Annotated in this window: 51 protein-coding genes and 2 pseudogenes (1 of these 53 running past the window's edge); 41 read left to right on the top strand and 12 right to left on the bottom strand. The window is 65.5% G+C overall.

Features of this window, described 5'->3' with window-relative positions:
* The 21 genes and pseudogenes from thrB to QMG52_RS14160 form a co-directional block, all read left to right on the top strand.
* Nucleotides 1–785: the 3' portion of a homoserine kinase gene (gene thrB / locus QMG52_RS14260; protein WP_283561055.1), read on the top strand. The gene continues 235 nt to the left of window position 1, outside the view; only the last 785 of its 1020 coding nucleotides appear in the window; its start codon lies off the left edge, out of view; the stop codon is at nt 783–785.
* A 119-nt stretch (nt 786–904) separates the two neighbouring features.
* Nucleotides 905–1282, top strand: a pseudogene (locus QMG52_RS22355) (hypothetical protein); the annotation flags it as partial.
* A 439-nt stretch (nt 1283–1721) separates the two neighbouring features.
* On the top strand, nt 1722–3626 hold the full coding sequence (rho, locus tag QMG52_RS14250; protein WP_283561053.1) for a transcription termination factor Rho: 1905 nt from the start codon (nt 1722–1724) through the stop codon (nt 3624–3626).
* Nucleotides 3627–3897: 271 nt separating this feature from the next.
* Complete coding sequence (prfA, locus tag QMG52_RS14245; protein ID WP_283561052.1) at nt 3898–4971, top strand: peptide chain release factor 1; 1074 nt, start codon at nt 3898–3900, stop codon at nt 4969–4971.
* The gene (prmC, locus tag QMG52_RS14240; protein WP_502920535.1) at nt 4972–6162 is read left to right on the top strand and encodes a peptide chain release factor N(5)-glutamine methyltransferase; all 1191 of its coding nucleotides are present in this window, start codon (nt 4972–4974) and stop codon (nt 6160–6162) included.
* An 18-nt stretch (nt 6163–6180) separates the two neighbouring features.
* Nucleotides 6181–6850 (top strand): annotated as a pseudogene (locus QMG52_RS14235) (L-threonylcarbamoyladenylate synthase); the annotation flags it as partial.
* A gap of 853 nt (nt 6851–7703) precedes the next feature.
* Nucleotides 7704–9581 carry a glycosyltransferase gene (locus QMG52_RS14230; RefSeq protein ID WP_283561051.1) on the top strand — a complete coding sequence of 626 codons (1878 nt, stop codon included), beginning with the start codon at nt 7704–7706 and terminating at the stop codon, nt 9579–9581.
* A gap of 168 nt (nt 9582–9749) precedes the next feature.
* Complete coding sequence (locus tag QMG52_RS14225; RefSeq protein ID WP_283561050.1) at nt 9750–11588, top strand: polysaccharide biosynthesis protein; 1839 nt, start codon at nt 9750–9752, stop codon at nt 11586–11588.
* The gene (locus tag QMG52_RS14220; RefSeq protein WP_349361727.1) at nt 11588–12601 is read left to right on the top strand and encodes an MraY family glycosyltransferase; all 1014 of its coding nucleotides are present in this window, start codon (nt 11588–11590) and stop codon (nt 12599–12601) included. Before QMG52_RS14225 ends, QMG52_RS14220 begins: the two co-directional genes overlap by 1 nt.
* A gap of 213 nt (nt 12602–12814) precedes the next feature.
* Nucleotides 12815–13339: a Cg1360 family ATP-synthase-associated protein gene (locus QMG52_RS14215; RefSeq protein ID WP_283561049.1), complete on the top strand. Its 525-nt coding sequence runs from the start codon at nt 12815–12817 to the stop codon at nt 13337–13339.
* A complete protein-coding gene (locus QMG52_RS14210; protein WP_283561048.1) occupies nt 13332–13667 on the top strand; it encodes an AtpZ/AtpI family protein in 336 nt (111 codons plus the stop codon). The genes QMG52_RS14215 and QMG52_RS14210 overlap by 8 nt, the downstream gene beginning before the upstream one ends.
* Nucleotides 13668–13764: 97 nt before the next feature.
* A complete protein-coding gene (gene atpB / locus QMG52_RS14205) occupies nt 13765–14559 on the top strand; it encodes a F0F1 ATP synthase subunit A (protein ID WP_283561047.1) in 795 nt (264 codons plus the stop codon).
* A gap of 72 nt (nt 14560–14631) precedes the next feature.
* Nucleotides 14632–14850, top strand: coding sequence for an ATP synthase F0 subunit C (gene atpE, locus QMG52_RS14200; RefSeq protein WP_196398210.1), 219 nt, complete (start codon nt 14632–14634; stop codon nt 14848–14850).
* 45 nt (nt 14851–14895) lie between these two features.
* A complete protein-coding gene (locus QMG52_RS14195) occupies nt 14896–15465 on the top strand; it encodes a F0F1 ATP synthase subunit B (RefSeq protein ID WP_283561046.1) in 570 nt (189 codons plus the stop codon).
* Entirely contained in the window at nt 15465–16337 is an 873-nt protein-coding gene (gene atpH / locus QMG52_RS14190; RefSeq protein ID WP_283561045.1) for an ATP synthase F1 subunit delta, read from the top strand. Before QMG52_RS14195 ends, atpH begins: the two co-directional genes overlap by 1 nt.
* 110 nt (nt 16338–16447) lie before the next feature.
* A complete protein-coding gene (gene atpA, locus QMG52_RS14185) occupies nt 16448–18085 on the top strand; it encodes a F0F1 ATP synthase subunit alpha (RefSeq protein WP_283561044.1) in 1638 nt (545 codons plus the stop codon).
* An 81-nt stretch (nt 18086–18166) separates the two neighbouring features.
* A complete protein-coding gene (locus QMG52_RS14180; RefSeq protein WP_283561043.1) occupies nt 18167–19060 on the top strand; it encodes a F0F1 ATP synthase subunit gamma in 894 nt (297 codons plus the stop codon).
* Nucleotides 19061–19134: 74 nt separating this feature from the next.
* Entirely contained in the window at nt 19135–20589 is a 1455-nt protein-coding gene (gene atpD, locus QMG52_RS14175; RefSeq protein WP_283561042.1) for a F0F1 ATP synthase subunit beta, read from the top strand.
* 1 nt (nt 20590) lies between these two features.
* Nucleotides 20591–20884 carry a F0F1 ATP synthase subunit epsilon gene (locus QMG52_RS14170; RefSeq protein WP_283561041.1) on the top strand — a complete coding sequence of 98 codons (294 nt, stop codon included), beginning with the start codon at nt 20591–20593 and terminating at the stop codon, nt 20882–20884.
* Between the two features lie 10 nt (nt 20885–20894).
* Nucleotides 20895–21326 (top strand): DUF2550 domain-containing protein, encoded by a 432-nt coding sequence (locus tag QMG52_RS14165; RefSeq protein WP_283561040.1) that lies wholly within the window; start codon nt 20895–20897, stop codon nt 21324–21326.
* Nucleotides 21327–21333: 7 nt separating this feature from the next.
* On the top strand, nt 21334–24012 hold the full coding sequence (locus tag QMG52_RS14160; RefSeq protein ID WP_283561039.1) for a bifunctional lysylphosphatidylglycerol flippase/synthetase MprF: 2679 nt from the start codon (nt 21334–21336) through the stop codon (nt 24010–24012).
* A 243-nt stretch (nt 24013–24255) separates the two neighbouring features.
* Here QMG52_RS14160 and QMG52_RS14155 read toward each other — a convergent pair whose 3' ends face one another.
* The 3 genes from QMG52_RS14155 to nucS form a co-directional block, all read right to left on the bottom strand.
* Nucleotides 24256–24459, bottom strand: a complete 204-nt coding sequence (locus QMG52_RS14155) for a cold-shock protein (RefSeq protein ID WP_283561038.1) — start codon at nt 24457–24459, stop codon at nt 24256–24258.
* 331 nt (nt 24460–24790) lie between these two features.
* A complete protein-coding gene (locus tag QMG52_RS14150; RefSeq protein WP_283561037.1) occupies nt 24791–26143 on the bottom strand; it encodes an N-acetylglucosamine-6-phosphate deacetylase in 1353 nt (450 codons plus the stop codon).
* A 42-nt stretch (nt 26144–26185) separates the two neighbouring features.
* Nucleotides 26186–26881: an endonuclease NucS gene (gene nucS, locus QMG52_RS14145; RefSeq protein ID WP_283561036.1), complete on the bottom strand. Its 696-nt coding sequence runs from the start codon at nt 26879–26881 to the stop codon at nt 26186–26188.
* A gap of 92 nt (nt 26882–26973) precedes the next feature.
* On the opposite strand from nucS, the gene QMG52_RS14140 reads away from it, so the two are divergent.
* Complete coding sequence (locus tag QMG52_RS14140) at nt 26974–27303, top strand: Rv1322 family protein (RefSeq protein ID WP_283561035.1); 330 nt, start codon at nt 26974–26976, stop codon at nt 27301–27303.
* A gap of 132 nt (nt 27304–27435) precedes the next feature.
* Here QMG52_RS14140 and QMG52_RS14135 read toward each other — a convergent pair whose 3' ends face one another.
* The gene (locus QMG52_RS14135; RefSeq protein WP_283561034.1) at nt 27436–29196 is read right to left on the bottom strand and encodes an HNH endonuclease signature motif containing protein; all 1761 of its coding nucleotides are present in this window, start codon (nt 29194–29196) and stop codon (nt 27436–27438) included.
* Between the two features lie 279 nt (nt 29197–29475).
* Between QMG52_RS14135 and QMG52_RS14130 the strand changes: the two genes are divergently transcribed.
* Entirely contained in the window at nt 29476–30270 is a 795-nt protein-coding gene (locus tag QMG52_RS14130; RefSeq protein WP_283561033.1) for an alpha/beta hydrolase, read from the top strand.
* An 81-nt stretch (nt 30271–30351) separates the two neighbouring features.
* On the opposite strand, the gene QMG52_RS14125 is transcribed toward QMG52_RS14130, so the two are convergent.
* Entirely contained in the window at nt 30352–31623 is a 1272-nt protein-coding gene (locus QMG52_RS14125; RefSeq protein ID WP_502920534.1) for an AI-2E family transporter, read from the bottom strand.
* 309 nt (nt 31624–31932) lie between these two features.
* Between QMG52_RS14125 and QMG52_RS14120 the strand changes: the two genes are divergently transcribed.
* Both QMG52_RS14120 and QMG52_RS14115 read left to right on the top strand, forming a co-directional pair.
* Nucleotides 31933–33819 carry a DUF8094 domain-containing protein gene (locus QMG52_RS14120; RefSeq protein WP_283561032.1) on the top strand — a complete coding sequence of 629 codons (1887 nt, stop codon included), beginning with the start codon at nt 31933–31935 and terminating at the stop codon, nt 33817–33819.
* A gap of 122 nt (nt 33820–33941) precedes the next feature.
* The gene (locus tag QMG52_RS14115) at nt 33942–34946 is read left to right on the top strand and encodes a co-chaperone YbbN (protein WP_283561031.1); all 1005 of its coding nucleotides are present in this window, start codon (nt 33942–33944) and stop codon (nt 34944–34946) included.
* A gap of 369 nt (nt 34947–35315) precedes the next feature.
* Here QMG52_RS14115 and QMG52_RS14110 read toward each other — a convergent pair whose 3' ends face one another.
* On the bottom strand, nt 35316–35546 hold the full coding sequence (locus QMG52_RS14110) for a maleylpyruvate isomerase N-terminal domain-containing protein (protein WP_283561030.1): 231 nt from the start codon (nt 35544–35546) through the stop codon (nt 35316–35318).
* 88 nt (nt 35547–35634) lie between these two features.
* Here QMG52_RS14110 and QMG52_RS14105 point away from each other — a divergent pair, with 88 nt between their 5' ends.
* From QMG52_RS14105 to QMG52_RS14080, 6 genes are all read left to right on the top strand, one after another.
* Nucleotides 35635–36786 carry an NADH:flavin oxidoreductase/NADH oxidase gene (locus QMG52_RS14105; protein ID WP_283561082.1) on the top strand — a complete coding sequence of 384 codons (1152 nt, stop codon included), beginning with the start codon at nt 35635–35637 and terminating at the stop codon, nt 36784–36786.
* Nucleotides 36787–36864: 78 nt separating this feature from the next.
* Nucleotides 36865–37695, top strand: a complete 831-nt coding sequence (locus QMG52_RS14100; RefSeq protein WP_283561029.1) for an ABC transporter ATP-binding protein — start codon at nt 36865–36867, stop codon at nt 37693–37695.
* The gene (locus QMG52_RS14095; protein WP_283561028.1) at nt 37677–39248 is read left to right on the top strand and encodes a transporter; all 1572 of its coding nucleotides are present in this window, start codon (nt 37677–37679) and stop codon (nt 39246–39248) included. The genes QMG52_RS14100 and QMG52_RS14095 overlap by 19 nt, the downstream gene beginning before the upstream one ends.
* 108 nt (nt 39249–39356) lie before the next feature.
* Nucleotides 39357–40139 carry a glucosamine-6-phosphate deaminase gene (nagB, locus tag QMG52_RS14090; protein ID WP_283561027.1) on the top strand — a complete coding sequence of 261 codons (783 nt, stop codon included), beginning with the start codon at nt 39357–39359 and terminating at the stop codon, nt 40137–40139.
* Between the two features lie 375 nt (nt 40140–40514).
* Nucleotides 40515–40841, top strand: a complete 327-nt coding sequence (locus QMG52_RS14085) for a DUF3039 domain-containing protein (RefSeq protein ID WP_283561081.1) — start codon at nt 40515–40517, stop codon at nt 40839–40841.
* An 89-nt stretch (nt 40842–40930) separates the two neighbouring features.
* On the top strand, nt 40931–42706 hold the full coding sequence (locus QMG52_RS14080; protein WP_283561026.1) for a DEAD/DEAH box helicase: 1776 nt from the start codon (nt 40931–40933) through the stop codon (nt 42704–42706).
* A gap of 109 nt (nt 42707–42815) precedes the next feature.
* Here QMG52_RS14080 and QMG52_RS14075 read toward each other — a convergent pair whose 3' ends face one another.
* Complete coding sequence (locus QMG52_RS14075) at nt 42816–43457, bottom strand: isochorismatase family protein (protein ID WP_283561025.1); 642 nt, start codon at nt 43455–43457, stop codon at nt 42816–42818.
* Entirely contained in the window at nt 43457–44794 is a 1338-nt protein-coding gene (locus QMG52_RS14070) for a nicotinate phosphoribosyltransferase (protein WP_502920533.1), read from the bottom strand. Before QMG52_RS14070 ends, QMG52_RS14075 begins: the two co-directional genes overlap by 1 nt.
* A 28-nt stretch (nt 44795–44822) precedes the next feature.
* Here QMG52_RS14070 and clpS point away from each other — a divergent pair, with 28 nt between their 5' ends.
* The 4 genes from clpS (at nt 44823) to QMG52_RS14050 (ending at nt 47689) form a co-directional block, all read left to right on the top strand.
* On the top strand, nt 44823–45134 hold the full coding sequence (gene clpS, locus QMG52_RS14065) for an ATP-dependent Clp protease adapter ClpS (RefSeq protein WP_283561023.1): 312 nt from the start codon (nt 44823–44825) through the stop codon (nt 45132–45134).
* Nucleotides 45135–45137: 3 nt separating this feature from the next.
* Nucleotides 45138–45716 (top strand): DUF2017 domain-containing protein, encoded by a 579-nt coding sequence (locus QMG52_RS14060; protein ID WP_283561022.1) that lies wholly within the window; start codon nt 45138–45140, stop codon nt 45714–45716.
* 84 nt (nt 45717–45800) lie between these two features.
* A complete protein-coding gene (gene murI / locus QMG52_RS14055; RefSeq protein ID WP_283561021.1) occupies nt 45801–46895 on the top strand; it encodes a glutamate racemase in 1095 nt (364 codons plus the stop codon).
* Nucleotides 46892–47689 carry an MBL fold metallo-hydrolase gene (locus QMG52_RS14050; protein WP_283561020.1) on the top strand — a complete coding sequence of 266 codons (798 nt, stop codon included), beginning with the start codon at nt 46892–46894 and terminating at the stop codon, nt 47687–47689. The genes murI and QMG52_RS14050 overlap by 4 nt, the downstream gene beginning before the upstream one ends.
* 86 nt (nt 47690–47775) lie before the next feature.
* Here the strand turns inward: QMG52_RS14050 and QMG52_RS14045 are convergent, their stop codons facing one another.
* Complete coding sequence (locus QMG52_RS14045; RefSeq protein WP_283561019.1) at nt 47776–48636, bottom strand: aldo/keto reductase; 861 nt, start codon at nt 48634–48636, stop codon at nt 47776–47778.
* Nucleotides 48637–48679: 43 nt separating this feature from the next.
* On the opposite strand from QMG52_RS14045, the gene rph reads away from it, so the two are divergent.
* The gene (gene rph, locus QMG52_RS14040) at nt 48680–49438 is read left to right on the top strand and encodes a ribonuclease PH (RefSeq protein WP_283561018.1); all 759 of its coding nucleotides are present in this window, start codon (nt 48680–48682) and stop codon (nt 49436–49438) included.
* Between the two features lie 2 nt (nt 49439–49440).
* The gene (locus QMG52_RS14035) at nt 49441–50121 is read left to right on the top strand and encodes a non-canonical purine NTP pyrophosphatase (protein WP_283561017.1); all 681 of its coding nucleotides are present in this window, start codon (nt 49441–49443) and stop codon (nt 50119–50121) included.
* A gap of 110 nt (nt 50122–50231) precedes the next feature.
* On the opposite strand, the gene QMG52_RS14030 is transcribed toward QMG52_RS14035, so the two are convergent.
* Nucleotides 50232–50912, bottom strand: coding sequence for a VTT domain-containing protein (locus QMG52_RS14030; protein ID WP_283561080.1), 681 nt, complete (start codon nt 50910–50912; stop codon nt 50232–50234).
* 268 nt (nt 50913–51180) lie between these two features.
* On the opposite strand from QMG52_RS14030, the gene QMG52_RS14025 reads away from it, so the two are divergent.
* The 3 genes from QMG52_RS14025 to QMG52_RS14015 are packed head-to-tail and all read left to right on the top strand — an operon-like array spanning nt 51181 to nt 53997.
* On the top strand, nt 51181–52599 hold the full coding sequence (locus QMG52_RS14025) for a ferredoxin reductase family protein (protein WP_283561016.1): 1419 nt from the start codon (nt 51181–51183) through the stop codon (nt 52597–52599).
* Nucleotides 52596–53204, top strand: a complete 609-nt coding sequence (locus QMG52_RS14020; RefSeq protein WP_283561015.1) for an FMN-binding protein — start codon at nt 52596–52598, stop codon at nt 53202–53204. The genes QMG52_RS14025 and QMG52_RS14020 overlap by 4 nt, the downstream gene beginning before the upstream one ends.
* Before the next feature lie 19 nt (nt 53205–53223).
* Complete coding sequence (locus QMG52_RS14015; protein ID WP_283561014.1) at nt 53224–53997, top strand: FAD:protein FMN transferase; 774 nt, start codon at nt 53224–53226, stop codon at nt 53995–53997.
* Here QMG52_RS14015 and QMG52_RS14010 read toward each other — a convergent pair.
* Nucleotides 53969–54574 carry an HAD family hydrolase gene (locus QMG52_RS14010; protein WP_283561013.1) on the bottom strand — a complete coding sequence of 202 codons (606 nt, stop codon included), beginning with the start codon at nt 54572–54574 and terminating at the stop codon, nt 53969–53971. The genes QMG52_RS14015 and QMG52_RS14010 overlap by 29 nt on opposite strands.
* 21 nt (nt 54575–54595) lie before the next feature.
* A complete protein-coding gene (locus QMG52_RS14005; protein ID WP_283561012.1) occupies nt 54596–55384 on the bottom strand; it encodes a class I SAM-dependent methyltransferase in 789 nt (262 codons plus the stop codon).
* Nucleotides 55385–55862: 478 nt separating this feature from the next.
* On the opposite strand from QMG52_RS14005, the gene QMG52_RS14000 reads away from it, so the two are divergent.
* Nucleotides 55863–56849: a 3'-5' exonuclease gene (locus QMG52_RS14000; RefSeq protein ID WP_283561011.1), complete on the top strand. Its 987-nt coding sequence runs from the start codon at nt 55863–55865 to the stop codon at nt 56847–56849.
* The last annotated feature ends 822 nt before the right edge of the window (nt 56850–57671 follow it).

Here is a 57671-nt window from a genome sequence, read left to right as displayed (position 1 = left end):
GGGATGCCTCGCACCTGGCCGTGCGCGCCATGGATGCGGCATTCGCCCGGCTGGGTTACCGCCGCGGCGGCCTGAAGATCACCGCTGAGAACGTCCTGCCGCACGGCCGTGGACTTGGCTCCTCCGCCTCGGCGATCGTCGCAGCCGTCACCGCAGCCAACGCGCTGGTCCCGACGGCCGACCAGCAGGACAGACAATGGGTGCTGCAGCTGGCCTCGGAGCTGGAAGGGCATCCCGATAACGTGGCGCCGGCCATTTTCGGAGCCGTGGCCATTTCCTGGCAGGAGGGTCCGGTGTACCGGTCCGTCCGCGTCACGCCGTCACCGCGGGTCATCCCGATAGCCGCCGTGCCCGCCGTCGAACTTTCCACCGAAACCGCCCGCGCCATGCTGCCGTCGTCGATCCCGCACCGGAGCGCCGCCGACAATGCCGGACGGGCAGCGCTGCTGATCCACGCGCTCAAGGATGAACCCGCCATGCTGCTGGCCGGCACCGAGGACTTCCTGCACCAGCGGTTCCGCGCGCAGGCCATGACCCGCAGCGCCGAGCTGATGGACGCCCTGCGGGCAGAGGGCTTCGCGGCCTTCATCTCCGGGGCCGGCCCGACGGTGATGACCCTGGCAGATGGTGCCGACGCGGCGCAGCGGGCGGCGGATTTCATTGCCGGGTTTGGCACGACCGGCGGCACAGCTACGGATGACGCGGAGTATTCCGCCGGTATCTGGCGTGTTCTAAGGCTCGATGTTGACTCCGAGGGTGCTAAAGTGGAAGTGCATCGGCGGTAGGAACCGCCTAGCGGATATATGCATCAGTCGGCTGTACAGCTAGCTACTGTACAAACCGGTCACTGTATCAACAGTTACCGGCACAAAGAGTCAGCTGCACACATACCGGGTATTTACCGATGCCACCTTCACAGGCCTGTCGCGGACACCACAGAGTCACTCTATGCGTCACCAGCCCGCTACCGGGCGAAACGATTACAGCCCGAAGGTGTTCCACAACCGACTTTGCCGCTATCTACGGCGGCAGGGAACGGAGACCAGACCACACTGTCCGGGGTGCTTCAAGCGCCTTTGGTCATGGTCTGGGACCAATCACCGCGATCTCAAAGCAGATCGCCCTCGAGGGGGAAGGATCCTTCGTGACAGACACCACAAACCTGACTGCAGGTTTGAGCGATACCGTCAATTCAGCTGATGCAGCACCGGCCAAGAGCAGTGGACTGGCCGGCCTTAAGCTGGCGCAGCTTCAGGCGCTCGCCGGTCAGCTCGGTATCACCGGCGGTTCCCGGATGCGCAAGGGTGACCTCGTATCCGCGATTTCTGACCATCAGCGGGGCTCGTCCGTGGCGGACCGCGCCGCGAAGCCCGCCGTTGCCCAGACGGCCGGAGCAGCAGAGCGTGAGCCCGGCAAGCGTGCCGGCGCACGCAGCAGCCGGAACGGAGCGGCCCAGCATCAGCAGGCGGCCCCCGTCGCCGAGACAACCGAGGCCGCAACCGTGGGCGAAGCCGCTCCCGAAGCGCAGACCGAAGCCGGCGCCGAGCGCCCGGCCCGTGGCCGTGGCCGCAGCCGCCGCGCCGTGAGCGATGGCGTCATCGCCGCCGGGGCCGAGCAGGCCGGCGCCGCAGCCGAGCCGACGGTACAGGGCGACAGCGACAACACGTCCAACGGCAGGTCATCCAACGGGCGTGCATCCAACGGGCGTGTAGCCGGCGGACGTGCTGCGCAGCACGACGGAGCCGCGCAGAAACACCGACACCGCGCAGAACACCGACACCGCGCAGAACACCGACACCGCGCAGAACACCGACACCGCGCAGAACACCGACACCGCGCAGAACACCGACACCGCGCAGAACACCGACACCGCGCAGAACACCGACACCGCGCAGAACGAGGGCAACCGCCGTCCCCAGCGCACCCGTAACCGCCGCAACGGCGAGGCCCGCGCCGACGCGCAGGCCGAGGGGCAGAACAGCGCGTCGAAGGCCACCGAGGAACCGGCGCAGCAGCAGGAAAACTCCGCGGCCGATTCCAGCGAGGGCGCCGATCAGCGTAACCAGCGCACCGAAACCGGTCAGGACGGCCAGCGCAACCAACGCGGCCAGCGCAACCAGGAGAGCCAGCGCAACCAGGACGGTCAGGACGGCCAGCGCAATCAGCGCAGTGGCCGTAATGACAACAACCGCAACGAGCAGCGCGGCGACAATGGCCGCGTCGAGCAGCGCGGGGACAATAACCGCGGCGAGCTGCGCAACGACGATGACGACGGATCGCGCAACAGCCGCAACCGCCGTACCCGTCGGGACCGCAACGACCGTTCCGGCGGCCAGGACAGCAGCCCGCGCAATGACCGTTTCCGTGACCGTAATGATCGGAACGACCGCAATGAGCGGCGCCGCGGCCGCAGCCAGGGACCGGACTTCGACGATGTTGAGGTGACCGAGGACGACGTGCTGCTGCCCGTCGCCGGCATCCTGGACCTGCTCGACAGCTACGCATTCGTGCGGACCTCCGGGTACCTGCCGGGTTCCAACGACGTCTATGTCTCCCTTGCGCAGGTGAAGAAGTACAACCTGCGCAAGGGCGACGCCGTCGTCGGCGCTATCCGGGCACCTCGCGACGGCGAGGACCGCAGCCAGAACACGGGTCAGAGCGCACGTCAGAAGTTCAACGCTCTGGTCCGCGTGACCAGCGTGAACGGCAAGACACCGGAGGAGCTCAAGGACCGCGTCGAGTTCTCCAAGCTGGTTCCGCTGTACCCGTCCGAGCGACTGCGCTTGGAAACGGACCCCAAGAAGATTGGTCCCCGCGTCATCGACCTGGTCGCCCCAATCGGCAAGGGGCAGCGCGGACTGATCGTCTCCCCGCCGAAGGCCGGAAAGACGCTCATCCTGCAGGCAATCGCCAACGCCATCACCATAAATAATCCTGAGGTCCACCTCATGATGGTGCTGGTGGACGAGCGTCCGGAAGAAGTCACCGACATGCAGCGCACCGTCAAGGGTGAGGTCATTGCCTCCACCTTCGACCGTCCCTCCGGCGACCACACGCAGGTTGCCGAGCTCTCCATCGAGCGCGCCAAGCGCCTGGTGGAAATGGGCATGGACGTGGTGGTGCTGCTGGATTCGATGACCCGACTGGGCCGCGCGTACAACAACTCCGCTCCTTCCTCCGGACGCATCCTCTCCGGTGGTGTCGACGCTGCCGCGCTGTACCCGCCGAAGCGTTTCTTCGGTGCGGCCCGCAATATTGAAAACGGCGGCTCGCTGACCATTTTGGCCACGGCACTGGTGGAAACCGGGTCCAAGGCCGACGAGGTCATCTTCGAGGAGTTCAAGGGCACCGGAAATATGGAGCTCCGTCTGTCCCGCCAGCTGGCGGATAAGCGGATCTTCCCGGCCGTGGACGTGAACGCGTCCGGTACGCGCCGCGAGGAAAACCTGCTGTCCCCGGATGAGGTTAAGATCATGTGGAAGCTGCGCCGGGTCCTGTCCGGACTCGAGCAGCAGCAGTCGCTTGAATTACTGATGTCCAAGATGCGTGAAACTCAGTCAAACGTTGAGTTCCTCATGCAGGTGCAGAAGACGACGCTGGGTGCGCGCTCCGACGACGACAAATAGTTAGTGCCGAAGCCGCCTCCGTTGTGATGGGGACTATCACCCCATCACAACTACGGCGGCTTTGTCATGGCCGCCGCCGGCCGGCGTCAAAGACTGACCACATTGCGGGAGCACTGAGCACCTATTCCCGGCGTGTTGGCAGGAATCGCCGGGACGGCCGGTTGGATGATGGTCAAACTTTAACACGGCGGCCGTCGTCGTCGTCGTCGTCGTCGCTTTTGTACTCAGTCGTCGTCATTAGACTCAGGTGTGAGTCGAAAGAGGTTTGAATATGTTTGAATCCATCCAGGGGCTTTTGGATGAGCACGCGGAACTCCAGTTGCGCCTGAGTGATCCCGCAGTGCACGCGGATCAGGGGCTTGCGCGGAAGCTGGGCCGGCGCTACGCCGAGCTGAGCGGTATTGTCGAGGGCTATCACCAGGTGGAGACCCTCACCGACGATCTCGCCGCAGCGAAGGAGATGGCTGCCGAAGACGCGGAGTTCGCTGCCGAGGTTCCCGTCCTGGAAGAGGCGCTGCTGGGCGCTCAGGAAAAGCTGCGCCGGCTGCTGATTCCGCGGGATCCCGATGATGCCCGTGATGTGATTCTTGAGGTTAAGGCCGGCGAGGGGGGAGATGAGTCGGCGCTGTTCGCCGCGGATCTGGTCCGGATGTATACCCGTTATGCGGAGAACCGGGGGTGGAAGACCGAAATCATTTCCGCCACCGAGTCAGATCTGGGCGGCTATAAGGACATTTCGATCGCCGTCAAGGGACGGTCGAATGATCCGGCCGAGGGCGTTTTCGCGCGGCTCAAGTTTGAAGGCGGCGTGCACCGGGTCCAGCGGGTGCCCGTCACCGAGTCGCAGGGACGCATCCACACGTCCGCCGCCGGCGTGCTGGTTCTGCCCGAGGTGGACGAGCCCGAGGAGGTCGCGATCAGCCAGAACGATCTGAAGATCGATGTTTACCGTTCCTCCGGCCCCGGAGGTCAGTCGGTTAACACCACGGACTCCGCCGTCCGCATCACGCACCTTCCCACCGGTATTGTGGTGGCGATGCAGAACGAGAAGTCCCAGCTGCAGAACCGCGAGGCCGGCATGCGTGTGCTCCGGGCTCGAATCCTGGCTCACCAGCAGGCTATCGTAGACGCCGAAAACTCCGCGGTCCGCAAGTCCCAGATCAGGACGATGGACCGGTCCGAACGGATCCGGACCTACAACTATCCGGAAAACCGCATCGCTGACCACCGGACCGGCTACAAGGCCTACAACCTGGACCAGGTGATGAACGGGGACTTGGAACCCGTAGTGCAGTCGGCCATCGAGATGGACGAGCAGGCGCGGCTGGACGCCATCGGCGAGTAAATGCCGGCGGACAACGCGGATATCCCGGAGCAGGCCGCCAGCCCGGTGGACGCGACCCGGGCTGGTAACCCCCTGGACGCGACCCGGGCTGGTAACCCCCTGGACGCGACCCGGGCTGGTAACCCCCTGGACGCGACCCGGGTCGGCGACGCAGTCGACGCGGCCCGGGACTGGCAGGAGACCAAGGCGCCAGCCCGGACTTCGGCGGGTAAACACCCTCCGGAGCCTCAGCGCACGCTGGCCCAAGCGGTCGCCGAGGCCACCGCGGTACTCAGTGCTGCCGGCGTTCCCTCGCCTCGAGTTGACGCCGAGCTGCTGGCGGATCATCTGCTGGGAGTCGGCCTCGGGAGGCTCCGTGCCCTGCTGCTTGGGGATGCCCCCGAGCCGAATAACTATTGGGCCCTGGTCGAGCAGCGGGCTCGGCGGGTTCCGCTGCAGCATCTGACCGGCACGGCGTACTTCCGCCACCTTGAATTAGCCGTGGGGCCTGGGGTCTTTATCCCGCGCCCGGAGACGGAATCTGTGGTGCAGCTGGCCGTGGACCGGCTGGCAGAAGTGCTGGCGCAAGCGTCGAGTGCAACAGGGTCATACGGCTCAAGTGAAGCACGTGGCCCCGGCGTGCCGGGCGGCCAGGACGTGCAGGACTCACCGGACATGCCCGGCGCGCCGGTGGTCGTCGATCTGGGCACGGGATCCGGAGCCATCGCAGGATCGGTGGCATATGAGGTCCCCCGGGCGCGGGTATACGCCGTGGAACTGAGTGCCAAGGCCTACGCCTTCGCGCAGCGGAACCTGGCCGCGCTCCCGGTGTCGCTCGTCCAAGGCGATCTGCGCACAGCCTTTCCGGAGCTGGACGGTCGGTGTGAGGTGGTGGTGTCCAACCCGCCGTACATCCCCGCGGGCGCGGTTCCGCGCGAGCCCGAGGTTGCCAACCATGATCCGCAGCTTGCCCTCTACGGCGGCGGCGCTGACGGCATGGAACTGCCCGCGGCCGCGGCCGCCACAGCGGCGCGGCTGCTCAAACCGGGCGGATACTTTGTGCTGGAACACGCGGAAGTTCAGGCGGAGCAGATGGCATCCCTGCTGGCGGCTTCCGGTTGCTGGATTGACATCCGCACCCACCGCGACCTGAACGGCAGGGACCGCGCCACCAGCGGAGTCCGGAGCGCAGGCACCGGGGAATGGCGATGATGATGAAAGAATGGCTACGTGAGCACCACATCCTATAACTGCACCTCCAATGAACAGCGCGCGGAGGGACTGGCCCACGCGCAAAAGGCGATCGCCGCCAAGCAGGTTGTTGTCATGCCCACGGACACCGTCTACGGGATCGCCGCGGACGCGTTTTCCCCGCAGGCGGTTGCCACCTTGCTGGCGGCCAAGGGTCGCGGCCGTTCCATGCCGCCGCCGGTGCTGATTCCGCGGCTGAACACGATGGACGGGCTCGCGGCGGACGTTCCCGCGGATGCCCGCAAGCTCGCAGAGCACTTCTGGCCCGGCGGCCTTACGCTGATTTGCCATGCGCAGCCGTCCCTGACCTGGGACTTGGGTGACACGATGGGCACCGTTGCCCTGCGCATGCCCGACGACAAACTCGCCTTGGATCTGCTGACCATTACCGGTCCGCTGGCGGTTTCGTCGGCCAACCGGACGGGGCAGGCCGCGGCACAGACTGCGTCGGAAGCCCGGGTCCAGCTGGCTGAATCAGTAGAGGTCTACCTGGAGGCCGGTTTCAGGCCGCTCGAGGGTACCGAGCCGCTGCCATCAACCATCGTTGACGCGACCGCGGAGGTTTTGCGCGTGGTGCGGGCCGGGGCTATCTCCTTGGAGCGGCTGCGCGAGGTTGTGCCGTCCATTGTTGGGCTGGGTGAGGAGCCGGTGACGGCCGACGACGGCGCAGAGCCGGTGACGGCCGACGACGGCGCAGAGCCGGTGACGGCCGAAGCCGCGGCAGTCCCGCTAGCCGAAGCCGCGGCAGTCCCGCTAGCCGAAGCCGCGGCAGTCCCGCTAGCCGACGCCGCGCTACCGGCGGTGCCGGAAAGCCCGGTAGGGCTGGACACTCCCGTGGAGCTGGAAGGCGCTGCCGGGGGAGAAACACACGTCGAACCGACAGACGCTGCCGTACCGAACGCCCCGACGGAGCCGGAATCACCGGCGACCGAGACGGAACCCTATGTGGTGCAGGAACCTCAGTCGGACGAGCTGACCGGACTTGCCGCTGGTGCCGCGGACGCCCCCGTTGCCGCTGGCGCACCTGTTGCCGCGGGCGCACCTGTTGCCACGGACGCCCCCGTTGCCGCGGACGCCCCCGTTGCCGCGGACGCCCCCGTTGCCGTGGCCGACGCTGTCATGCCACCGGTGCAGCCTTCCGCTGCCGGCGATGCGTCTCGGTCGCCTGCCGGGCAACGGCTGCCGCCGGCGGATGAGGAAGCAATCCCACGGCCGACGGCTCCTCGGTAACGCTCAGGCGGTCACGGGTAAAGCACAATTGCAGGTCCCGGCCCCCGCTACAGCGTTTCGGGGGTAAAGCAAGCCGGCGCGACGACCGAACTCACCGGTATCGGTGTGGTGCCGGGCAGGCTGAAAAAAGTCCCGGGTTAGACTGATTACCGGTGACCGAAACGATGCTACCGGCCCGTTGGCGGCCGTTCGCTTTCAGGGAAGGCGTCAGGGGGTTCCCTCGGCCAGCCGGGATGACCGATTTTGGACGGCTGGAAGGTATTTGACGAGGAATGAATTCCCCGTATCTCGGCGTGGATGAGCCGCGCGTTGTTGCTGTAGTAGTCAGCTACAACCGCAAGGAGCTCCTCGCCAAAACACTCGACGGTATTGCCACCGGTTCGCTTCTGCCGGATGTGGCGGTGGTCGTCGACAACGCGTCCACGGATGGCTCGGCCGGCTTCGTCCGCGACGCTGAACTGCCCTACCCGGTGGATCTGCTGGAACTGTCGAAGAATCTCGGGGGAGCGGGCGGGTTTACCGCCGGAATCGAACGCGCCGTGATCAAGCATGCAGCGGATCTTGTCTGGGTCATGGACGATGATACGGAGCCGCAGGAGGAATCCCTGCGCGCACTGGTGAATGCGTGGCTGGACTATTCGCCAGCTCCCGAACGTAGACCGTCCTTGGTGGCCAGCCGTGTGGTCTGGGTGGACGGGCGCGATCATCCGATGAATTCGATGCGCCAGCGGCTCGGCGCGACGGCGGCGCAAATACGGGCCGCTGCGCGGGTCCGGGCAAAACCGATCCGCTCCGCGTCATTTGTTTCCGCGATGATGAGCGGTTCGGCGATCCGTCAGGCAGGACTGCCGCTTGCGGACTACTTCATTTGGAACGATGACTTTGAATTCACCAGCAGGCTGGCCCGGTTCGGTGATGCGATCCAGGTCCCGGCATCGCGGGTGATCCATCACACGGCGAAATTCGGCAGCTCCGACGTTGATCCCGGACCGCGTTTTTACTACGACGTCCGCAATAAACTCTGGACATTCAGCCGCTCAAGGTCGCTGGCCGGCTGGGAGAAGTTCCTTTACCTCGGTGCCACCATCCGCATGTGGATCGGGGCGATTTCCCGCTCCGGGAACCGCCGGGTCCTGCTCGACGGACTGGCCCGCGGACTGCGCGACGCCGCCCGGCCGCCCCGGCCCAACAGGGAGGTCTTCGCCGGAATCTATCCGATTTCGGAGCTGCCCGGTGAGGCCGGATCCGTGCCACAACCCCTGCAGCAGGACCAAAAACCCCTGCAAGAGGGACAGCCGACCGGGACCTTGGCAGCTGAACTTCCCTTCACACTGTTGATGCCGGTCTACGCCGGTGACTCCGCGGAGCGCTTCCGCCGGGCCTTTGACTCCAGCAGTTGGCAGCAGAATATGCCGCCGCACGAGGTCGTGGTTGTCCAGGACGGGCCGGTGGACGCTGAGCTTGCGGTGGTCCTGGATGGACTCGCCGCCGGGTCCCGGATCCCGGTCAAGCGGATTGTCCTCGCGGAGAACGCCGGCCTGACCGCCGCACTGTCGATCGGTCTGACGCACTGCAGCCATGACATCGCGGCCCGGGCCGATGCGGATGATGTCTCCTTGCCGCAGCGTTTTGAGCGTCAGCTGCCGCTCATTGCCGCCGGTGCCGACCTCGTCGGGGCGGGCATGCAGGAGGTCGGAGACAGCGAATCGGACCTGCTGGCGCTGCGCACGGTGGCCGTTGGCCGGACCGCCATCCGGCGGGCTGCCATAATGCGTAACCCGATCAACCACCCGACGGCGGTCTTCCGGATATCCGCGGCTCAGCGGGTGGGCGGCTACCAGCACGTCCCGCAGGCTGAGGATTACTGGCTGTGGATGCGGATGCTCGCAGCCGGTGCCAACGTGGAAAATGTCAACGAACCGTTGGTGCTGTACCGGGTGAGCGCCGGGTCATACGAACGCCGCGGCGGCCCCGCTGTCTTCCGGGCTGAACTGGCCCTGCAGTCCAGACTCTTTGCGGCCGGCTACACGTCCCGGTTCCAGTACCTGCGCAACATTGCCGTGCGTGGCGGGTACCGGTTCCTGCCGACAGCGTGTCGGAGGGGAGCCTACCGGCGCTTGATTGCCGGAGCGGCCCGTCCGCATGCATGACGGCCACACCAGTACCACGGATGGCGACAGGCCCCGGCCCGCTGCGCAGCCAGACCGACCATTGGATGTACTTTTAGAAGGGTGGTCCGGCACCGATCCGGCAGCAGCGCTTCCCGGGGTAGTAGGAGGAGGCGGTTCTATGTGCCACCAGAAGGATGGGAAAAGAGCGTGAGTGTGGTCAGCGACAGTAAATCCGACGGCAGGCCGGCGCTATGGTTATGGTCCCAGTTTGCGCTGGATTCCCTGGCCTGGGTGGTGGCCATCGCGTTGGCGCTGCTGCTGCGGTACGAGCTTGATGTCACGCTGATCCACGTCGGCGGCACGGTCATGTTGATGATTGTGGCCATCGTGACACAGCTGGTCGCGGGCTGGACCTTGGCGCTGTACCGCGGCAGATATGCCTTCGGCAGTTTTCATGAGGCCAGGATTCTTGTCGTCGTCACCCTGATCGTGGCGGCAGTGATGTTCATTTTCCTGTACCTGCTGGTCAGTGAAATCCACATCGCGCGCAGCGTCGGTGCCATCGCTTTCCCCTTTGCCTGTCTGTTTATGGCCGCCATCCGGTATTTGAAGCGGCTCTATGTGGAGGGCAAATCCAAACCTGGTGAGGGTACCCAGAAAACGCTGGTTTACGGTGCCGGTTTCCTCGGTAATTCCCTGATTAACCGTATGCTCCAGGATCAGGAGTCGCCGTACTTCCCGGTTGGCCTGATCGATGACGACGCCGGCAAAAAGCATTTGCGGCTCTCCTCGGTTTCTGTGCTGGGCCGGGGCGAGGACCTGCCCGACGTCATCCGCCGGACGAAGGCGACGGTGCTGGTGCTGGCCTTCGCGCATGTGGAGGCCGCCAAGGTGCGGGAGATCTCCGACGCCGTCGCCGGGCTGCACATCCGGGTGCTGGTGCTGCCGCCGTTGAAGGACATGCTCGCAGGGGACAATGCGGGGCTGTCGGATTTCCGTGAAATTGATGTCGCGGACCTGATCGGCCGGCGTCCGGTGGACATCAAGCTGGATCAGATCGCCGGCTACGTGGCCGGCAAGCGGGTGCTCGTCACCGGTGCCGGTGGATCGATCGGCTCCGAATTGTGCCGCCAGCTCTCCGGCTTCAGCCCTGCGGAACTGATCATGCTGGACCATGATGAAACCGGTCTGCAGCATACCCAGATTTCCATTTCCGGCCACGGCCTGCTCAACGGCAAGGACACCGTGCTGGCCGATATCCGCGACCCGGAGGCCTTGAACCGGATCTTCCGTGAACGCCGTCCGGAGGTGGTCTTCCACGCCGCCGCGCTCAAGCACGCCCCGCTGCTGCAGCAGTACCCGGAGGAGGGCTGGAAAACCAACACATTGGGTTCGCTTAACGTGCTCCGCGCGGCACAGTCCGTGTCGGTGCAGACCTATGTCAACGTCTCCACCGACAAGGCAGCAAGTCCCACGACGGCGCTGGGCCACTCCAAGCGGGCGGCAGAAAAGCTGACGGCCTGGATGGCGCAGCAGACCGGTCGGCGGTACGTTTCTGTGCGCTTCGGCAACGTGATCGGCAGCCGGGGTTCCATGCTGCCGCTCTTCACCGAGCAGATCAAAGCCGGCGGTCCGGTCACGGTCACGCATCCGGACGTGACCCGCTTTTTCATGACGATTCCCGAGGCTTGCCAGCTCGTGATCCAGGCCGGTGCCATCGGCCACGGCGGCGACGTGCTGATCCTTGACATGGGCGAGCCGGTGAAAATTCTGGACGTGGCGCAGCGGATGATCGCGATGTCCGGCAAGGACATCGAGATTGTCTACACCGGGCTGCGCCCCAGTGAGAAGATGCACGAACAGCTGGTCGGCATGGGTGAGGATGATGCCAAACCCCTGCATCCGAAGATTTCCCACACCACTGCCGTTCCGCTGGCTCCCGAGGTCCTCAGCCTGGACACCTGGCTGCGGCGCTGCAGGCTGGAGTCCGGACCGGCAGCCGAGGAGCTGGACGAGTCCGACGACGATCTGGCAGCGGGCGCATAGTGGCCGTCCTGGTTGCGGCGCTTGCACTGGCCCTGAGTCTGCTGCTGCCCTTGGCGGTCAAGCCCTGGCTGCTGCGGCGCGGCGTGCTCGACATCCCCTCGGACAGGTCGTCGCACAGCATCCCCACCATCCGCGGCATGGGCATCACAGTTGCCGGGGCACTGGCCGCGGCGATGATTGCGGCCCTTTTTGCGCCGCTGGACCCGGCTGACCGCGTTACCCTGCTGGTGGCCCTGGCCGTGATGGTGGCCGCGGCGACCATCGGCTGGATTGAGGATCTGCGCGGGCTGGGCGTGCGGATCCGGGCCGCCCTTCAGCTGGGCCTGGGCCTGGTTTCCACCGCGGCTCTGGCCACGGTGGCGCCCGGACACGCCTTCTGGTGGATCCCGGCCGGCGCCATCGCCGTGGCTGCCTACATCAACGTTGCCAACTTCATGGACGGAATCAATGGCATCTCCGGCCTGCACGGCCTGGTGGTCGGGGTGTTCTATGCCCTGGCCGGACACTTCACTGGGCACGACTGGCTGGTTTACGCGGGGCTGGCCATCGGCGCGGCGTTCGCTGGATTTCTGCCCTGGAACCTGGGCCGGGGTGCCGTGTTCCTCGGGGATGTGGGCAGCTATCTGCTGGGCGCCGCGGTTTCCGTGACCGCCGTCGCGGCGTTCCTGGCGGGCGTTTCGGTGGAGTACATCTTCTCGCCCGTGCTGATCTATCTGGCGGACACCTTCGTCACGCTGATCCGGCGGATTGCCGCGGGGGAGCGCTGGTACGCGCCGCACCGCCAGCACGCCTACCAGCGGCTGACCATCGTGGGGCTCAGCCATCTGCAGGCGACGGCCGTCGTCACAGCCGCCACGGTGGCGACCGGCATCCTTGGAGTGCTGGCAGCCAGGGGTGGCGCGGCGGCGTCGGTGCCGATGGGGATTCTCTGCGCTGTCGTCGTCCTGCTGTATCTGCGCACGCCCACGATTTTTCAGCGGATTATCCGCCGCCGCGCGGCTGCGCAGGGGTAGCATGAGATCCTGTCCGCCGGCCGGCAGCACCAGAGCGACGGCGAAGCCGTTGTGCGGGCAGTCGCTGAGCCGGAAGCAGTTGTGCCGGAAGCCGTTGAGTCGGCTGTCGTTGCGCGGGCATCAGTTCTATCTCGTGTAGAATTTCAAGCGGCGCAAAAACGCCGCCTGTTTCGCTGGCTTCCAGCCCAAAGCCTGAAGAGAATTGGTTTTTTCATGAACGACTCCAGTGCCACCGGCGGCCAAGTGCCCCCGGGCCGGATCGTTGTCTCCGGACCCACCTCGTCCCCGTGGCTGCGCATCCTGGCATATTGCTCGGTGTCCGCCGTGGCGGTCGTCGTCATCCTGACGGCCGTCTCCGCCGTCACCAGCGGGGGAATGGGGGTGCTCAGCGTACTCTTCGGGGCCGCAGTCGTGGTGCTTTTCTTCGCCATCAGTTTATTGGTGGGTCACTTCGTAGGTCGAAAAAACCCCTCGGGAGCCATCGGCGTTTTTCTCGTCACTTATCTCGTCAAGGTTGTCGGCTTCGCCGCGGTGCTGTTTTTTTTCGGTGCCCCCGGCTGGCTGAACGGCACGTGGTTCTTTATTGCCGCCGTCGTAATTGTCCTTGTCTGGCAGGCGACCGAAGTTTTCGCCTTCAGCCGCACCCGCCACCAGCTCTACAATGATCCCGCGCCCCACCGCGCCGGGACTCTCGCTGCCGATAACAGGAGTACGCCGGAGGACGGGCAAAGTGTCTAAACACCATCGCAGCCACGGCGTGCACGGCCGCGCCGGGGAGCGGGTCTCGGTCGCTTCGTCGGGCACCACCGATCCCGCCGGCAACGGCGGGTACAACGCCGGACTGGCCGTTTTCAGCTACGTACTTGGCGGAACCCTCGTCTGGAGTTTGATAGGGTGGGGATTGGATAATGCGCTGGGAACCAACTGGTTCGTTCTGGCCGGAGCCTTCGTAGGTCTGGCCGGCGGTTTCTATCTGTCCTTCGCTCGCCGCCTCCTCCGCAACCGCACCAATGATGCTGCCGGAACGCAGCCGGTCGAGGGCACAAAGAAATCTGAGCACCCGTAATGCCACAAGTTTTCACCATCACCGGGGGTAACGGTGCGGCCGCAGGCCCGCTTCCCCGGCCCATGCCCGAGTACGGACCCTGCAGAGAGGAAACGCGTTGATCGCGCTTACGCTCCCCGCCCAAGAGGGTGGATCGTTCAACCCGCCCGGCGTCAACAGCCACTTGGCACCGCTCTTCACCATCGGAGATTTCGAGTTCACCAAGCAGATGCTGCTGGTCCTCCTGTCCGTTGCCCTGATCTCCTGGTTCTTTGTGGCCGCGGCACGGCAGGGCAAACTTGTCCCGGGGAAACTGCAGTTCGCCGGCGAAGTGGGTTACAACTTTGTTCGCAACTCGGTGGCCAAGGATGTGATCGGCGGCAAGGACTTCATGAAGTACGTGCCGCTGCTGTTCTCGCTGTTCTTCTTCATCCTGATCAACAACATTTACGGCGCCATTCCGCTCATCCAGTTGCCCAGTTTCTCGCATGTCGGTGGAGCCTATTTCCTCGCGGCACTTGTCTACGTGATCTGGATCGGCGTCGGCATCAAGGCGAACGGCCTTCGTTACCTGAAACTGGCCGTTGTGCCCTCGGGCGTGCCGTGGTACATTCTGCCGCTGGTGGTTCCGATCGAAATCATCTCCAACTTCCTGGTCCGCCCGATGACGCACAGCCTGCGTTTGTTCGCGACCATGCTGGCCGGACACCTGATCGTGCTGATTGCTGGCTCCGGCATTGAATTCCTCATCATGCAGGAAAGTGTATTGATGAAGGGTGCCTCAGTCCTGGTGCTCGCCGGATCGATAGCGATGTACATGCTTGAAGCATTGATCATGGTGCTGCAGGCGTACGTTTTTGTCCTGCTCACGGCGATCTACATTGAGGGCGCTGTCCACGCGGACACGCACTGACTTTCCAGCATTTCCCCCGGGGGATAAATCGAACCAAACAACCTGCCTGCGGGCATCTTGAAAGGAACTTTTATGAACGGCACAATCAACGGCTCGATCAACCTCGTCGGCTACGGCCTTTCCGCGATCGGTGGAGCCATCGGTGTGGGTCTGGTGTTCGCGGCCTACATCAATGGTGTAGCGCGCCAGCCGGAAGCTCAGCGCGTACTGCAGCCCATCGCCTTCCTTGGCCTGGCCTTGACCGAAGCCCTCGCCATCCTCGGCCTCGTGTTCGCGTTCGTTCTCAAGTAAAGAGACAGCAACACTTCAATCGCGAGTAGATAGGACGGGCGAAATATGAAAAACCTCATGATTTCCGCCGCCTCTGAAGCGGCTGCCGAGAATCCCCTGGTGCCTAACGGGTGGGAAATCCTGGTTGTTGCCGTGGGCTTCGCGGTCCTCATGTTCATCGTGTTCAAATTTGTTGTACCGATGTTCGAGAAGACCTTCGCCGAGCGCACGGAAGCCATCGAAGGCGGCATTGCCAAGGCCGAGAAAGCACAGGCCGAGGCAACCGCGGCGCTGAGTGAATACAAGCAGCAGCTCACGGACGCCCGCGCCGAAGCCAATCGCATCCGCGAGGAAGCCCGTGCCGAGGGTGCCCGGATTCTGGCCGATCTCAAGGACAAGGCTGCGGCCGAGTCCGCCCGCATCACGGAGCAGGCACAGGTGGCCATCGCCGCCGAGCGTCAGGCTGCCGTCGTGTCCCTGCGGGCCGAGGTTGGCACGCTGGCAACGACGCTTGCCGGCCGCATTGTGGGCGAGTCGCTCAACGACGACGAGCGTTCCACCCGAGTGGTCGACCGTTTTCTGGCGGACCTTGAAGAGCAGAGCACGCCGACGCAGAACGCAGGTGCAGTCCAGTAATGGCAGGTGTATCGAGCGAATCGCTGACCACGGCGCTGGCCGAACTGGAGGTGCAGCTTCCAACCGGCTCGCTGGCGTTGGCGCAGGAGCTTTTCGGCGTCCTCGGTGCGGTCGACAGCTCGGCCGGTCTGCGGCGCGCGCTGACGGATCCGTCCCGGAGCGGTGCTTCGAAGTCGGCACTGGTCGCCGAGTTGGTCAACGGCAAGGTCTCCGCGCAGGCGAGCGATATTGTCGGCAAGCTTGCGGCATCGCGCTGGGCGGCTGCCCGTGACATCGGCGATGCACTCGAAACCGTGGCCGCAACCGTGGCCATTGCCGTTGCGGAAAACCGGACGGGAACCGCAGTTTCCGGTGCCCCGGCTGCAGGCGGATCTGCCTCCGGTGGCGCTGCTTCCGGCCTCACCGGGCTGGAGCGTTTGGAAAACGACTTGTTCGCCTTCAACCAGACCGTTGAATCAAGCCACGAGGTGCAGCGGGCACTGGCGGAGCCGCAGGCCAGTGATGCAGCTAAAACCGCGTTGGCTCTGAAGCTGGTTCCTGCTGCAGGCGAGGAAGCCCGGACGTTGATCAGCCAGGCCATAGTGAATCCACGAGGGGTCAAGGTCACGAAGCTCATTGAGCGCTTCGGTGTCCTGGCTGCGCGGCGTCAGCAGCGCTGGATTGCCAACGTCAGCGTGAGCCGCGCCTTGACGGCGCAGCAGACCGACCGGCTGCAGGCGGGCCTCAACGGCCTTTACGGCCGTGAGCTGAAGATCAACACCATCGTTGATCCGACGCTGATCGGGGGAGTACGCGTGCGGGTGGGGGATGAAGTAGTGGATGCTTCGGTAATCTCCCGGCTCGGCGAGCTTCGCCGCCAGCTGGCCGGCTAGGCACTAACAGCAAGAGACGAAACCGACCGTCGGTCATCTGAGCCGCACCGGTCAAAGCTAGGTCATCGTGAACAAACGGTGATCGCGAAATAGGAGAGCAGGGACTGCAGATGGCCGAATTGACCATCAACGCCGACGACGTCCGTAATGCGTTGAACGAGTTTGCGGCGTCCTACGAGCCTGGCAACGCCGAGCGCGTTGAAGTTGGCCGAGTAACCTCGGCCGGCGATGGCATCGCCCGTGTGGAGGGTCTTCCCTCCGTCATGGCCAACGAGCTGCTGCGCTTTGAGGACGGAACGCTGGGGCTGGCCCAGAACCTTGACGTACGCGAAATCGGCGTCATTGTTCTTGGTGACTTCGCCGGCATCGAAGAGGGCCAGGAGGTTCACCGTACCGGTGAGGTTCTGTCCGTACCCGTCGGCGACGGGTTTATGGGCCGCGTTGTTGACCCGCTGGGCGTCCCGATTGATGACCTGGGCGAGATACAGGCCGAGGGACGGCGCGCACTGGAGTTGCAGGCTCCCGGCGTAACACAGCGCAAGTCGGTCCACGAACCGATGCAGACCGGTCTCAAGGCGATCGACGCCATGATTCCGATCGGCCGCGGCCAGCGTCAGCTGATCATCGGGGACCGCCAGACGGGTAAGTCGGCGATCGCCATTGACACGATCATCAACCAGAAGGCCAACTGGGCCTCCGGGGACGTGCAGAAGCAGGTCCGCTGCATCTACGTGGCCATCGGCCAGAAGGCGTCCACCATTGCCGCGGTGCGGCAGACCCTTGAGGACAACGGAGCGCTGGAGTACACCACCATCGTCGCCTCCCCGGCGTCCGACCCGGCCGGCTTTAAGTACTTGGCCCCGTATGCAGGCTCGGCCATCGGCCAGCACTGGATGTACGGCGGCAAGCACGTCCTGATCGTCTTCGATGACCTGTCCAAGCAGGCCGAGGCCTACCGCGCCGTGTCGCTGCTGCTGCGCCGTCCGCCGGGCCGCGAGGCCTACCCGGGCGATGTGTTCTACCTGCACTCCCGTCTGCTGGAGCGTTGTGCCAAGCTCTCCGACGAGCTCGGCGCGGGTTCCATGACGGGCCTGCCGCTGATCGAGACGAAGGCGAACGACGTCTCCGCCTACATCCCGACCAACGTTATCTCCATCACCGACGGCCAGATCTTCCTGCAGTCGGACCTCTTCAACGCCAACCAGCGGCCCGCCGTGGACGTCGGTGTCTCCGTCTCCCGGGTGGGTGGCGCTGCGCAGGTGAAGTCGATGAAGAAGGTTTCCGGAACGTTGAAGCTGGACCTGGCCCAGTACCGCGACATGCAGGCATTCGCCATGTTTGCCTCGGACCTGGACGCCGCATCACGCCAGCAGCTGACCCGCGGTGCGCGGCTGATGGAACTGCTCAAGCAGGGCCAGTACTCGCCGTTCCCGATCGAGGACCAGGTGGTCTCCATCTGGGCTGGCACCAAGGGTTACCTCGATGATGTCCCGGTGGAGGACGTTCGCCGCTTCGAAGCCGAGTTCTTGGAGCACCTGCGGCACAGCTCGTCGGTGCTGACCACATTGGCGCAGACCAATGTGCTCGACGACGACACCGCCGAAGCGCTGAAGACCTCCATTGTGGAGTTCAAGAAGGGTTTCTTCGGCGAGGGCGACGACCGCCTGGTGGGTGCCGGACATGAGGAGCACGACGCACTGTCCGGCTCCGACGTTGATCAAGAGAAAATCGTCAAGCAGAAGCGCTGATTTCATTCGCTGATTGAGCCTGTCGGAACCCTTGAGCGGTTTCGACAGGCTTAACCACCGGGAGCACAGGAAAGGAAGACTATGGGAGCCCAGATCCGGGTCTACCGCCAGAAGATCACCTCGACGACGTCGATGCGCAAGATCTTCAAGGCGATGGAACTGATCGCCACCTCGCGCATCGGCAAAGCCCGTGCACGTGTGGCATCTTCCCTGCCGTACGCGAACGCCATCACCCGCGCGGTTTCGGCTGTGGCATCACAGTCCGAAATTGACCACCCGCTGACCACCGAACCGGAACAGATCCGCCGTGCCGCCGTCGTCATTGTGACGTCGGACCGCGGCCTTGCCGGTTCCTACTCCGCGAGCGTGCTCAAACAGGCCGAGGCTCTGACCGAGCTGCTGACCGCCGAGGGCAAGGAAATCCAATACTTCCTGATCGGACGCAAGGCACAGGCCTACTTCGACTTCCGCGGGCGGGAATTCGAGCGGGTCTGGACCGGTGGCACCGATGCGCCGGAGTTCAAGACCGCGCAGGACGTCGGAGCGGCCGTCCTGAAGGCCTTCGCGACGGACTATGAGAAGGGTGGCGTGGACGAGATCCATGTCGTTTCCACCCGCTTCCAGTCCATGGTTGTGCAGGTTCCCACCGTGGTGCGTCTGCTGCCCCTTGAGGTCGTGGAGGAACAGGCATCCACCGCCGAGGATCTGTTGCCGCTGTACGAGTTCGAGCCGGAGACGGAACGGGTGCTCGATGCGCTGCTTCCCCGGTACATCGAATCCCGTATCTTCAACGCATTCCTGCAGGCAGCGGCCAGCGAGCTTGCCGCCCGCCAGCGGGCCATGAAGTCCGCCGGTGACAACGCGACCGATCTGATCAAGAAGTACACGCGACTGCGTAACACAGCCCGCCAGGGCGAAATCACCCAGGAGCTGTCCGAGATTGTGGCGGGTGCGGACGCGTTGAACGCGTCCTGACACCGCAGCGACCGGAGCCAGGTTCCGACCCGTTAGACTTAACCCCACGCCATCTACTGATTGAAGCGAGAGAGATGACTGTCACCAGCACAGAAAAGGTAGCCTCCAAGGCCCGTGCTACCGGGCGCATTGCCCGCGTTATCGGCCCCGTTGTCGACGTCGAATTCCCCTCGGACGCAATCCCGGGAATCTACAACGCCCTGACCACCTCGGTAACCCTCGACGGCGTTACCCGCACCATCACCTTCGAGACCGCGCTGCACCTGGGTGACAATCTCGTCCGCGCCATCTCCCTGCAGGCCACCGACGGCCTGGTCCGCGGGACCGCCGTCGTGGATACAGGTTCCCCCATCACCGTGCCCGTGGGCGACGGCGTCAAGGGCCATATCTTCAACGTGCTCGGCGAGCCGCTGGATGTGGATGCCTCAGAGCTGAGCATCACCGAGCGCTGGCCAATTCACCGCAAGGCTCCCGCCTTCGCGACCCTTGAGGGTTCGACGGAGATGCTGGAAACCGGCATTAAGGTCATCGACCTGCTGACCCCGTACATCAAGGGTGGAAAGATCGGCCTGTTCGGCGGTGCCGGTGTGGGTAAGACGGTGCTGATCCAGGAAATGATCACCCGTGTGGCCCGCAACTTCGGCGGTACCTCCGTCTTCGCCGGTGTCGGCGAGCGTACCCGTGAGGGCAACGACCTCTGGGTGGAGATGGAGGAAGCCGGCGTTCTCAAGGACACCGCGCTGGTTTTCGGCCAGATGGATGAGCCGCCGGGAACGCGCCTCCGCGTGGCGCTTTCCGCGCTGACCATGGCGGAGTACTTCCGCGATGTGCAGAACCAGGACGTGCTGCTTTTCGTGGACAACATCTTCCGCTTCACGCAGGCCGGTTCCGAGGTGTCCACCCTGCTGGGCCGGATGCCGTCCGCCGTGGGTTACCAGCCGAACCTTGCCGACGAGATGGGTCTGCTCCAGGAGCGCATTACGTCAACCAAGGGTCACTCGATCACGTCGATGCAGGCCATTTATGTCCCCGCGGACGACTACACCGACCCGGCCCCGGCTACCACGTTCGCCCACCTGGATGCGACCACGGAACTTTCCCGTGAAATCGCTTCGCGTGGACTGTACCCGGCCGTGGATCCGCTGAGCTCCACGTCCCGCATCCTCGACCCGCAGTACATCGGTCACGACCATTACAACACCGCTGTACGCGTGAAGCAGATCCTGCAGAAGAACAAGGAACTCCAGGACATCATCGCCATCCTCGGTGTTGATGAGCTCTCCGAGGAAGACAAGATCGTGGTGGCGCGCGCGCGCCGCATCCAGCAGTTCCTCTCGCAGAACACGTACACGGCCAAGCAGTTCACCGGCGTCGAAGGGTCCACGGTCTCGATCAAAGACACCATCGAGGGCTTCAACGCGATCTGCAACGGCGACGTGGACCACATTGCCGAGCAGGCGTTCTTCAACATCGGTGGCATGGATGATGTCGAGCGTCAGTGGGCAGCGATCCAGGAATCGACCAAGTAAGATGGCTCAACTTGAGGTTGAAATCGTTGCGGCGGACCATTTCGTCTGGTCCGGCGCAGCGAAGATGGTCAAGGGCCGCACCAGCGACGGCGAGATCGGAATCCTGCCCGGACACGCTCCGCTGCTGGCTATTCTGGCCGAAGGTGAACTGGCAATCGAGCCGGTTGACGGCGCCCGGATCTCCGTGACCGTTGACGGCGGGTTCTTCTCGGTGGACAGCGACCGGGTCGTCATCGTTGCTGATAACGCTCAGTTGGAAGACTCAGCCGGTTCAGCCAACGCGGGGATCCGATAGCTTCCGGCAGATGAACGATCCTGGGACCACGTTCATCGCCATCGCAGCGCTTTTCCTGCTGTTTGTTTTTGTCCTGTGCCTGTTCGGGGTGCGCCGCTTCCAACTGCAGCGCGCCCTGGGCACGGTAGACGCCTCCATTTGCTCGCCGGGAGACCGGTGGCAGATGGGGGTTTGTCGTTATCAGGATGCGGACCTGGAATGGTTCCGGCTGCTGTCCTTGAGCCCGCGGGCGCGGTACAGTTTCCGGCGCAGCTCGATCGTGCTGTTGGGGCGCCGGCAGCCCACTGAATCCGAGCGCATTAAGGTACAGCCCGACGTCGTCATCGTCACCTTGAGCTACGAGGGCCGGGAAATGCTGATGGCCATGAAGTTCGACGCCTACGCCGGCCTGTCGTCCTGGCTGGAAGCCGGCCCAGTCATAGGCATCGGAACCTGGCGGTAGTTCTGCCGTGGACCTGCTGACAAAACTGGGCCTGGCCACCGGTGCCGTTGCGGCGCAGCGCCGAGCACGCTGGAGTAAGCGGCTGGGCTGGCCGTTCCGGCGCACGCCCTTCACGGTGGCCGTCCTGGTGATTTTCTGGGGGCTGGCCGCCCTCACCGGCAGCCTGTTGGCCGGACCGGGGTCGGGCCAGCTCAACGAGATCAGCGGCCAGCTGCAGCATTACCGGGATGGGCACTGGTGGACCCTGTTCACGGCCATCTTCTTCGCCACCAATCCGGCGGCGTACATCGTGTCCACCGTGCTCATCGCCGGGGCCGTCGGTTTGCTTGAGCGGCGGGCCGGTTCCCTGCCGGCGGCATTGACATATTTCGGCGGGAATGTCGCAGCGGTCCTTGTGTTCTCGGTGGTCACGCAGCTGGCACGATACGCCGGGGACGGCTGGCTGGGACAGATGGCGGACGCGGCACAGCTGGGGCCTTATCCAGCGGTGGCGGCCTGTGCACTGGCGGCCGCCGCCCGGCTCGGCCCGCTGTGGCGACGCCGGCTGCGGGTCGGAGTGTTCGCCGTCGCCCTGATGCTCGTCCTGTACGTCGGACATGCGGAAACGGTCCTGGCGCTGGCCGGTGCGCTGGCGGGACTGGCCATTGGACGGTGGACCACGACGGACACGGCGGAGATCCGGTTCCACCGTTCGTCCGCCCGTGAAATAAGGAATATGCTCTCGATCGTGGTGGCGGTCTTCGCCGCCGGTCCATTGTTGGCGGCGGTGGCCAAGAGCCCGTCGGGACCGCTGACGATCGTGCGGGACATTGTGCTCAACCCCGTGCCGACGGTGAACGAGCTGCAGGCCAGCTGTGGCTCCACCATCGACGCGTCCTGCCTGCAGCTCGCGCAGACGGCCGGCGGCCTGGGTGGCACCCTGACCTTGGGACTCGCCGTCGTCCCCGCGCTCCTGCTGCTGGTGTGCGCCGAGGGTCTGCGCCGTGGACACCGGCTGGCTGTCTGGATCGTCGTCGGCGTCCAGACCCTCGTCGCCGCCCTTTCCTTCACTTACCTCTGGCTCATTTCCCGGGTCCCGCTTTACGTGCCGCATTCGCACACCACGATGCTGGGCTCCGGCTTCGCCCATTTTTTGCCGGTGGCGCTGACTCCCCTGCTGATCGCCGTCGTGCTGTTTCTGTACCGTCGGCGGTTCACGGTGTTTACCTCTCGTCGGGTCTGGCAGCGTCTGCTGGCGCTGATTGTGGTCACCGGACTGGCGCTGACAGGCAGCTACAGTGCCGCGTGGATCTCAAACGGCGGACTGCAACGGCCGCCCGGGGGGCTTCGTCCGCTGCTGGCCGAGCTGGCGCGCCAGTATCTGCCGCTGCCGCTCCCGGAACAGCTGGGGGGCGCCTTCGCCCGCCGGGACGCACTGGAGTCGCTGCTCTTCCATCTCTGCGGTCCACTGTTCTGGACCGTGGTCCTGCTGGGGGTTCTGACCGCGTTCCTGCTGCAGGGCCGGCGCCGGCTGCGGGAGGAAGGTGCGTTGGACCGGGCTCGCCGGCTGATCCGCACCGGCGGCGATTCCCTCTCCTGGATGGCGCTGTGGCGGAACAACGAATACTGGTTTACCGCCGACGGCAAGGCCGGGCTCGCCTATCAGGAGCACGGCACCGTGGCCCTGACCGTGGCCGGACCGTTCGGCGAACCCGCGGCGCAGGTCGGCGCGGTGGAAGGATTCCTGGACTACTGCGCCGAACGGGCGCTCACGCCGTGCTTTTACTCCGTGACCGGGACATTGTGGCCGCAGCTGCGGGCCGCGGGATTCAACCGGGCGCCGGTGGCACAGGAAACACGGCTGCGCATCGGTGAGCTCGAGTTCAAGGGCAAAGAGTGGCAGAACGTCCGGACCGCGCTGAATAAGGCCCGGAAACTGGGCATCAGCGTGCGGTGGTCCTCGTACCGGGAGCTGCCGGGCCACCTGCGCCAACAGCTCTCCGAGGTCTCCGAGGAATGGGCCGCCCGGAAGCCGGTTCCGGAAATGGGCTTCACCCTGGGTGGTCTTGAGGAGCTGAAGGACGACGACGTGCTCTGCGCGCTGGCCGTGGACGGGGACGGCAGCGTGCACGGGGTCGCCAGCTGGCTCCCGGTGTTTGCCGACGGGGCCGTGGTCAGCTGGACCCTGGACTTCATGCGGCGCCGTAGCGACGGCTTCTCCGGCGTGATGGAGTTTCTCATTGCCTCCGCCGTATTGAAGCTGCGCGACTCGGTGGAGGTCATTTCGCTGTCCGGTTCGCCGCTGGCTCCGGAACGCGGCGAAACCAGAGATGGAGGCGGCGGCGGGGCTGCGGGATCCGGTGACGCTGGATCCGGTGACGCTGGGGCGGGAGACGCTGGGGCGGGAGACGCGGGATCTGGAGACGCGGGATCTGGAGACGCGCGATCCGGCGGCGCGGACCTGCCGCTGCAGGACGCCGCCTTGGCACGGCTGCTCAACATTGTGGGAAAGGCCTTGGAACCCGTGTACGGATTCCGTTCACTGGCGCACTTCAAATCCCGTTTCCAGCCGGAATACCGCACCCTGTACATGATGTACCCCGATCCGCTGACGCTGCCGGCGGTTGGACGGGCGCTGTCTTCGGCGTATCTGCCGGACCTATCGGTCCGGCAGACTGCGCGACTGCTGCGCACGCTGGTCTCCTGACGCTGTCCCAATGCGGACCGTCATCAGCTTCCGCCGAAGAGCCCGTATGCTTCCGGATCCATGTTGCCGCTGAGCGGTCCAATGCAGGAATTTAAGCTGCAGACAAGGGAACACCTGAGCGGTCCGCCGCGGGTATTTAAGCTGCAGATAATTAAACAGACGATCCCCGGCGCCGGCCGGGGATCGTCTGTCCGCTGGCCCTGACACTGCCGGAGAACGGCACGGTCAGGGGACCGACGGCACTTAGAGAGGGGTTACCCCGGTGGCCTGGGGGCCCTTGGCGCCCTGACCGATCTCGAACTGAACCCGCTGGTTCTCTTCCAGGCTCTTGAAGCCGCCGGATTGAATCTCAGAGTAATGAACGAACACGTCGCCATCTGCATCATCGGGAGTGATGAAGCCGAAGCCCTTTTCTGCGTTGAACCACTTGACGGTTCCCTGTGCCATGTATTTCTCCTCATATTGGAACTGTTCAGCTCCGCACATTTCGTCCGGAACCTAGTCACACCGCGGGAGGAAAGCCGGGTGAAACGGACGTCCGTTCATCCGGAGAGCTCCACGCTCGCAACACGTCTTGCGAGCACGAAAACCACGTACACAAAGACTGGGATAAGCATTACATGACTCATTCCACCGGTCAACGAACGGGAGAAGTATTCCCCCATTTGTTAACTGTTTCGGTCAATTTCCCCGGCGAAATGGGTATTCTAATCTGTCCTAAGCGGTCGAGGTGTGACAAAGGACCGACGACCTAGCGGCTGATGAGATACAGTACCGCTCAGGACCAGGCCTGCAGCCACGCCCCTTGCCGCAGCACCGCCGAAAGCCTCAGGTCCGCATCCACCACGATGGCGTCGGCGCGCAGCCCACGCCGCAGCCCCCCAACCTCGTCCGACAACCCCAGGACACCGGCAGGAACCGCCGTTGCCGAGAGCACCGCGTCCTGCAGCGGTATCCCCGCGGCAATCGTGCGCCGCAGAACATCGAGCAACGTCGCGGTGCCGCCGGCAATCGAGCCGGTCGCGTCAAGGGTGGCCACCCCGCCGGTGACCGTGACAGGTGAGGGACCGAGCATGTAGCGGCCGTCGGAGAGCCCGGCCGCAGCCATCGAGTCCGTCACCAGCAGGACATTGGCGGCGCCGACCAGCTCGAACACCATTCGGACCGTCTGCGGGTCGAGATGGGTGCCGTCCGCGACGAGCTCGACGGCGGCATAGCCGGATTTGGCCGCGGTCAGGCACGCGGCCACGGGACCGGGGGAGCGGTGATGCATCGGCGGCATACCGTTGAACAGATGGGTGACGGTCGGCCTCCCGCTCGTGCCGTCGAAGCCCGTGGAGGAAAGGCCGTCACGCGCCTGCGCCAGCGACGCCGCCGCCGTGGCTGTATCGCAGTCCGTGTGTCCCAGGGACGGCGTAATCCCATGTACGGTCAGCAGGTCCACCAGCGCGGCCGCCCCCGGAAGCTCGGGTGCGTAGGTCATCGTGACAATCTCACCCTGCCCTGCGTCGATCAGTTCCGCCATCAGCTCCAGATCGGGCTCACGGAGCCACTGCGGGTCCTGAGCCCCGCACCGGGCGTGCGAGAGGAACGGGCCTTCCAGATGGATGCCCGCCAGCAGCCCCTCAAGAGTCATGTCGAGATATACGCCGATTCCCCTCAATAGGTCCTCCCGCGATGCGGTCACCATGCTGGCCAGCAGCGTCGTGGTGCCGCTGCGGTGCAGGAAATCCACCGCCTTACGTGCCGAGGCTTCCTCTGCCCCCGGAAAATCGCCGCCGTTGCCGCCGTGGTTGTGAACGTCGATCAGGCCGGGAAGGATCAACGAGCCGCCGGGCAGCTCCAGCCGTTCGATGCCGCCGGAGCCTTCCGGGCTTCCGGCCGCCGTCGTGTCCGCACCGTCAAAACCGGCACAGTCAAAACCTGCACCGTCAAAACCTGCACGGTCAAAACCTGCACCGTCAAAAACCGAGCTGTCATAACCGGAAGCCGGGCCGGCGTAAATAATCCTGTCGCCCTCGATGGCCAGGACGCCGTCGTCGGTAATGGTCCCGTCCGTCACCAGCGTGCCGGCCAACAGTTTCCTGTCCAGGCTGCCGCTGTCCTGCCCGGGCGATGCAGTTGAAGTCATGCTTCGATTCTAGTCAGCCTGCCGGTCGGCTCTTGAATCCCGCTAGAACAACCGAGAGGAGGTGTCATCCACTCCGCGCATAGCGTCATAATCCAGCGTGAGGCACTCGATCCCGCGGTCAACGGCCAGTACCTTGGCCTGCGGCTTGATTTGCTGCGCGGCAAACACGCCGCGGACCGGCGCCAGCAGCGGGTCCCGGTTCAGCAGCTCAAGGTAACGAGTCAGCTGCTCCACGCCGTCAATATCGCCCCGGCGCTTGAGTTCCACGGCGACAGTGCCACCCGTTGCGTCCCGGGCCAGGATATCCACCGGTCCGATTGCCGTGAAATACTCGCGGCGGATCAGCGTGAAGCCATCGCCCAAAGTATGGATCTGCGCGGCCAGCAGACGCTGCAGATCGGCTTCAACCCCGTCCTTGATCAGGCCCGGATCGACTCCCAGATCGTGGCTGCTGTCATGGAGCTGCTCATATATATTGATGATCAGCCGGTCATCGGTCTTGGCCGACTGGACCACCCATTGCTCCCGGACGCCCTCCTCCAGCTCTGTTTGTGCCGGCGTCGTCCTCCTGACCGTCGCCGGGGGACTCATCCAGTTCAGCGGCTTATAGGAGCCGCCGTCGGAATGGACCAGGACCGAGCCGTCCGCTTTGACCAACAGCAGCCGGATGGCCAACGGCAGATGAGCCTTAAGGCGGCCGACGTAATCTACGGAACAACGAGCTATAACTAAACGCACGCACAGTACTCTACCGTCCCGCCCGGGTCCGCATCCTTCCGACCGGTCCCAAGTCCGTCCGGCTTCTGGCTGAACTAAGGCAGAATGGATCCATGCCCCGTTCCAACCGCCCCCGCCGCGCCGCTGGCGGCAGGGCGGCCCAGCAGAACGCCGCTCCCGAAGACCTCGATCTGGAGCGGGCCCGCTCGGGCTTCCCGCACCGCGAGTCCGCGCCCGACGGCGAGTGGATGGTGCGGCCCGTCACGGCGCGGAACGCCGCCAAAATCTACACCTGCCCGGGCTGCCACAGGCCCGTCCAGCCCGGCGTGGCACACCTGGTCGTGTGGCAGGAAGACTCCCTCTTCGGCGCGGCATCCGCCCTGACGGACCGCCGGCATTGGCACACCAACTGCTGGCAGTCACGAAGCTACAAATACCGTTGAATGAATCTCCCGGCGATCCCGGTTGTGGCCGAATCCGCGCAGCGCCGGGTCGTGGCGGAACCTTGCGCGGTTGCTGGCCGTGGCACGACGGGGCGCGTTCGCGCATGACCGCGCCATTGGACTGGTTAACGGTCACGGCACGGGACCGGAGAGGGCGGGTGGATTGAAGAATCTGTTGCGGCGCGGTTTTTGGGCAGGGTCGACCTCCGGAGATGCCACCCAATGAGGTATGTCATCGATGAGGATGATCTTCGCCTGACCAGCATGGACGACATGGTGATCGAAGGAACACGTTAAAGCTCCTGTGTTGACATCGGTTTCCCCGCCGTTTTCCCAGAAATCGATGTGATGGACTTCGGTCCATGCTGCGGGCATCGTGCAGCCGGGCCGAATACAGCCTTTGTCCCTTGCAATGATCGCCAGACGCTGGGCCCGGGTATGGAATCGTCGCCGGCGCCCGTAGTTGAGAATCTGGCCACTCCCGCCGAGCACGATCGGGATCAGATTGGCATCGCAGGCAAGCCGGCGGATGTTGCCGGCGTCAACGGGCCCCGTGAAGGCGAACCGGCCCGTCGAGCGCCCGGTCTCCAGCCGGTTGAAGAGTTCATGGTAATCGATGGTTACCATGATGTTGGGCCGGTGACCGCCCGCTTCAGGCAGGTCACCGGTCTGTAGCGCGATACCACACCCGGTCACCAGCGCATCGAGCAGGCGTTGCTGCCGCGTGCGGGTATCCATCGCGCTTTCCACGACTGTCAAGGACCGCGGGTTCGTGCCGGTATTCATCACCGTCAGTAGCGTCTCATACTGTGTCTGGTCCGCATGGATTTCCAGGTGGTGGAGTCCGCGGTACAGGCCTTTGTAGTGCACGCCCTGCCTGGCCTGCAGCTCGGTTTCTGTCGGTGAGGTCCCGTTCTGGTCGACCCCCAGTACCCATTGACGGATCTGCGGATCCAGGCAATCCGGGTCCGTGAGCCTCGTTTGCTCGGCGAGTGCGCCCTCGATGATGGTAAGGGAGTGCGGGTCGGTTTTGAGCTTCATCTTGTGCAGGGCACGGGAGACCCTGATCAGGGACTCAATGGATGCGTCCCCGCTGGCCGCCGCAGCTGCCAGGGCCGGAAACTTCGGCGCAATCATTTCCCCAGTAAGGGACAGTGCAGGCAGAAGATCCCGGCCCAGGAACACCCGGCGGTTCGCTTCCGAGTAGGAGATCCTTAGCCGGCAGACCAGGAATTCCTGCACACTGCGGTACGGCGACTTCTTCCGTCCCGCCCGAATCGCCGGGCCCGTCCCTGGAGACGGCATCGCCTCCGTTTCCCCGTGAGCGGGCACGGCGCCGACGAGGGAACCCGCGGGAGCAGCAGCTGCAGCAACGACCTGGCCGGTCCCGTGGGACCCAGGGCTTCCGCCGGACACTGCTCCCGCCACAGTGGTGTCCGGCGCAGTGGTGTCCGGCGCAGTGGTGTCCGGCGCAGTGGTGTCCGGCGCAGTCGTGTCCGGCGCAGTCGTGTCGGGTGCAGCTGGCTCCCCCGCCGGAGCCGTGTCCCAGCCGAACGAGGCCGGCTCACCGCCGAACGGGGCCGGCACTTCTGTAGTGTCGGCATCATTATGGGCATCGGCGTCGCAGGCGGTTACCGGGCTGTCCCAGGTAAAGGCGGTGTCAGTATCCCCGGTGGCGTGGAGATTCTGGGTGTCTATGGCGTGCGCGGCAATGATTTGGCCCTGCTGCACGTAGCGGAACATTCTCTCCAGCAGGTCGGCGCTTGCCAGCACCGAGTTCTTCGTCATTACCAGGGCGCTGCCGGCATAACCGGCAACGAAGGACCTGACCACGTCAACGGCCGCCGCCAGTTCCACGGTGTCCATCACGCCTGCCATTCCTTGTGTACTCATGCCTCAATTTTATCCAGCGGCACTGACAAAACCGGGTCGGGACCCAAGCTGTGACCCCCCCCCCCCGTAATCACCGGTCCCTGTGCAGGGGGAAATCCTCCGATTTGTATGGAATCGGGCCAGGTATCAAGATCGGGGGCGAGTGATTGCAAGGCGCAGGCGGCGTTCAATTGATTTCGATTGAACGGTTTAAGCGTCCTTGCCACTTCGTGCCGACCACGCCGCCAACCCGCCGCTGATGGGCGTAATGTGCCTGTTGGCGCCGCTAAACTGAGACGCATGACTTTCGACCCTGCATCGTTTGTATATTCCATATCGGGAGTGCCGGAGCTAATCCGTGCCGCTTCCGTGCTCCCGGCCCGGCGCGAGAACATCGAGCTGACGACGGACGACGGGCTGCGCCTGGTGGGAGAGCTGGCGGTCCCTGAGTCGGGAGAGATCAGGGGGACCGTGATTACCCTCCACCCGCTGCCCACGCACGGCGGGTTCATGGATTCCCATGTATTTCGGAAGGCGTCGTACCGGCTGCCGGCACTGGCCGGGATCGCCGTGCTGCGATTCAACACCAGAGGCACATCCTCTCCGCGCGGTCAGAGCGACGGATCGTTCGATGGGGGTATCTCGGAGCGGGCCGACGTGGCAGCCGCGGTGGATTTTGCGCTCCGACGGCGGCTGCCGAACCGGTGGCTGGTCGGCTGGTCTTTCGGCACCGAGCTGGTGCTCAAATACGGCTCGCGTGAACCCGTGGCCAGCGCCGTCGAAGGAGCGGTGCTGTTGTCGCCCCCGCTGCATCGGGCCACCGATGAGGACCTGGATGCCTGGGCCGCCGGGCGAAAGCCACTGACCGCGCTGGTCCCCGAATTCGATGACTATCTTCGCCCGGTGGAGGCCGCCGCGCGGTTTGCCCGGATTCCGCAGGCCGCGGTCATCGGCATCGACGGTGGCAAGCACTTGTGGGTCGGCGAGAAATTCACGGCGAGGGCATTGAACGAGATTGCGTCCGCGGTGCTCGGCTCTCCCGGCACGGTGCTGCCCGGCGAATGGGATGGGCCGCTGTCATCGGCGGCTCAATAGCGGGCCTGCAGTCCCTGGGTGCCCGGACACCCGACGTCAGCCGCCCGCTGGCCTGGCCGTCCGCCGTCGTGCCTGCGGCGCCTAATGCTTATCCTGGCGCGCTATGTACACTTCCTTGATCAGCAGCATCACGGCGGCGGCGGTGGGAATGGCAATCAGCGCGCCGAGCACCCCCAGCAGGCTGCCGCCGGCGATCACCGATATCACCGCGACGGCGCCCGGCACGGCCACCGCCTTCTGCATGATCCGCGGCGAGATGAAGTACGCCTCGAACTGCAGATAGGCGAAGTAGAAGATGGCGAAGAATACCGCCGTCTGCCAGCCCGCGGTGAGCGAAACCAGGATCACCACGATGGCGGCAATCATACCGCCGACCAGTGGAATGAAGGCCAGAAGCGCGACGACGAATGCCAGCAGAACGCTGAACGGGACGCCAAGAACGGTCATCAGAATGAAGGCGAAGGTCGCGTTAATGACTGCGACGCAGACCTGCCCAATCACGTAATTGCCGACCGAGCGGGTGATTTCTTCACTCAGCCTTTGCACTCTGGCACGCCGCGAGCGCGGCGCCAGCCGGTAGCCCCAGCGCTTCATCGCCGGCAGCGATGCCAGGAAATACAGGCTCAGAACCAGGACCACCAGCGCGCCGAACAGGCCGTTGGCGATGGTGCTGCCGACTCCCACGACGCCACCGAAGATGCCGCCCACGGCCTGGGAATCCTGGAAGAACTTGGCGACTGACTCAGTGATCCTGTCGCGCACGTGGTATTGACTGTCCACGTTCTTGAAGAAGTCCGAATTCAGGAAGTCCGTGATCCAGATGGGTGCCCTGTCGATGAGCTGGGTCGTCTGTTCCCCGATGGTGGGAATCAGGGTGGCGAAGAACCCGGCAACTATGGCGACCAGGACCGCCACCGAGATCAGGATGCCGAGGGGTCGGGGCACCTTGCGGGCCTCGAGCCAGCGGACCACCGGATCAAGCCCCAATGCGATGAACAGCGCGGCCAGGATCCACAGCAGAAGCTGCGCGGTGTTGGTGAGCATGTAGTAAAGGAACAGCGCCAGGCCGATTCCGACGGCGGCCATGAAGCCCATGTAGATCGGGTGCTGCACGGACATCCGTGGGCCCGGGGCGCCGAATCTGGTGTTCTCGGATTCCGCCGGACCGGCGGAATCCGGTGCGGCCTCGGGCGGCATTTCGAACCGGCGGCGCGGCTGGGCACCGGGAATGGGACGGTGGAGCTGAACAATCGACCGCTTGAAGAATCCGGGGCGCGCGGAGGTCAGGACCGACGCGACCTCCACCGGGACGGGGTCCTGTTGCGGTTGGATGGGATCATCTGCTGAGCTCAAGAGGGTTCGCTGCTTTCACATTTGACGTTACGGGTCACCGGAGGCAGGCATCGGGACCGGTGGCTCTTCGTGCCAAACATTATCAGCCGGACAAGGGTGAGCAATGCCTCATTGGGGCCGCACACTCCCGCGGCATCTGCTGTACATCCGCGTCAGCGCGGGTCCGCCCGGCCGCGGCTGGTTCCGCCGGAGCGGCGTATGACGGGGTCGAAACAGCCCTAAAACGCTTCGGAAATCCCCATGATATAGCAAAACGGTTAGGCTTATGGGAAGAAAAATCGTCTTTTTCAGCCGACGTTAGGCATATTAGTGCGTTCTAAGACAGCAATTGCCCTGGCCATTCTGGGCCTGTTGCTCCTGGGGCTCGGGATCGGGCAGCGGACTCTCTGGCTCCCGCCGGATACCGTCACGGCATCTGTGGCCCAGGGCGCGAAAAGCGCTCCGGTGACCGTTGTTGATTCCGGCGTCCGGACCCTGCACGGCATCCCCGTCACCCTCCATGTGAAGTCCGCCGGTCCTATTGTGCTGGTTGCGGGCCGTTCCGACGACGTTGACGCCTGGGTTGGCAAGGCCGCGCACCTGAGCGTAACGGGGGCCGACTCCGATTACAAGACTCTCACGACAACGAGCACCGAGGGCGAGGCCACCGTTCCCAACCCCACCGGATCCGATCTGTGGACCCAGCAGGAAACCGCCAGCGGCGAGCTGAGGTATCAGTGGACACCGCCGGCCGATGGCAACTGGTCGCTGCTGATCGCCTCCGACGGCACCGCCGCCGCTCCAACGGATATTTCGCTGACCGCACCCAACGACACCGACACGCCGTGGGCGGTCCCGCTGATGGTGATCGGGGCGTTGATCCTGGTCGCTGGCGTGCTGATGCTGTTGTTCCGGCCCAAAAGGGGCCGGCGCAGCCTGGTGGGGACGCCAGCCACCGGGACGCGGTCGGGGAAGACCGCCAGTAGGTCCGTAAGCAGGTCCACTGATGCGCGGGCCGGCGGCCCTGTTGATGGGCCGGCAGTCGCTCCGGCCGAAAAATCCGCGGACAAGCCCGCTGGCCAGCCGGACGAAAAGCCCGTTGACAGGCCGGCGGACAAATCCAAGGGTGAGTCCGGGAAATCTCTTTTCGCGGGGCGGGCTCCACTCACGGCCGCTGTGGCGGCACTGCTGTTGACCGGCACGGTGGTTCCGGCCGCCAGCGCCGCGACCACGCCGCCGTCGTCCGACACCGGCTCCGCCTCCCCAAGCGCTGCGACGAGCGGTTCGCCGTCGCCGTCGTCGTCGGGCACCGGCACCGCAATGGCCGACGCATCGGCTCCGGCCGAGGTTCCCGTGCTGCTGGACGGGCAATTCAGCCGTATTCTTGACGCCGTCGCCAATACGGTGGCCGGCGGAGACGCGGCGAAGGACGCCGGAAAGCTGCAGGACCGGGTATCCGGTTCGGCTCTGGAACTGCGCGGCGCGAACTACAGGATCCGCTCGCAGGTCGCCGACTACCCGGCCGTCACGCCGGTGGCAAGTTCGAAGCTGCTGACCAAGGTGGTCAGCACCAGCCGGTCCTGGCCGCGCACCGTCATGGCGGTCACCCAGGGCGGGGACAATCCGGTCCCTCAGCTGCTGACATTGGTGCAGAACACGCCGCGGGACCCCTACCGGCTGGATCAGGCGACACCGCTGCTGCCCGGGCAGACCTTCCCCGGCGTCGACAAGAAGGGCGCCGGCACCTTGGCTATGGACGACAAGACCGCGCTCCAAATGTCCCCGGATGTGGCGCTGGCCGCACTGAGCGACCGGTTGACCAAGTCGGACAGCCAGTGGAAGGACAAGATCACCGATCCCGTCTATATACCGGACGTGGATTCCTACAAAGCCGACATTGCCGCGAAGGGTCCGGACGCGACGTACGCTTTCTCGCACACTCCGGTGCCGGGTACCGGCCGCGTTCTGCGGACGGCCGACGGCGGCGCTCTGGTGATTGCCGACGTCCACTTTAATGTCGACGCAACGTCCCAGGCCGAGGCCAAGCTGACCGTGGGAGCGGACGCGGCGGTCTTCGCCGGTGGCACGGAAACGACCAAGGGGTTTGTGCTCAACTTCGGCGAACCCGTGGTCCTCTATGTCCCGCCGGCCGGTTCCACGGGTAATATGATCCTGCTGTCGGCTACCCGCGGCCTGATCGGTGCCAGCTTCAAGTAGGTCTTCGCTGGCTGGTCCGCGGGCTGGCCATTCGGTCCGGGCGCGGCCCGGGGCCCGGTCCGGACCGCGGTCCGGAGGTCCACTGGTTACGCCCGCGGTACTGCCACAGATAGAGTAAAACCATGAGTCAACCAGGTTCCCTTCCTGTCAATCCCGCTTTCGCCTCGGGCATCAACCTCCGCGGCGCGGTGGACCTGTCCGCGCTGAAGAATCCGCGTCCCGCGGCGCCCGTTCCTGCCCCGCCGGGTACCGACGCCGGGCCGGAGGACCAACAGGCCGGGGGCGGTGCCCCCGCCAGCGCCTACGCGGTCGATGTCACCGAGCAGAGCTTCCAGGAGCTCGTTCAGGTCTCCGCTCAGGTGCCCGTTGTGGTGTCGTTGGGCGCTGCCTGGTCGGGGCAGTCGAGCAGTTTGAACCTCATGTTGGAGCGGCTGGTGACCGGTTATGCCGGCCGGCTGCTGCTGGCCCGGGTCGACGCCGAAGCAAGCCCGCAGATTGCCCAGGCCTTCGGCGCCCAGGCGATCCCTACGGTGGTGGCGCTGATCAACGGCCAGCCGGTACCCCTTTTCGAGGGCGAGATGCCACAGGAACAGGTCGGGCGCCTGCTCGACGAGCTGCTGAAGGTGGCCGCCGCCAATGGCGTTAACGGCAGCCTAGGGCAGGACGCGGAGGCAGGCGCCGAGGGGGAGGTCCCTGCCGCGGCGCTGCCGCCGCTGCACCAGGCCGCCTACGACGCCATCGAGGCCGGGGACTACGACGCGGCCGGGACGGCGTACCGCCAGGCCCTGGCGGAACAACCTGCCGACGCCGACGCCAAGATCGGTCTGGCGCAGGTGCAGCTTATGCAGCGCACCGCCGTGATCGATACCGATCGCGCCGACGTCCTGCGCCGCCAGGCGGCGGAGGACAAGGATGATACGGAAGTTCAGCTGGCCGTAGCGGATCTGGACATTGTCGGCGGCCACGTGGAGGAGGGCTTCGGCCGGATCCTTTCCTTCATTGCCGGCCATTTCGGTCCCGAGCGTGAAACTGCACGGGTCCGCCTGCTGGAACTGTTCGACGTCGTCGGCGTGGGCGATCCGCGCGTGGCGAAGGCCCGGCAGACGCTGGCCCGCGCGCTCTTTTAGGCCCACGCAATCGCTTAAGACTGGTGGGACCGGCTGCACCCCGCTGGAATTCGGTGTGCGCTCGCAGCAGGAGTTTAAGACGGTATTGACGGACTCGCCCGTCCGTAGACTGGGGACGTTCTCGGCGCTCCGCTGCTGTTAGTATCCTTTGCTGGTCGCACTGGTTCGGCTCAAGCCGGTACCGGGCCGACCCCGGGTCCCCGGAGCCGGGGCAGGCTCGAAGCCCGCATGCGTCGCGTCAAGTGGCATGGGCCGCCGAATTCCCAGCGGGACGGCGATATCCTGGCTGTGCACCAGTGCGTCCATGAGGAGGTTGTCCTCATGGTAATCGCCGGCATCGCGCGAGCCGCCGCGTCCTGACGCAACTCCTCAACGATGGTCCCGGTTGGGCGCCCGCGCATGATCAATCGCAATTAGCGCGCCGGCCATCCGCAAGTTGCCGCCCGCACGAACCAACGCCGCGGCCAGGACCGGAACCGTCGGTGCGGTCGGCGTCATGGCTACGTGCGCCGCAACATCCCGGACGCGCCATCGCGCGCACAGCGACGGCTGCTCCCACTGATCCGGGCTCAGGCCCTCGAGCATGTCATCGATCGGCATGCCCGCGTCGGCCCTGGGGCGTTTCCGGCAAAACACCCCCATGTCAGCACCTCAGATGCGGGGCGGGGACGAAGCCTTCCATGTTGCGATGTGCGGGCGGAATGTCCGGCGCAGCAGGGGCGTTACCCTCGGTGTGACCAACTCAAAACTCTTCACCCCGATGACGCTGCGCTCCATGGACCTCTCGCACCGCGGTTGGGTTTCGCCGATGTGCCAGTATTCCGCCGATCCGGAGGCAGCCCCCGGGGTTCCCACGGACTGGCACCTGATGCATCTGGGGCAGTTCGCCGCCGGGGGAGCGGCACTGATCCTCACCGAGGCCAGCGCCGTTAACGCTGAGGGGCGGATCAGCCCGCGGGATGCCGGCATCTACAACGATGAGCAGGGCCGGGCATGGCACCGGATCACGGAGTTTGTGCACTCCACCGGCTCGGTACAGACCAAAATCGGTGTGCAGCTGGCGCATGCCGGACGGAAGGCCTCCACATACTGGCCATTCTCCGGACGCAACGGGAGCGTGCCGGCAACGGACCATGGCTGGCAAGCCGTAGGCGCCACGGATGAGTCCTTTGACGGTTATGCCGCGCCGCGGGCCATGACTGAAGGGGAAATTAATGCCGTCATCGATGACTTTGCCGCTGCCGCCGACCGGGCCGTGCTGGCCGGCTTCGATACCGTGGAGATCCACGCGGCGCACGGCTATCTGCTGCACCAGTTCCTCAGTCCGCTGGTCAATACCCGCACGGATGCGTGGGGCGGAGACGAGGAAAGCCGCAGCAGGCTGACGCTGGACGTCATTGACGCCGTGCGCGCCCGCATTCCGGACGGCATGCCGTTGCTGCTGCGGATCTCCGCTACGGACTGGATATCCGGCGGTCTGGATGCGGACAGCTCGGTCCGGCTGGCCCGCCGCGCTGCGGATCATGGGGTGGACCTGATCGATGTTTCCAGCGGCGGAGCCGTTCCCGGGGCGAAGATCCCGGTGGGCCCCGGATACCAGACGGCCTTCGCCGAGCAGATCCGCCGCGAAACGGACCTGAGCGTCGGCGCCGTCGGCCTCATTTCGACTGCGGACCAGGCGGAGCACCTGCTGGCCACCGGCCAGGCGGACGGCATCTTTCTGGCGCGCGCGGCGCTGCGGGATCCGCACTGGTGGCAGCGCGCGGCCCATGATTTGGGTGCGGATCTGCAGTGGGCTCCGCAGTACGAAAGGGCGGCCGCCAACAGGGGGAAATACTAGCGGTGGCGGAGCGGGGCCGGGATGAAATCATCCTTTTTGATGTCTTGCCCCTGCCGGGTCGGCTGCTAGCGTGGCGGTATGACCGACGCCCCGAAAAATTCCGCTTCCCCGCCGCGTCCTGCCCCCCTGCCGGCCGCTACGGGCGGGATCGACGCCCCGCCGGCACTCGTCATCAGGGGACTGGCCAAGCGGTTCGGCGGGAAAATCGCCGTCAACGGCATCGACCTGGACGTGCCGTCCGGCTCGTTTTACGGACTCGTTGGACCCAACGGCGCCGGTAAAACCACGTCGCTGTCCATGGCCACCGGACTGCTCCGCCCGGATTACGGCAGCGTTTGGGTGCACGGGGTCAACGTCTGGGACCACCAGCTGCAAGCCAAGAAGCTGATGGGAATACTGCCAGACGGCGTCCGGCTCTTTGACAGGTTGTCCGGTGAGCAGCTGGTGACCTATGCGGGGCTGCTGCGCGGGATGGACCGGGAGACCGTGGCGGAACGCGTGAAAGACCTGCTGGCGGCGCTCGATCTGGCCAAGGACGCCGGCACTCTGGTGGTTGATTACTCCGCGGGGATGACCAAGAAGATCGCGCTCGCCTCCGCGCTGATCCACGCTCCGCGGCTGTTGGTCCTTGATGAGCCGTTCGAATCGGTCGACCCGATTTCGGCGGCGAACATCCGTGACATTCTGCAGGGCTATGTCAGTTCCGGTGGTACCGTCATTGTTTCCAGCCACGTCATGGATCTGGTGCAGCGCATGTGCGACCACGTTGCGGTGATCGCCGGCGGAAACGTGCTGGCGGCGGGGACGGTGGATGACGTCCGCGGTGCCATGAGCCTGGAAGATAAGTTTGTTGAACTGGTGGGCGGACGCAACCAGACCGAGGGGCTGACATGGTTGCGCACCTCCTGAGGCTCAAGCTGTTACTGCTGCGTAATTCGCTGCGCCGCTCTCCGATGCAGCTGGTGGGCATTGTGGTTGCTGGTCTCTATGGTCTGGGCATCCTCGTGCTCGCCATCGTGGGTCTCGCCGCCCTCAGCGCCGTGGAGCTTGAGGTGGCCAAAACCGTGGTCGTCCTGGCCGGGGCGGCCGTTCTCGTCGGCTGGCTGGTGATTCCCGTCCTGGCGGCCGGCGTGGACACGACGCTCGACCCGGCGAGGTTTGTCACCTTCGCGGTTCCAATGCGGGAGCTGCTGACCGGTCTGGCCCTGTCCGGTTTCCTGGGGGTCCCCGGAGCCATTACTTTGCTCGCGGCGCTGGGCACGATCGGTACGTGGTGGAAACACCCAGCGGCGATGCCGGCGGCGCTGGTCTGCGCCGTGCTGGCGGTCCTCACCTGCATCGTGGCCTCGCGGGCGATGACCTCTGCCAGCGCCAATCTGGCCTCGTCCCGGCGGTTCAAGGACCTGAGCGGTGTGGTGCTGATTGTTCCGCTGGTGCTGTTGGGCCCGATCATCACCAGCCTGTCCCAGGGATTGACCAACTTGGCTGAGTATCTTCCGGCGTTGGCGCGGACCGTTTCATGGACGCCGCTCGGTGCGGCCTGGTCCGTCCCTGCGGACCTGGCCGCCGGCGCCTACGGCGAGGCCGGGCTTAAATTCCTCATGGCCGTGGGAACGCTGGCAGCCCTGACCTGGCTGTGGAAGATCTCGCTGGCCAAGGCGTTGGTCACCCCGGCCCACAGCAGTGGGGTGAGTCGCGGAGGCGGTCGGCTCGGTTTCTTCAAGCTCTTCCCCGGCACACCGACCGGAGCGGTGGCGGCCCGGTCGCTGACTTACTGGTTCAGGGATCCGCGTTATTCCATGGGGTTGATCATTGCACCGGTCCTGCCGTTGGTCTTTATGATCAGCGGGGCCGGAAGCGGCAACTACGCGGTGCTGGACTTCGCCGCAGCCATCGCCGTCGGCCTGCTGGTCTGGTCGATTTCGGCGGACATTTCCTACGACAACACGGCCTTTGCGCTGCACGTTGCCACCGGTGTCAGCGGTACGGCCGACCGCGCCGGGCGAGCCTTGGCCTGTGCGGTGTTGGCGCTGCCGCTGGGACTGCTCTACGCGCTGGTCGGTGCAGCGGTCAATGGAACCTGGGCGTTCCTGCCCGGTTCCCTAGGCCTGATGATCGGAACCCTGCTCAGCGGGCTGGGGCTGGTCAGCGTATTCTCCGCCCGGTTCACCTTCAACGCGCCGGCCCCCGGCGACAGCCCGTTCAAGTCCCGCCCCGGGAACGGATTTGCCGCAGGGCTAATGCAGCTGGCCGGGTTTGCCGGTTTCGGTGTGCTGGTTCTGCCTGAGCTGGTCCTGGTCGTGGTTGCCCAGGGGACCCGGCAAGTGCTCTTCGCCTGGCTGGCCCTGGCCGTGGGACTGGTCCTTGGCGGGGTGCTGTTCGCCGGCGGACTCCGCGTTGGCGGACGGCTGTATACCCGGCGGGCACCGGAACTGCTGTTGGCGGTGTCCAGGGACGCCTAGCGGTGGCGTGCACATGGGACATGGGATATCTTCGAGAAGAGCACGTTTTTTGTCGGCATCGTCACATGCTGTGCCGGAGTTAAACCCGGCCAGGAAAGGTAGGGATCCATGGAGGTAGTAATCCTCCCCAGCAGTAAGGAAATCGGCGCTCGGGCCGCGGACGCCATCGAGGCGCTGGTTCGCCGCAAACCGGAGGCCGTGCTGGGTCTGGCAACAGGCTCGTCCCCGCTGCCGATCTACGATGAGTTGGCTCGCCGCCACGACGAGACCGGGCTCAGCTTTGCGCGGGCGCAGGGCTTTGCGCTGGACGAGTACGTAGGGCTGCCGGCCGGCCATCATGAGTCCTACCGGGAAGTGATCCGCCGCGAGTTCACCAACCGGGTGGACATCGCGCCGGAGAATGTGCATGGCCCGGACGGCTCCGCCGATGATGTCCTGGCAGCGTGTCAGGCATACGAGGTCGCCATCAAGGCCGCCGGTGGCGTGGACCTGCAGATTCTTGGCGTCGGCACGGACGGGCACATCGGATTCAACGAGCCAGGCTCGTCCCTGGCATCGCGCACGCGGATCAAAACGCTGCTGGAACAGACCCGCAAGGACAATGCGCGGTTCTTTGAGCACCTGGACCAGGTTCCCCATCATGTCGTCACCCAGGGGCTGGGCACCATCATGGACGCCCGGCATGTGCTGCTGGTGGCCACCGGGGCCCACAAGGCGCAGGCCGTCCGGGATTTCATCGAGGGGCCGGTCGCCGCCATCTGCGCCGCCTCTGTGCTGCAGTTCCACCCGCATGCCACGGTCATGTTGGACGAGGCGGCGGCGTCATCGCTGCAGCTTGCGGACTTTTACCGTCACACCTATGACAACAAGCCGGAGTGGCAGGGATTCTGACCCCTGGCCGCTGGATCGCGCGGGCCCGACGGGCGCCCGGGCACCAGCTGCGGACAGATGCCTCTTGGCACGTGGCGTGCAGCGGACGCGTCCGTCCGTTTGGGGGTGTGGGGGCAGCTCTGCCGGTCGGGTCCACTACGGCACGCCTCGTTCGTCGACCCGCACGCAACGTTCGACGGCGGCTGAATCCGCCGCTCTGGTTGGCGCGTACCGCGGTGCTGCCGCTCAAAGTACGACGGCGGCTGATACCGCCGCTCTGGTTGGCGGTCCGCGGTGCTGGCGCTCGAAGCACGACGGCGGCAGGTGCTTGGGAACCCCGGCCGGGCCGGCGCCGTCGTAGTTTAGCGCATGGCCGCAGCTGAGTCAGAGGATAAGATGGAAGGCATGAGTATGCCTCCAGATCCATTCGAAACTGATCCGATGCGGACTCCGGCCGGCCCTGGCGGTTCCACCGCCACCATTGAGCGCGAGGAACTGCGCGAAGACGTGGAACCGGGGGACCGGGAACGCTTTGCGCACTACGTCCGCAAGGAAAAGATCATGGAATCCGCCCTCTCAGGCGAGCCGGTGATCGCCCTCTGCGGCAAGGTATGGACGCCCGGACGTGACCCGGAAAAATTTCCGGTCTGCCCCGAGTGCAAGGCCATCTATAACGGATTGCGCCCCGGCAAAGGCAAAGACAAGCCGGGCTCCGATAAATAAGTGCTGACGGATGATGCAGACCCGCAGGTGACCGCTGACGGCACGGGACGGGTCTTGGTTCCGTGCGCCATGATGGGGGACAACCAGCTGTGACAGAGACTCTTTTTGGCGGCCCCGCGCTGCCCCCGGCGTATCCGGAACGCGCTGCGTGGGGGACCGCCCCGAAGCTGCGCGCCTGGCAGGCCCAGGCAATGGAAAGTTATTTTGCCACGGAGCCACAGGACTTTCTGGCCGTCGCAACCCCCGGCGCAGGAAAGACGACCTTTGCGCTGCGGATCGCCGCGGAGCTGATTGAGCGCGGAGTGGTGAATCGGGTGACGATCGTAACACCGACCGACCACTTGAAGCGGCAGTGGTCGGACGCGGCGGCCCGGGTGGGCATCGCGATCGATCCGAACTTCAAAAACGCCGACGGCAAGCACGGCCGCGGCTTCGTGGGGGTGGCCGTGACGTATGCGCAAGTGGCCAGCAAGCCGATGCTGCACCGGGCCAAGACCGAGGCAGCCCGGACCCTGGTGATTCTGGACGAGATCCATCACGGCGGCGACGCGCTGTCCTGGGGTGACGGGATCAGGGAAGCCTTTGAACCGGCCGCGCGGCGCCTGGCGCTGACCGGGACTCCGTTCCGCTCGGACACCGCCGCCATTCCGTTCGTTGAGTACGTCGAGGACCGGGAGGGGATCCGCCGTTCGCGGGCGGACTACACCTACGGTTATGGGGAGGCGCTGAAGGACCATGTGGTCCGGCCGGTGATGTTTATGGCCTATTCGGGCCAGATGCGCTGGCGCACCGGGACCGGTGAGGAGATGTCAGCCTCGCTGGGGGCGCCGGTGACCAAGGACATTACCTCGCAGGCCTGGCGGACGGCGCTGAACCCCACCGGCGAATGGATTCCCTCCGTCCTGGCCGCCGCGGACAAGCGGCTCACCGAGGTGCGCCGCTCCGTCCCCGACGCCGGTGCGATGGTGATTGCCACCGACCACGATGATGCGCGGGCGTACGCCGGCACGCTGAAAAAGATCACCGGGGAATCGCCGACAGTGATCCTGTCCGATGACGCGAAGGCCTCGCACAAGATCGAGGAGTTTTCGGCCGGGGAGAAGCGCTGGATGGTCGCCGTGCGGATGGTTTCCGAAGGGGTGGACGTCCCGCGTCTGGCCGTGGGCGTGTACGCGACCTCCACGGCGACACCGCTCTTCTTCGCCCAGGCGGTGGGACGGTTTGTGCGCGCCCGCAAGAGGGGCGAGACGGCGTCGGTCTTCCTGCCCTCGGTGCCGAACCTGATGGCGCTGGCCAACCAGCTGGAGGTTGAGCGCGACCACGCCCTGGACCGCCCCGACACCGAGCCGGACGGGTTTGTCACCGAGGACGCCGAGATGCTGGAGGCGAACCGGGAGGAAAAGGGCTCGGACACGCTGGAGAAATTCAAGTTTGAGGCGCTGGAGTCGCAGGCGTCCTTTGACCGGGTGTTGTTCGACGGCGGCGAGTTCGGCACCGGGGGTGAGATGGGCAGTGAGGATGAGCTTGATTTCCTCGGCATTCCAGGCCTGCTGGACGCCGATCAGGTCAGCGTCCTGCTGCGCCAGCGCCAGGCCGAGCAGCAGTCGCGGCGCCGCAAGGCGCCAGGTGCTGTGGAAGCGGTTTCGGCGGCCCCGGCCGTGATCGACCATCGGATGCTGACGGAGCTGCGCAACGAGCTTGCCAAGAACGTCTCCGCGTGGTCCGCCAGATCGGGGATGCCGCACGGCATGGTGCACAGCGAACTGCGGCGCAAATGCGGCGGGCCGCCGGTGGCGCAGGCCAACGAGGGGCAGCTGCAGGAACGGCTGAAGAAGCTGCAGGGCTGGTTCATCGGCCGAAAGTAGGCCTGGGTTGATGGTCCATTCAGCCGTGCAGCCGGCTCCAGCACCTGAGGCTGGTGGGCTCTGGGTTTTGGCCGGGCTGCTGCTCAGTCGATGGGGATTGCGGTCCCGGTCAGGAGCGGCGAAGCTCCACTCCTGCGGCGGCGAGCTTGTCCAGTGCGGCTTCGGTGGGCCCGGCGCTGACACCGGCAATCAGATCCGTCAGGACGGTCGTGTCATAGCCGGCCTCGATGGCATCCAGCGCGGTGGCCAGGATGCAGTGGTCGGTGGCGATGCCCACGATGGTGACGGCGTCGACGTCGTGCTCCCGGAGCCAGTCGTCCAGCGTGACGGCACCCTCCGCCCCGGCGTCGTCATCGCCGTCGTTCTCGTCGGAATCTCCGGCCGAGCGTTCCCCCGCCCGCACCTCATCCTCCGGCGCCAAGAGACCCTCAAATCCGGAATAGGCGGCAGCAAACCGGCCCTTGCGGAAATAGGCGTCGATGGTTTCGGTGTCCAGATCCGGATGCAGTGCGGCACCGCGGCTGTCCGCCACGCAATGGACCGGCCAGCTGTGCACGAAGTCGGGGGACTCGGAGAAATGCGCACCAGGATCGATATGCCAGTCCTGGGTGGCCACCACATAGTCAAAATCCGTGGTGGCATCGAGCAGCTCGCTGATCTCCGCGGCCAGCGCCGCCCCGCCGGCCACGGCCAGCGAACCGCCTTCGCAGAAATCGTTCTGAACATCGACAATCAGCAATGCCTGTGCCATTACGCCACCTCAAATTCCGTTGGGATTACCGGTTCACCGCGCTGCAGCCGTCGAGCCGTTCCGGGCAGCTCGGCCATCGACGCACGGTGTTGTTCGACGGCGCGGAGCACACCCTCGCGGCCGGTCCAGCCGGGCGCGCGGACGCCGTCGATCATGAATTCGTGCATCAGCGGCCGGTCGTCGCCGTCGTCCTGCGGCGGGTGCCCGATGCCGACAATCTCCGCCGTGGCGGTACCCCGGGCATCGCGCCGGCGCAGCGCGTATTTACGCCCGCCGACTGAAATTTTGTTCTTGGCCGCTTTGGCCACCGGGACGAAAGTGCCGTCGTCGGCCTCGCGGCTGACCAGCTTGTAGACCATACTCGCCGTGGGCGCGCCGGAACCGGTCACCAGCGACGTGCCCACACCGTAGGAATCCACCGGGGCGGCGGCGAGCGCGGCAATGGCATATTCATCCAGATCCGACGTCACGGTGATCCGCGTCCCGGTGTTTCCCAGCGAGTCCAGCAGCGTCCGCACCTCCCGGGCCTGAGCCAACAGATCGCCGGAATCGAGCCGGACTCCGCCCAGCTCAGGGCCCGCGAGTTCCACCGCCGTGCGCACCGCAGCTTCGACGTCGTAGGTGTCGACCAGCAAGGTGGTGTCCGCGCCCAGGGACTGAAGCTGCGCCGCAAAAGCCGCGCGTTCCGTGTCATGCAGCAGTGTGAAGGAATGCGCGGCGGTCCCAACGGTCTGCACGCCATAGCGGCGGCCGCACTCCAGATTCGAGGTGCTGGCGAATCCGGCAATGACGGCGGCGCGGGACGCGGCGACCGCGGATTCCTCCTGCGTGCGCCGCGAGCCCATTTCAATGCACGGCCGTCCACCGGCGGCGCCCACCATCCGGGAGGCGGCGGAGGCGATGGCACTGTCATGGTTGAGGACGGAGAGCACATAGGTCTCCAGCACGCAGGCCTCGGCAAAGGGCGCCTCGAGAATCAGGATGGGGGAGTTGGGAAAGTATGCGTCCCCCTCGGCGTAGCCGTAAATGCTGCCGGAAAATTTGAAATCGGCCAGCCACGCCAGCGTCTGGTCATTGACCACCTTATTCCGGGACAGGAATTCCAGTTCCGGCGCCCCAAACCGGAACCGCTCGATTCCCTCCAGCAGCCGGCCGGTGCCGCCCACCACCCCATAACCGCGACCGTCCGGCAGCCGCCTCGCAAACGCCTCGAAGACGCTCCGGCGGTGGGCGGCTCCCGAGTGCAATGCGGCCTGCAGCATGGTCAGTTCATAGTGGTCCGTGTACAAAGATGTGGCGGGATGGTCCCAAGGGGGCGTGGTAGTCACGAAATTCACTCTAATGCGGCCGCACTAGAATGGACATATGACCGTCAGCACCGCTCCCGATCTTGCCCGGGAAACCCATGTCCAAGAGCGCAGCGCCCCTGATATTCCCTGGGTGCTGGTTGTCTGGAATGATCCGGTGAACCTGATGAGCTACGTCAGCTACGTTTTCCAGAGCTACTTCGGCTATTCGGAGGCTAAGGCGGGGAAGCTGATGATGCAGGTGCACACCGAGGGGCGGTCCGCCGTGGCGCACGGCGGCAAGGAAAAGATGGAGGCCGACGCCGCTGCCATGCACGGTTTTGGGCTGTGGGCCACCGTGCAAAAAGACGACATGAACGCGAGGGGCTGACCGGTGGCTAAAGCCTTCAAGTACGGCCGCAAGGGAATCACCGGGCAGCTGGAGCATGCCGAGCGCGACCTGCTCCGCAATCTTTTTGCTGACATTGTGGACATGCTGGAACCGGATTCCCCGGCCCATGCAGACCCGCTGGCTGCGATGATCGGGCTGGACATGGACGTGAGCGTTCCCACGGATCCGGCCCTCAAGCGGTTGCTTCCCGATGTGGTCAAGGCCGTGGACGCGGCAACTGCCGGCGCCGCCTTGGAGTTCCGGCAGCTGACCGAACGCTCGCTGCGGGAGACCAAAATCGGTGCCCTGCGGGCCGCTGCCCTGGACCTGGACTCGGACAAGCTGGTCCTGGATGGCGAGCGTGCCAAGCACTGGGCCATGGCGCTCAACGACGTCCGGCTTGTGCTCGCCGAACGGCTCAGCATCCGTGGCGAAGCGGATGCCGAACGGATTCACCAGCTGCAGGACTGGTCCCAGGCCGACGACGTCGACTCTTACCTGGCGCTGGTCTACAACTTCGTCTCCTGGCTGCAGGAAGCGCTGGTCCAGGCCATGCTCTTGAGCCTGAAGGACGGTGACTGAGATCAGCACGGCCTGGCGGTGTGACCAAGCCGACGCCGGCGAAAGTTCACGCCGGAGCCCGGGAGCATCTAGTCTGGGACGATCATGAGCTCAGCATCGAGTCACAGCTCCCTTCCCGCCGCTGCAGCAGGTCCCGGCCGGGCCGCCGTCACGCGGTTAGGGACGGATACCTCCGGATCCGAACGCTCGGCCCGGCCCATCGGCATTTTCGATTCCGGCGTTGGCGGGCTAACGGTGGCCCGGGCAGTGATCGATCAGCTGCCCAATGAATCCATTCTTTACGTCGGCGACACCGCCAACGGCCCCTACGGCCCGCTGCCCATTGCAGAGGTCCGTGCCAACGCCCTTGGCGTGATGGACGAGCTGGTGGACTCCGGCGTCAAACTGTTGGTCATCGCCTGTAATTCCGCTTCCGCCGCCGTGCTGCGCGATGCCCGGGAACGCTACACCGCGCGGTACGGGATTCCCGTCATCGAAGTGATCCAGCCCGCGGTGCGCCGTGCGGTGGCGGCCACCAGGACCGGCCGCGTCGGAGTCATCGGGACCTCCGCCACCATCGGCTCGCGCGCCTATGAGGACACATTCGCCGCCGCTCCCGCCCTGCAGATCACCTCCGTGGCCTGTCCGGATTTCGTGGAATTCGTTGAATCCGGGATCACCGCAGGCGCGCAGCTGCTCTCCACCGCGCAGGGTTATCTGGCCGGGCTCAAGGCCGCGGATGTGGACACGCTGGTGCTCGGCTGCACGCATTACCCGCTGCTGACCGGCGTCATTTCCTTTTGCATGGGCGACGGCGTCACCCTGGTTTCCAGCGCGGAGGAAACCGCCAAGGACGTTTACCGTGCCCTGGTCAGCCACGATCTGGAGCGCACCGCGGCCGCTGCGCCGGTGCACAATTTCCTGGCCACCGGGGATGCCGGCGCCTTCGAGGTGCTGGCACGCCGTTTCCTTGGTCCTGAGGTGCTCAGCGTCGAACAGGTGGACCACGTCGCCGCGCATTATCCGACGGGCTCGATGGCCCGGGTCAGCCCGGAAATGCTGGCCGCCGCCCGTTCCCCTGCCCGGCCGTGGACCTCCAACGCCGGGCTCGCTGGAAGCGTTTACGCCGGCGGCGTAAAGGCCGGTGGCGCCTACACCGGCGGCGTTCACAACGGCGGCGGGGCCGGTGAGCAGCCATGAAACTTACCATTGTGGGCTGCAGCGGCTCGTTCCCGGGCCCACAGTCGCCGGCGTCGTGCTACCTCTTGACCGCCCACGACGGCGTGCGGCCCTGGCGCATTCTGTTGGATCTTGGCAGCGGTGCACTGGGGGCCGTGCAGAAATACATGGATCTGCAGGACATTGACGCCATCTTCCTGACCCACCTGCACCCGGACCACTGCATGGATCTGTGCGGGCTGCATGTGGCCGTCCGCTGGGACCCGAACGGCTGGAAGGCCGGCCGCATCCCGGTCTGGGGACCATCGGCGACGGCGGTCCGGCTGGCCACCGCCTATGGGCTTGACCCGGTGCCCGGGATGAGCGGGGAATTCGACTTCCGGCTGTGGACCGACCGCGAAACAGTGCAGCTGGGCCCGTTCCGGATCACCCCCTATGCCGTGAACCATCCGGTGGAGGAGGCTTACGCCCTCCGCGTGGAAGCGACTGAGTACGACGGCACCGGGGTGGACAGGATCACCGTGCTGACTTACTCCGGTGACACCGATTCCTGCCCCGGCCTGGTCGAAGCGGCCCGGGATGCGCACCTGTTCCTGTGTGAAGCGGCCTTTGAGGAAGGCCGAGACGACGCCATCAAGGACGTCCATCTCACCGGGAAGCGGGCGGCCCAGGCCGCGGCCAAGGCGAATGCGCGTCGGCTGCTGTTGACCCATCTGCCGGTCTGGACGGACCCCAACCGGATCATTGCCGAGGCGCAGCCGGAATACGACGGCCAGGTGGCGGTGGCCGTGGCGGGCGTGCACTACACGATCTGAACCGGCCGGCGGATGCCGGCATCTTCCCGTCGTCTGTGGACCAGATGCGTGACCGGGATGGGCCACAATCTGGCCGGGACCGCGGCTTACAGCATTTCCAGCGGCTCCGCCTGCACCGGCGGCGGAAAAGCGGCATCGAGCGCGGCAAGTTCTTCGCCGCTGAGCTCGATGTCCTGGGCCGCGTGGTTCTGCCGTATATGTTCCACCGAGGAGGCCTTCGGGATGGCGATGACATCCGGGCGCCGGAGTAGCCACGCCAGGGCGATCTGCGCAGCGACCGCTGCATTTTCCCCAACCGGGTGTTCAGCCGCGATCCGGCGCAGCTCCGCGTGCGCCAGCAGCCTCCCCTGTTCGATCGGCGAGTAAGCCATCACGGGGACATTCCGTTCGGCCAGCATCGGCAGCAAGTCATATTCAATGCCCCGCCGGGACAAGTTGTACAGCAGCTGATCGGTCTGCAGCTGCCCGGCGTGCGGTACCGTGTCGAGCTCACGCAGGTCGTCGGTATCCAGGTTGCTGACACCCCAGTGCCGGATTTTCCCGGCCCCGGCGAGCGCCTGCAGGGCGCCGATGCTCTCGGCCAGCGGGATGCCGCCGCGCCAATGCAGCAGGTACAGGTCCAGATAGTCCGTGCGCAGACGCTTCAGGCTCGCCGCCAGGGCCTGCGACGTGCCGCGCGCACTGGCGTTTGACGGCAGGACTTTGCTGACCAGGAAAACTTCATCCCGGCGGCCGGCGATGGCCTCGCCGACGAGTTCTTCGGCACGGCCGTCACCGTACATTTCCGCCGTATCGATCAGCGTCAGCCCCAGATCCAGACCAGTGCGCAAGGTGCGGATTTCCTGCTCCCTGGCGCCGCCGTCGTCGCCCATGTACCAGGTTCCCTGACCGAGCCGGGGGACTGCCTCGCCGCTGGGCAGCTTAACGGTGCCGTGCTGTCTGTCCATACGGCATGACTTTACCGCAGCGCGGATTGGCTAAGCTGGAACCATGACAACAGGCGAAATTTCTGCGGCAACCTCGACGATCCGTGCGGACGGCCGCATGCCGGATCAGCTCCGCGACATCAGCATCACCCGTGGCTGGTCCCAACAGGCCGAAGGGTCCGCTCTGATCGAGTTCGGCAACACCCGCGTGCTGTGCACCGCGTCGCTGACTCCGGGCGTCCCACGCTGGCTCAAGGGCGAGGGCCGGGGGTGGGTGACGGCCGAATATGCGATGCTGCCGAGGGCGACGAATACGCGCTCGGACCGCGAATCCGTCAAGGGCAAAATTGGCGGGCGCACGCACGAGATTTCCCGGCTGATCGGACGCTCGCTGCGCTCCATCATTGATACCAAGGCGCTCGGCGAGAACACGATTGTGCTGGACTGCGACGTGCTGCAGGCCGACGGCGGCACCCGGACCGCGGCGATCACTGGCGCCTACGTGGCGCTGGCCGACGCGATCCACTATGCGCGGGAGAACAAGCTGATTGCCCGCAACGCCCAGCCGTTGATCGACACGGTGGCCGCCGTTTCGGTCGGGATCATTGACGGCATTCCGATGCTGGACCTGCCGTATGTGGAGGACGTCCGCGCCGAAACGGACATGAACGTGGTGGTGACCGGCTCCGGGAAGTTCGTGGAGGTGCAGGGAACGGCCGAGGGCGCGCCCTTTGACCGTGACGAGCTGGACGCGCTGCTGGATCTTGCCCTGCTGGGCACGCGGCAGCTGTCGCAGATCCAGCGGGACACGCTGGGGTTGTGACCATGGCCGCAGCCGAACCGCGGCTTGTGCTGGCGACGCACAATAAGGGCAAACTGCGCGAGTTCCGCGAGCTGCTGCGCGGCCAGATTCCGGGGCTCGACGTCGACACCCAAGTCGTGGACGCGGCGGCGGCCGGGGCGCCCGATGTGGCCGAAACGGGGGTGACCTTTGCAGAGAATTCGCTGCTGAAGGCGCGGACCGTTGCGGAGGCGACGGGTCTGCCGGCCGTGGCCGACGATTCCGGGCTGGCCGTGGACGTGCTGGGCGGTGCGCCGGGGATCTTCTCCGCACGCTGGGCCGGACGGCACGGGGACGACGGCGCCAATATGGCCCTCTTGTTGGCCCAGCTGGCGGACATCGACGATGCGCACCGCGGCGCGCGGTTTGTCTGTGCCGCGGCTTTGGCGGTGCCGGGCACGGCGGCCGGTGCCGGCGGGGGCAGCGCGCCTGCCGCCGTCGAACTCCTGGCCGTTGAGCAGGTGGAGCACGGCGAATTGCCCGGGGTGTTGCTGCGTGCACCGCGCGGAGACGGCGGTTTCGGTTACGATCCGATCCTGGTTCCGGATGGCTTATGCGTCAGCTGCGCCGAGCTGGCCCGCGCGGAGAAAAACGCCATTAGCCACCGCGGCCAGGCCTTCCGGAAGCTGCTGCCGCACATCATTGCGGCCCTCCAACCCAAGTAGGTCGCAGATATCGCACTCATTCCGGGTTTTGAGTGCGATATCTGCGACCTACTTGGGCACGCCCTGCGGGAACGGCGGGGAGGGCGGGGTGGCTTGGATGGGTGCGGGCGTCAACTGTCGATGGCGCGCTTGGCCCTGCGGCTGGCAGAGAACCCCTTGATGAATTCCACGATGATGGGGATGATGGAGGCCAGGACGATGAGAATAAAGATCAGGTCCAGATTCTTCTGCACCCACGGCACCCGGTCGCCGAGGATAAAGCCCAGCAGGGTTACGCCGCCGGCCCACAGCACGGCCCCAATGGCGTTGTAGATGAGGAAATGCCGGCGGTCCATCCTTGCCACGCCAACAATCACGGGCACAAAGGTCCGCACGATCGGCACAAAGCGGGCCAGAATCAGCGCTTTACCGCCGTGCTTTTCAAAGAACGCGTGCGCCTTCTGCACGTTTTCACGTTTGAACAGCCGGGAATCGGGTTTGTTGAAGATGGCGGGTCCGGCCTTCAGCCCGATCAGATAGCCGGCCTGGTTGCCGATGAAGGCGGAGAGGATGAGCAATCCCATCACGGCCCAGATATTGAACTGGATCACTCCCGTGGCCACCAGCAGACCGCCGGTGAACAACAGTGAATCCCCGGGCAGGAAAAAGCCGATCAGCAGCCCCGTTTCAGCGAAAATGATCGCGCAGGCCAGCAGGACGACCCAGGGCCCCCACGCGGGGTTGTCTAGGATGACGGCAGGATCCAGCCACGGCGGCAGGAAACCGGTGGGAGCGGGGCCGGACCCAAGCATGGCGGGCGCGGCTGAGTTACTGATAGCTGAAGGAATCACCCTCCAAGGTTACGGCACACCTGCGCGGAGCGGCTCAGCCCGCGGGATGAGATGCGTCGGAGGAGATGCCGGGAGGGGGCGCCCGCGCTCAGGCCGAAGTTGCGTCCGGAGGGCAGGTCCGAGGCGTCGCCCGAGGGTGGGTCCGGAGGGTAAATCCATACATGCACCGCACAGGAGGCCCACAGGTTTCCTTGGGGTCATTGACAGCAGGCGACGCGAGAGTTAGTGCATGGCCATTCAACCATTTCCGCGGACTGGAGCACGGCCCGCCCCACGCGTCGGGCCGGACCGCGTGCTGGCGTCCCGTCGCCGGTTGCTCCGCCGGGACAGTCTGCTGATCGCCAGCTGGGTTTCGGTGGCCATCGTCATCGCCTTGTTCCTGGCCGACGACGTGGCCGCCGGCTTTGTCTCCGTGGGCCAGACCCTGACGTCGCTGGGGATCGCGGCGGGTCTGGTCGGCACCGATCTGCTGCTCGTGATGCTGCTGCTCACTGCGCGGTTGCCGGTGATCGACAGGGCCTATGGACATGACCGAGCGGTTGCCCTGCACCGGAAGCTCGGAAAGCCGGTGCTCTACCTGCTGCTGTCACACACCGGGCTGTTGATCGCCGGCTACGGGATGACCGAGGGAATCAATCCGGTGTCCGAGGTGCTGACGCTTTTTTTGACTGTACCCGACATGCCCTTGGCGTTTATGGGGCTGGGACTGCTGCTCGCCGTCGTCGTGACCTCAGTGGTCGCCGTGCAGCGCCGGTTCCCGTATGAGGCCTGGCTGGGAATTCATTTGCTCGCCTATCTCGCAGTGCTGGCGGCGCTGCCCCATCAGTTCAGCAATGGTGCCGTATTTGCGCCGGGGACGTGGCAGCGCCTCTATTGGCTGGTCTTCTATCTGGCGGTTACCGGCTCCATCCTGGTCTTCCGGATCGCGGTTCCCCTGGCCCGCAGTGCCCGGTATCGGCTGGTGGTCAGCGGGGTGCGCCGAGCGGGAACGGATGCGGTGACGATCACTATGAGCGGCGCCGGACTTGAATCCCTTTCGGTGCATGCCGGCCAGTTCTTCCAGTGGCGTTTTCTGTCAGCGGACCTGTGGTGGCACGCGCACCCATTTTCGCTCTCGGCGGCGCCGTCCGCCGGTGTGTTGGAAATCACCGTCCGCGGGCTGGGGAGCGGGACCCGGAAGCTGCTCACCGTCCGCCCTGGGACCAAGGTGGTGGTCGAGGGCCCCTACGGAATCTTCAGCAAAACGGTGCGCACCAGCGAACGGTTGGTCATGGTCGGCGCGGGAATCGGTGTCGCTCCGATCCGGTCATTGCTGGAGGAGGCGGATTTTGCGCCCGGCGATGCCACGGTCATCCTGCGGGCCGGCAGGGTGGAGGAGCTCTATCTGCTGGCCGAGATCGACGAGCTGTGCCGCAGCCGCGGTGCATACCTGTATCTGGAGACGGGCCCGCGACCGTCGGATCGGGCGCATTGGCTGCCGGCGGCCTCCGCGGACAGAGGGTTTTCGCTGCTCAGTTATGCGCCCGCGCTGGCATCGTCCGATGCGTACGTCTGCGGTCCCGTACAGTGGAGCGCCCAGGTGATGGCGCAGGCGCGCGCGGCCGGCGTGCCGGCTGAGGCCATCCATCATGAGAGGTTCAGCTGGTGAGGGCCCGGGCAGTCATCATCGCCTCTGCTGCGTCGGCGGGGATTATCCTGCTCGGCTGGCAGGCCGGAACCGGTGCGGACCAGGTCCACGTCGGCGCGGCGGCGGTCGTCGGGAGTCCTTCCCTGCCGGGCGGTTCCGGCAATACAGGTAGCGCCGGCAGTTCCGGTAGTTCCGGTAGTTCCGGTAACGCCGACGACGGCGGGAGCGGAGCGCCCGAAACGGCGGCCCCTTCCGCCGCACCCGGTCCTACCACGGGTTCCGCTGCGTCCGGGCAGGGCGTCAATGCCGCGGTCAGCGGCACGTTCAAGGGCACCAGCGCCAGCACCCGCTACGGCGCGGTTCAGGTCCAGGTCACCATTGCCGCGGGGACGATCAAGGATGTGACCGCGCTGCAGCTGACGGACCGGGACCAGCGCTCGGCCCAGATCAGTAACTATGCCGCCCCCGTGCTCCGCAGTCAGGTTCTGGCAGCGCAGTCCGCCGCCGTGCAGAGCATCAGCGGTGCGACCGCCACCAGCGAGGGCTATCTGACCTCGCTGCAGGCGGCACTGGACGCCGCGCACTTCCAGACCGATCAGTCATTCAGCCTGAACTCCCGGGGCTGAAACCTTGTCGGCCGGATCCATGGAAACCGCTGCCGTCCAGGTGCTCAGAACCATGGGAACGGTGGTCAGCGTGACGCTGTCCCAAGGGCCTCGGCAGGAGCGCTGGGCCGACGGCGTGGAGCGGATTTTCGCGGACGCGGACCGCAGATTCAGTTTGTACCGGCCGGACTCCGAGTTGAGCCGGATCGCTGCCGGGGCCGTGGCGCTGCCGGATTCCAGCCCCGCCGTGCGGCGGATGTACGCGTTGGCGTTGCACTGGCGGACCGTCACCAATGGGGAATTCACGCCGCACCGGCCCGACGGTGTGCTGGACCTGTCCGGGGTCGTCAAGGCCTGGGCGGCTGCGGTGGCGGGGGAGTGGCTGCACAGCGAGGGCCACCGGGATTGGTGCCTTAATGCAGGTGGCGATGTGCTTTGTTCGGGTACCGCGGGCGACGGCGGAGGGTGGCAGGTGGGGATTGTGGACCCGGCGGACCGGACATCCCTGCTGGGAAGCATCGCCGCGACCGCCGCCCTTCCGGCGGTCGCCACCTCCGGCAGCGCCGAGCGTGGGGAGCATATCTGGCGCCGGCCCGGGACGTCGATGGAATTTGTGCAGGTCACCGTCCGGGCCGCGGACATCATTACGGCCGACGTCCTGGCCACGGCCATCACTGCAGGGGGAAGTGCGGCTCTGCACCGCTTCAGCTCGGAGCTGCCCATTGACGTGCTGGCCGTCCGCTGCGACGGAGGCCTGCTGGCGACCCCCGGTTTTGTCCGGCGTCCTACAGCCCCAGTTCGGCCCGCAAATTAATCCCCGGCTGGTGGAGCACCGTCCGCATGCCCAGCACGGCGGCCGCGTCGATGTTTTCCTGGACATCGTCCACAAAGGTGACCTGCGCCGTCGTCGTCCCCAAATGCGCCAGCACATCCCTGAAGATCTGCGGGTCCGGCTTGGCCAGACCCAGCTGGCCGCTGAAAAACAGCTTGTCGAAGTAACCGGCCCACGGCGCGCTCCGGGAGTATTGCGCGGCCATCCCGGCTGGCATATTGGACAGCAAAGCCAGGCGCGCACCGCCCAGATGCAGATCCTCGAGGACATCGAGGGTTTCCGGATTCAGATGTGACCATTGATCGGCGTCCAGTGTCTCCAGCCGTGCCGTCAGATCCGCACCGATTTCCCGGCCCAGCACCCGGGTCCAGTAGTCCTGGGCGGTCAGTGTGCCGGCGTCGAATCCGTGACGATGCAGCCAGTAGCTGCTGTCCCGGGACTCCAGCGGAAGGCCCGCGGCTTCCCGCAGGGCCTCCCAGTCCTCCGGTTCCGGGGCAGTGGAAATCACCATGCCGTAGTCGAACAGATACCAGATGGGGGGCGCCGTTTCCGCGTTCATCGGGCCAGCCTAGCGCGGATGTCAGCGGAGCCGCGTTGCCCGCAGGATGCTGTCCGTGCGGTGCCTGGCGGCGTTCGAATGTCCGGCGCCGGGATCCCCGGCCGGAAGATCCGGGGACGAATCCGCGTCCCGGTGCCCGGCTGAGTGCGTTCCCGACGTCCCGGTGGATTCCCCGGGCGGGCGCCGTCGCGACTCCCGGACGTCGATGCGCCACCGGTCCGGTGGCAGGGTCAGATTCGCCTCGAGCTGGTCGGGCGTCCACAGACCGGGGGGACCGGATCCGGGGAGGACATCGTCGGGGTGGTGCCCGACGGCGAGCAGGGTTCCGTTGACCGCGACGGCGGCGGCGGCGGCCTGCAGCAGGGCGTAACCGGCCGGCTCGGGAGAATGCAGGTAGTGCGCCGAGACCAGGTCATAGCGCTCCGGAGGCGTCCAAGAAGACAGGTCCGCACACACCCATGTGATGCGGTCGCTGGCTCCGGCTGCCTGGGCGTGCCTTGCGGCGCGTTCGAGTGCGATGGCGGACACGTCGATCGCCGTAACGCGCCAGCCATGCTGCGCCAGCCAGATGGCATCGGCACCTTCCCCGCAGCCCAGATCAAGTGCGCTGCCTGAGGCAAGGCCGGCGGTCTCTTCGGCCAGCACCGGGTTGACGCGTCCGCTCCAGATATTCGGGCGCGCCTGGTAGAAGTCATCCCAGAATTCCTGGCCGGCCTTGCTCGCTGCGCCGTTGCCGGCCGCTGGGGGCGGCCCGGGCGCAGCCGTTCCGGCGGGAGGATTGTGCTGGTCGTGATGTTCTGCATGCGGCATGGAACCACTCTCGCGCGTCCGCCCTCGGGTCGCAAGACGATCAGCCGCAGCGGCGACCCTCCTCGCGTCCCGGCATGACGTCACCCGTCAGCATCGCGCCGGTCACCGCCGATCCAACACTCGTCGGTCCGCCACCTCGGTTCGTGGTGAACCGACGGCGGCGGAACGAAAGACGCCTGCGAGCGCATATCCGGTTTAGCTCAGCCGGAGTGAGGATTATGGGCTCGTCCTGATTTTCCGAGGTCGATTGGGGCATCGCATCGTGGATGCGTCAAAGTTTGACCATGTTCCGCGGCAACACGCCGAAGGTTTAGGAGACACGCCGGGTTTTCGGCCGGGACTCTTGCTGAAAGTGGTCAATCTTCGACGGCGCCCATCATTGTCTCACTGCTGGGCTAGCCGGATCGGCGTGCTGCGAGCGTTCTCCCGTGCCGCGCCGCGTTCTCCCGTGCCGCGGCAGGCGGGGTAATCTTGCCCAGTGGCTTTGGAGTTTACTGCAATCGATTTTGAGACCGCCAACGGCTTCCGCGGTTCGCCGTGCGCCGTGGGTCTCAGTAAGGTCCGCGACGGAAAAATAGTTGAAGAAGCGTCCTGGCTGATGAGGCCCCCCGCCGGCCATGACCATTTCGACCCGCGCAACGTGCAGATTCATGGTCTCACCTCCGCCCAGGTCGCGGCCGCGCCCCGGTTCGGTGAGCTGTTCGCGGAGATCGGCGGCTTCATCGGGGCCGATGTCTTGGTGGCCCACAACGCGTCCTTTGATATGGGTGTGATCCGGTCCGCGCTGGAAGTCTCGGAACTGCCCGGACCGGCCTTCGACTACGCCTGCACGGTGATGCTGTCCCGGCGGAATTATTCGCTGCCGTCCTATTCCCTGCCGTTTGTGGCCGAGGCGGCCGGGGTGCCGCTGGTCAACCACCACGATGCGGTTGAGGATGCGCGGGCTTGCGCCGGCATCATGGTGGACATCGCCAGGCGCAACGGCGCGGGCAGCGTTGCGGAGCTGTTCGCCGTGCATAAACTGCGGCTGCCGCGCGCGGACGCCTATCTCCCCGGCTTGGATGATGTTTCCAAGGCGACGCGGACCGCCCTCAAACGTCTGAGTGAAGCCCCGGCAGCCTCCGGCTGGCAAGGTTGGCAGGGCTGGCTGGAGGAAGGCCCGAATCCGGAAGCCGACGCCGCCGCCGATCCGCACCATCCACTGTTTGGCCAGATGGTGGTCTTCACCGGCAATCTGCAGCTGCCGCGCGGCGCCGCGAAGGAGCGTGCAGCCGGGCTCGGCGCGCAGCCGGCCAGCTCCGTCACCCGGAAAACCACAGTGCTGGTGGTGGGGGACGGCTTCGTGGCGGCGGATCTGCGCAGCGGTCGCCTGACCTCCAAAGCCCGTCGCGTGCTGGAACTGCACGGCCGCGGGCAAAGCATCGAGGTGCTCTCCGAAGGGGAATTCATGCAGATGATCGGCTGATCTGTAAGGTCGGTTGATGAAGGTCCTAGGTAGCGGATCCTGAGTTTTTTATTCTGGCCGCTCACGCGCCACGAAGGGACAAGTGCCCGGACACCGATCGGCATGAGACGGCGAAGACTCCATGCGCGTCTGGCCGAAGTGCAGCCCTCCGTTTCATCGGGAGGCCAGCGTGGTCGAGGATGTCTCGACGGTCGTCTCGGTGCGGCTGCGCGGGGACGAGCTCGCTAAGGCGGAGCGAGCCGCCAATGCTGATCGTGTCGCGGGAGGAGCGGCGGTAAGCGTCCCGCGACATTCCACGTACTAAGCGGGAAAGTCCAGATCGTGCTGGGCGGCCAGGATCTTCGACACATCCGGTCTAGGCACGGCCGCATCTTTGTCTGCTGAAGGATCAACCACTGACACTGAAATGCGGCTCCAACCGCCGCACCGTGCAGACGACTTCGGAAAAGGACAGCCGTGCGCGTGCTTGGCACGAAACCGTTATCGTACTAAGTACGGATTTACCATAGGCTGAGTGCACGACCCGAAGGAGCCCGAACATGAAACAGATCCAGACCCGGCCGATGACCGGCTCGAAACCTAGGTGCGTGGGTCAGTAGTCCGTCCTAGTTTTAAAACGCCGGCGAATTATTTAAAACGCCGGCGGATTAGCCGGGCTGCCGGATGTGGGGCTGGGAGAATTGGGGTATGGATGTCGGTTCCCAGGATGGTTTGTTCGCCGAGTCGCTCGTGGGGCCCCTCGTGCCTCCGGCCGTTGATGAGCCGATGGATGCCAACGGCGGGGCCAGGAAGCGGTTCCGGGGGTTTGAACCCGAGGCGGTG

It is taken from the genome of Paenarthrobacter sp. PH39-S1 (genome assembly GCF_030063245.1).
Classification (GTDB): domain Bacteria; phylum Actinomycetota; class Actinomycetes; order Actinomycetales; family Micrococcaceae; genus Arthrobacter_M.
The sequence above is the reverse complement of the archived record's forward strand: the minus strand, read 5'-3'. Positions and strand labels throughout refer to the sequence as shown.

What these genes read in the sequence shown, in the direction of transcription:
- prfA (WP_283561052.1), top strand. Translation starts at nt 3,898, where the DNA reads ATGTTTGAATCCATCCAGGGGCTTTTGGATGAGCACGCGGAACTCCAG.
- prmC (WP_502920535.1), top strand. Translation starts at nt 4,972, where the DNA reads ATGCCGGCGGACAACGCGGATATCCCGGAGCAGGCCGCCAGCCCGGTG.
- QMG52_RS14230 (WP_283561051.1), top strand. Translation starts at nt 7,704, where the DNA reads ATGAATTCCCCGTATCTCGGCGTGGATGAGCCGCGCGTTGTTGCTGTA.
- QMG52_RS14215 (WP_283561049.1), top strand. Translation starts at nt 12,815, where the DNA reads ATGAACGACTCCAGTGCCACCGGCGGCCAAGTGCCCCCGGGCCGGATC.
- atpE (WP_196398210.1), top strand. Translation starts at nt 14,632, where the DNA reads ATGAACGGCACAATCAACGGCTCGATCAACCTCGTCGGCTACGGCCTT.
- QMG52_RS14195 (WP_283561046.1), top strand. Translation starts at nt 14,896, where the DNA reads ATGAAAAACCTCATGATTTCCGCCGCCTCTGAAGCGGCTGCCGAGAAT.
- atpH (WP_283561045.1), top strand. Translation starts at nt 15,465, where the DNA reads ATGGCAGGTGTATCGAGCGAATCGCTGACCACGGCGCTGGCCGAACTG.
- atpA (WP_283561044.1), top strand. Translation starts at nt 16,448, where the DNA reads ATGGCCGAATTGACCATCAACGCCGACGACGTCCGTAATGCGTTGAAC.
- QMG52_RS14180 (WP_283561043.1), top strand. Translation starts at nt 18,167, where the DNA reads ATGGGAGCCCAGATCCGGGTCTACCGCCAGAAGATCACCTCGACGACG.
- atpD (WP_283561042.1), top strand. Translation starts at nt 19,135, where the DNA reads ATGACTGTCACCAGCACAGAAAAGGTAGCCTCCAAGGCCCGTGCTACC.
- QMG52_RS14170 (WP_283561041.1), top strand. Translation starts at nt 20,591, where the DNA reads ATGGCTCAACTTGAGGTTGAAATCGTTGCGGCGGACCATTTCGTCTGG.
- QMG52_RS14165 (WP_283561040.1), top strand. Translation starts at nt 20,895, where the DNA reads ATGAACGATCCTGGGACCACGTTCATCGCCATCGCAGCGCTTTTCCTG.
- QMG52_RS14155 (WP_283561038.1), bottom strand. Translation starts at nt 24,459, where the DNA reads ATGGCACAGGGAACCGTCAAGTGGTTCAACGCAGAAAAGGGCTTCGGC.
- QMG52_RS14150 (WP_283561037.1), bottom strand. Translation starts at nt 26,143, where the DNA reads ATGACTTCAACTGCATCGCCCGGGCAGGACAGCGGCAGCCTGGACAGG.
- QMG52_RS14140 (WP_283561035.1), top strand. Translation starts at nt 26,974, where the DNA reads ATGCCCCGTTCCAACCGCCCCCGCCGCGCCGCTGGCGGCAGGGCGGCC.
- QMG52_RS14135 (WP_283561034.1), bottom strand. Translation starts at nt 29,196, where the DNA reads ATGAGTACACAAGGAATGGCAGGCGTGATGGACACCGTGGAACTGGCG.
- QMG52_RS14130 (WP_283561033.1), top strand. Translation starts at nt 29,476, where the DNA reads ATGACTTTCGACCCTGCATCGTTTGTATATTCCATATCGGGAGTGCCG.
- QMG52_RS14115 (WP_283561031.1), top strand. Translation starts at nt 33,942, where the DNA reads ATGAGTCAACCAGGTTCCCTTCCTGTCAATCCCGCTTTCGCCTCGGGC.
- QMG52_RS14110 (WP_283561030.1), bottom strand. Translation starts at nt 35,546, where the DNA reads ATGCCGATCGATGACATGCTCGAGGGCCTGAGCCCGGATCAGTGGGAG.
- QMG52_RS14105 (WP_283561082.1), top strand. Translation starts at nt 35,635, where the DNA reads ATGTGCGGGCGGAATGTCCGGCGCAGCAGGGGCGTTACCCTCGGTGTG.
- QMG52_RS14100 (WP_283561029.1), top strand. Translation starts at nt 36,865, where the DNA reads ATGACCGACGCCCCGAAAAATTCCGCTTCCCCGCCGCGTCCTGCCCCC.
- QMG52_RS14095 (WP_283561028.1), top strand. Translation starts at nt 37,677, where the DNA reads ATGGTTGCGCACCTCCTGAGGCTCAAGCTGTTACTGCTGCGTAATTCG.
- nagB (WP_283561027.1), top strand. Translation starts at nt 39,357, where the DNA reads ATGGAGGTAGTAATCCTCCCCAGCAGTAAGGAAATCGGCGCTCGGGCC.
- QMG52_RS14085 (WP_283561081.1), top strand. Translation starts at nt 40,515, where the DNA reads ATGGAAGGCATGAGTATGCCTCCAGATCCATTCGAAACTGATCCGATG.
- QMG52_RS14075 (WP_283561025.1), bottom strand. Translation starts at nt 43,457, where the DNA reads ATGGCACAGGCATTGCTGATTGTCGATGTTCAGAACGATTTCTGCGAA.
- clpS (WP_283561023.1), top strand. Translation starts at nt 44,823, where the DNA reads ATGACCGTCAGCACCGCTCCCGATCTTGCCCGGGAAACCCATGTCCAA.
- murI (WP_283561021.1), top strand. Translation starts at nt 45,801, where the DNA reads ATGAGCTCAGCATCGAGTCACAGCTCCCTTCCCGCCGCTGCAGCAGGT.
- QMG52_RS14050 (WP_283561020.1), top strand. Translation starts at nt 46,892, where the DNA reads ATGAAACTTACCATTGTGGGCTGCAGCGGCTCGTTCCCGGGCCCACAG.
- QMG52_RS14045 (WP_283561019.1), bottom strand. Translation starts at nt 48,636, where the DNA reads ATGGACAGACAGCACGGCACCGTTAAGCTGCCCAGCGGCGAGGCAGTC.
- rph (WP_283561018.1), top strand. Translation starts at nt 48,680, where the DNA reads ATGACAACAGGCGAAATTTCTGCGGCAACCTCGACGATCCGTGCGGAC.
- QMG52_RS14035 (WP_283561017.1), top strand. Translation starts at nt 49,441, where the DNA reads ATGGCCGCAGCCGAACCGCGGCTTGTGCTGGCGACGCACAATAAGGGC.
- QMG52_RS14030 (WP_283561080.1), bottom strand. Translation starts at nt 50,912, where the DNA reads ATGCTTGGGTCCGGCCCCGCTCCCACCGGTTTCCTGCCGCCGTGGCTG.
- QMG52_RS14025 (WP_283561016.1), top strand. Translation starts at nt 51,181, where the DNA reads ATGGCCATTCAACCATTTCCGCGGACTGGAGCACGGCCCGCCCCACGC.
- QMG52_RS14015 (WP_283561014.1), top strand. Translation starts at nt 53,224, where the DNA reads ATGGAAACCGCTGCCGTCCAGGTGCTCAGAACCATGGGAACGGTGGTC.
- QMG52_RS14010 (WP_283561013.1), bottom strand. Translation starts at nt 54,574, where the DNA reads ATGAACGCGGAAACGGCGCCCCCCATCTGGTATCTGTTCGACTACGGC.
- QMG52_RS14005 (WP_283561012.1), bottom strand. Translation starts at nt 55,384, where the DNA reads ATGCCGCATGCAGAACATCACGACCAGCACAATCCTCCCGCCGGAACG.